General features: G+C 55.3%; 55 protein-coding genes and 1 pseudogene (1 of these 56 cut by a window edge). 49 read left to right on the forward strand and 7 right to left on the reverse strand.

Annotation, left to right across the window (positions count from 1 at the left end):
- The first annotated feature begins 244 nt into the window (after positions 1 to 244).
- The 32 genes and pseudogenes from rpmH to ACVWYU_RS00720 all read left to right on the forward strand — a co-directional run bounded on the left by rpmH (position 245) and on the right by ACVWYU_RS00720 (position 32488).
- Positions 245 to 379 (forward strand): 50S ribosomal protein L34, encoded by a 135-nt coding sequence (rpmH, locus tag ACVWYU_RS00565; RefSeq protein ID WP_003213577.1) that lies wholly within the window; start codon positions 245 to 247, stop codon positions 377 to 379.
- Positions 380 to 395: 16 nt separating this feature from the next.
- Complete coding sequence (gene rnpA / locus ACVWYU_RS00570; RefSeq protein WP_027926203.1) at positions 396 to 797, forward strand: ribonuclease P protein component; 402 nt, start codon at positions 396 to 398, stop codon at positions 795 to 797.
- Positions 790 to 1035: a membrane protein insertion efficiency factor YidD gene (yidD, locus tag ACVWYU_RS00575; protein ID WP_003213574.1), complete on the forward strand. Its 246-nt coding sequence runs from the start codon at positions 790 to 792 to the stop codon at positions 1033 to 1035. Before rnpA ends, yidD begins: the two co-directional genes overlap by 8 nt.
- 2 nt (positions 1036 to 1037) lie before the next feature.
- Complete coding sequence (gene yidC, locus ACVWYU_RS00580; RefSeq protein ID WP_247255213.1) at positions 1038 to 2717, forward strand: membrane protein insertase YidC; 1680 nt, start codon at positions 1038 to 1040, stop codon at positions 2715 to 2717.
- A 79-nt stretch (positions 2718 to 2796) separates the two neighbouring features.
- Positions 2797 to 4167: a tRNA uridine-5-carboxymethylaminomethyl(34) synthesis GTPase MnmE gene (mnmE, locus tag ACVWYU_RS00585; protein WP_247255214.1), complete on the forward strand. Its 1371-nt coding sequence runs from the start codon at positions 2797 to 2799 to the stop codon at positions 4165 to 4167.
- Between the two features lie 552 nt (positions 4168 to 4719).
- Positions 4720 to 6618, forward strand: a complete 1899-nt coding sequence (gene mnmG, locus ACVWYU_RS00590; protein WP_457371660.1) for a tRNA uridine-5-carboxymethylaminomethyl(34) synthesis enzyme MnmG — start codon at positions 4720 to 4722, stop codon at positions 6616 to 6618.
- The gene (gene rsmG / locus ACVWYU_RS00595; RefSeq protein ID WP_090326944.1) at positions 6615 to 7259 is read left to right on the forward strand and encodes a 16S rRNA (guanine(527)-N(7))-methyltransferase RsmG; all 645 of its coding nucleotides are present in this window, start codon (positions 6615 to 6617) and stop codon (positions 7257 to 7259) included. The genes mnmG and rsmG overlap by 4 nt, the downstream gene beginning before the upstream one ends.
- 18 nt (positions 7260 to 7277) lie before the next feature.
- Complete coding sequence (locus ACVWYU_RS00600) at positions 7278 to 8075, forward strand: ParA family protein (protein WP_090326941.1); 798 nt, start codon at positions 7278 to 7280, stop codon at positions 8073 to 8075.
- Positions 8076 to 8084: 9 nt separating this feature from the next.
- Positions 8085 to 8957: a ParB/RepB/Spo0J family partition protein gene (locus tag ACVWYU_RS00605; protein WP_047535612.1), complete on the forward strand. Its 873-nt coding sequence runs from the start codon at positions 8085 to 8087 to the stop codon at positions 8955 to 8957.
- Between the two features lie 148 nt (positions 8958 to 9105).
- A complete protein-coding gene (locus ACVWYU_RS00610) occupies positions 9106 to 9513 on the forward strand; it encodes a F0F1 ATP synthase subunit I (RefSeq protein WP_047535609.1) in 408 nt (135 codons plus the stop codon).
- 16 nt (positions 9514 to 9529) lie between these two features.
- The gene (atpB, locus tag ACVWYU_RS00615) at positions 9530 to 10399 is read left to right on the forward strand and encodes a F0F1 ATP synthase subunit A (RefSeq protein ID WP_007969902.1); all 870 of its coding nucleotides are present in this window, start codon (positions 9530 to 9532) and stop codon (positions 10397 to 10399) included.
- A gap of 133 nt (positions 10400 to 10532) precedes the next feature.
- Positions 10533 to 10790 carry a F0F1 ATP synthase subunit C gene (gene atpE, locus ACVWYU_RS00620; RefSeq protein ID WP_003097235.1) on the forward strand — a complete coding sequence of 86 codons (258 nt, stop codon included), beginning with the start codon at positions 10533 to 10535 and terminating at the stop codon, positions 10788 to 10790.
- A 58-nt stretch (positions 10791 to 10848) separates the two neighbouring features.
- The gene (locus ACVWYU_RS00625) at positions 10849 to 11319 is read left to right on the forward strand and encodes a F0F1 ATP synthase subunit B (RefSeq protein WP_090326939.1); all 471 of its coding nucleotides are present in this window, start codon (positions 10849 to 10851) and stop codon (positions 11317 to 11319) included.
- 12 nt (positions 11320 to 11331) lie between these two features.
- A complete protein-coding gene (locus ACVWYU_RS00630; protein ID WP_090326933.1) occupies positions 11332 to 11868 on the forward strand; it encodes a F0F1 ATP synthase subunit delta in 537 nt (178 codons plus the stop codon).
- A 21-nt stretch (positions 11869 to 11889) separates the two neighbouring features.
- Positions 11890 to 13434 (forward strand): F0F1 ATP synthase subunit alpha, encoded by a 1545-nt coding sequence (gene atpA / locus ACVWYU_RS00635; RefSeq protein WP_090326931.1) that lies wholly within the window; start codon positions 11890 to 11892, stop codon positions 13432 to 13434.
- A gap of 50 nt (positions 13435 to 13484) precedes the next feature.
- Positions 13485 to 14345, forward strand: a complete 861-nt coding sequence (gene atpG / locus ACVWYU_RS00640; protein ID WP_090326929.1) for a F0F1 ATP synthase subunit gamma — start codon at positions 13485 to 13487, stop codon at positions 14343 to 14345.
- Positions 14346 to 14372: 27 nt separating this feature from the next.
- The gene (gene atpD, locus ACVWYU_RS00645) at positions 14373 to 15749 is read left to right on the forward strand and encodes a F0F1 ATP synthase subunit beta (protein WP_090326926.1); all 1377 of its coding nucleotides are present in this window, start codon (positions 14373 to 14375) and stop codon (positions 15747 to 15749) included.
- A gap of 45 nt (positions 15750 to 15794) precedes the next feature.
- Positions 15795 to 16220, forward strand: a complete 426-nt coding sequence (locus ACVWYU_RS00650; RefSeq protein ID WP_090326923.1) for a F0F1 ATP synthase subunit epsilon — start codon at positions 15795 to 15797, stop codon at positions 16218 to 16220.
- A gap of 114 nt (positions 16221 to 16334) precedes the next feature.
- Positions 16335 to 17702 carry a bifunctional UDP-N-acetylglucosamine diphosphorylase/glucosamine-1-phosphate N-acetyltransferase GlmU gene (glmU, locus tag ACVWYU_RS00655; protein WP_457371661.1) on the forward strand — a complete coding sequence of 456 codons (1368 nt, stop codon included), beginning with the start codon at positions 16335 to 16337 and terminating at the stop codon, positions 17700 to 17702.
- A 194-nt stretch (positions 17703 to 17896) separates the two neighbouring features.
- Positions 17897 to 18673 carry a DeoR/GlpR family DNA-binding transcription regulator gene (locus ACVWYU_RS00660; protein WP_390957865.1) on the forward strand — a complete coding sequence of 259 codons (777 nt, stop codon included), beginning with the start codon at positions 17897 to 17899 and terminating at the stop codon, positions 18671 to 18673.
- 1 nt (position 18674) lies between these two features.
- Positions 18675 to 20507, forward strand: coding sequence for a glutamine--fructose-6-phosphate transaminase (isomerizing) (glmS, locus tag ACVWYU_RS00665; protein ID WP_457371662.1), 1833 nt, complete (start codon positions 18675 to 18677; stop codon positions 20505 to 20507).
- A gap of 281 nt (positions 20508 to 20788) precedes the next feature.
- Positions 20789 to 21643, forward strand: a complete 855-nt coding sequence (locus ACVWYU_RS00670) for a TnsA endonuclease N-terminal domain-containing protein (RefSeq protein WP_457371663.1) — start codon at positions 20789 to 20791, stop codon at positions 21641 to 21643.
- The gene (locus ACVWYU_RS00675; RefSeq protein ID WP_457371664.1) at positions 21640 to 23808 is read left to right on the forward strand and encodes a Mu transposase C-terminal domain-containing protein; all 2169 of its coding nucleotides are present in this window, start codon (positions 21640 to 21642) and stop codon (positions 23806 to 23808) included. The genes ACVWYU_RS00670 and ACVWYU_RS00675 overlap by 4 nt, the downstream gene beginning before the upstream one ends.
- Positions 23805 to 25265, forward strand: coding sequence for an ATP-binding protein (locus tag ACVWYU_RS00680; RefSeq protein ID WP_457371665.1), 1461 nt, complete (start codon positions 23805 to 23807; stop codon positions 25263 to 25265). The genes ACVWYU_RS00675 and ACVWYU_RS00680 overlap by 4 nt, the downstream gene beginning before the upstream one ends.
- 15 nt (positions 25266 to 25280) lie before the next feature.
- Positions 25281 to 27014 carry a TnsD family Tn7-like transposition protein gene (locus tag ACVWYU_RS00685; RefSeq protein WP_457371666.1) on the forward strand — a complete coding sequence of 578 codons (1734 nt, stop codon included), beginning with the start codon at positions 25281 to 25283 and terminating at the stop codon, positions 27012 to 27014.
- A 352-nt stretch (positions 27015 to 27366) separates the two neighbouring features.
- Positions 27367 to 27789: pseudogene (locus ACVWYU_RS00690) on the forward strand (TniQ family protein); the annotation flags it as partial.
- Positions 27790 to 28080: 291 nt separating this feature from the next.
- Entirely contained in the window at positions 28081 to 28971 is an 891-nt protein-coding gene (locus ACVWYU_RS00695; protein ID WP_457371908.1) for a transposase, read from the forward strand.
- Positions 28972 to 29417: 446 nt separating this feature from the next.
- Entirely contained in the window at positions 29418 to 29690 is a 273-nt protein-coding gene (locus ACVWYU_RS00700) for a hypothetical protein (RefSeq protein ID WP_457371667.1), read from the forward strand.
- Entirely contained in the window at positions 29687 to 30043 is a 357-nt protein-coding gene (locus ACVWYU_RS00705) for a helix-turn-helix domain-containing protein (RefSeq protein ID WP_457371668.1), read from the forward strand. The genes ACVWYU_RS00700 and ACVWYU_RS00705 overlap by 4 nt, the downstream gene beginning before the upstream one ends.
- A 3-nt stretch (positions 30044 to 30046) precedes the next feature.
- A complete protein-coding gene (locus tag ACVWYU_RS00710) occupies positions 30047 to 31066 on the forward strand; it encodes an ImmA/IrrE family metallo-endopeptidase (protein WP_457371669.1) in 1020 nt (339 codons plus the stop codon).
- Between the two features lie 80 nt (positions 31067 to 31146).
- Positions 31147 to 31713 (forward strand): C1 family peptidase, encoded by a 567-nt coding sequence (locus ACVWYU_RS00715; RefSeq protein ID WP_457371670.1) that lies wholly within the window; start codon positions 31147 to 31149, stop codon positions 31711 to 31713.
- Positions 31691 to 32488, forward strand: a complete 798-nt coding sequence (locus ACVWYU_RS00720; RefSeq protein ID WP_457371671.1) for a hypothetical protein — start codon at positions 31691 to 31693, stop codon at positions 32486 to 32488. The genes ACVWYU_RS00715 and ACVWYU_RS00720 overlap by 23 nt, the downstream gene beginning before the upstream one ends.
- Here ACVWYU_RS00720 and ACVWYU_RS00725 read toward each other — a convergent pair.
- The 3 genes from ACVWYU_RS00725 to ACVWYU_RS00735 are packed head-to-tail and all read right to left on the reverse strand — an operon-like array spanning position 32485 to position 34678.
- Complete coding sequence (locus tag ACVWYU_RS00725) at positions 32485 to 33156, reverse strand: uracil-DNA glycosylase (protein ID WP_457371672.1); 672 nt, start codon at positions 33154 to 33156, stop codon at positions 32485 to 32487. The two genes, ACVWYU_RS00720 and ACVWYU_RS00725, sit on opposite strands and share 4 nt — an antisense overlap.
- A complete protein-coding gene (locus tag ACVWYU_RS00730; protein WP_457371673.1) occupies positions 33153 to 34367 on the reverse strand; it encodes a nucleoside triphosphate pyrophosphohydrolase family protein in 1215 nt (404 codons plus the stop codon). Before ACVWYU_RS00730 ends, ACVWYU_RS00725 begins: the two co-directional genes overlap by 4 nt.
- 20 nt (positions 34368 to 34387) lie before the next feature.
- A complete protein-coding gene (locus tag ACVWYU_RS00735; RefSeq protein WP_457371674.1) occupies positions 34388 to 34678 on the reverse strand; it encodes a DUF4031 domain-containing protein in 291 nt (96 codons plus the stop codon).
- 66 nt (positions 34679 to 34744) lie between these two features.
- Here ACVWYU_RS00735 and ACVWYU_RS00740 point away from each other — a divergent pair, with 66 nt between their 5' ends.
- Positions 34745 to 35071 (forward strand): helix-turn-helix domain-containing protein, encoded by a 327-nt coding sequence (locus tag ACVWYU_RS00740; protein WP_457371675.1) that lies wholly within the window; start codon positions 34745 to 34747, stop codon positions 35069 to 35071.
- Positions 35072 to 35308: 237 nt separating this feature from the next.
- On the opposite strand, the gene ACVWYU_RS00745 is transcribed toward ACVWYU_RS00740, so the two are convergent.
- The 4 genes from ACVWYU_RS00745 to ACVWYU_RS00760 form a co-directional block, all read right to left on the reverse strand.
- Positions 35309 to 35920: an Nmad2 family putative nucleotide modification protein gene (locus tag ACVWYU_RS00745; protein ID WP_457371676.1), complete on the reverse strand. Its 612-nt coding sequence runs from the start codon at positions 35918 to 35920 to the stop codon at positions 35309 to 35311.
- Positions 35917 to 36366 carry a hypothetical protein gene (locus ACVWYU_RS00750; protein WP_457371677.1) on the reverse strand — a complete coding sequence of 150 codons (450 nt, stop codon included), beginning with the start codon at positions 36364 to 36366 and terminating at the stop codon, positions 35917 to 35919. The genes ACVWYU_RS00745 and ACVWYU_RS00750 overlap by 4 nt, the downstream gene beginning before the upstream one ends.
- 97 nt (positions 36367 to 36463) lie before the next feature.
- Positions 36464 to 37720, reverse strand: a complete 1257-nt coding sequence (locus tag ACVWYU_RS00755; RefSeq protein ID WP_457371678.1) for a nucleoside triphosphate pyrophosphohydrolase family protein — start codon at positions 37718 to 37720, stop codon at positions 36464 to 36466.
- A gap of 246 nt (positions 37721 to 37966) precedes the next feature.
- Positions 37967 to 38545, reverse strand: coding sequence for a hypothetical protein (locus tag ACVWYU_RS00760; protein WP_457371679.1), 579 nt, complete (start codon positions 38543 to 38545; stop codon positions 37967 to 37969).
- Between the two features lie 399 nt (positions 38546 to 38944).
- On the opposite strand from ACVWYU_RS00760, the gene ACVWYU_RS00765 reads away from it, so the two are divergent.
- The 16 genes from ACVWYU_RS00765 to ACVWYU_RS00840 form a co-directional block, all read left to right on the forward strand.
- Entirely contained in the window at positions 38945 to 40027 is a 1083-nt protein-coding gene (locus tag ACVWYU_RS00765; RefSeq protein ID WP_457371680.1) for a hypothetical protein, read from the forward strand.
- 763 nt (positions 40028 to 40790) lie between these two features.
- Entirely contained in the window at positions 40791 to 42005 is a 1215-nt protein-coding gene (locus ACVWYU_RS00770; RefSeq protein ID WP_457371681.1) for an ROK family protein, read from the forward strand.
- 74 nt (positions 42006 to 42079) lie between these two features.
- Entirely contained in the window at positions 42080 to 42982 is a 903-nt protein-coding gene (gene iolE / locus ACVWYU_RS00775) for a myo-inosose-2 dehydratase (protein WP_457371682.1), read from the forward strand.
- 40 nt (positions 42983 to 43022) lie between these two features.
- Positions 43023 to 44138, forward strand: a complete 1116-nt coding sequence (locus ACVWYU_RS00780) for a Gfo/Idh/MocA family protein (protein WP_457371683.1) — start codon at positions 43023 to 43025, stop codon at positions 44136 to 44138.
- Between the two features lie 9 nt (positions 44139 to 44147).
- The gene (locus tag ACVWYU_RS00785; RefSeq protein WP_457371684.1) at positions 44148 to 45164 is read left to right on the forward strand and encodes a Gfo/Idh/MocA family oxidoreductase; all 1017 of its coding nucleotides are present in this window, start codon (positions 44148 to 44150) and stop codon (positions 45162 to 45164) included.
- Between the two features lie 55 nt (positions 45165 to 45219).
- Entirely contained in the window at positions 45220 to 46185 is a 966-nt protein-coding gene (locus tag ACVWYU_RS00790) for a rhizopine catabolism ABC transporter substrate-binding protein (RefSeq protein WP_457371685.1), read from the forward strand.
- 71 nt (positions 46186 to 46256) lie between these two features.
- Positions 46257 to 47327, forward strand: coding sequence for a Gfo/Idh/MocA family oxidoreductase (locus ACVWYU_RS00795; RefSeq protein ID WP_457371686.1), 1071 nt, complete (start codon positions 46257 to 46259; stop codon positions 47325 to 47327).
- A 134-nt stretch (positions 47328 to 47461) separates the two neighbouring features.
- The gene (locus ACVWYU_RS00800; protein WP_457371687.1) at positions 47462 to 48610 is read left to right on the forward strand and encodes an ABC transporter permease; all 1149 of its coding nucleotides are present in this window, start codon (positions 47462 to 47464) and stop codon (positions 48608 to 48610) included.
- Between the two features lie 20 nt (positions 48611 to 48630).
- The gene (locus tag ACVWYU_RS00805; RefSeq protein ID WP_457371688.1) at positions 48631 to 49407 is read left to right on the forward strand and encodes an ATP-binding cassette domain-containing protein; all 777 of its coding nucleotides are present in this window, start codon (positions 48631 to 48633) and stop codon (positions 49405 to 49407) included.
- A gap of 25 nt (positions 49408 to 49432) precedes the next feature.
- The gene (locus tag ACVWYU_RS00810; protein WP_457371689.1) at positions 49433 to 51364 is read left to right on the forward strand and encodes a bifunctional 5-dehydro-2-deoxygluconokinase/5-dehydro-2-deoxyphosphogluconate aldolase; all 1932 of its coding nucleotides are present in this window, start codon (positions 49433 to 49435) and stop codon (positions 51362 to 51364) included.
- Positions 51364 to 53229 carry a 3D-(3,5/4)-trihydroxycyclohexane-1,2-dione acylhydrolase (decyclizing) gene (gene iolD, locus ACVWYU_RS00815; protein ID WP_457371690.1) on the forward strand — a complete coding sequence of 622 codons (1866 nt, stop codon included), beginning with the start codon at positions 51364 to 51366 and terminating at the stop codon, positions 53227 to 53229. Before ACVWYU_RS00810 ends, iolD begins: the two co-directional genes overlap by 1 nt.
- A 12-nt stretch (positions 53230 to 53241) precedes the next feature.
- A complete protein-coding gene (gene iolB / locus ACVWYU_RS00820) occupies positions 53242 to 54069 on the forward strand; it encodes a 5-deoxy-glucuronate isomerase (RefSeq protein ID WP_457371691.1) in 828 nt (275 codons plus the stop codon).
- A gap of 39 nt (positions 54070 to 54108) precedes the next feature.
- The gene (locus tag ACVWYU_RS00825) at positions 54109 to 55605 is read left to right on the forward strand and encodes a CoA-acylating methylmalonate-semialdehyde dehydrogenase (protein WP_457371692.1); all 1497 of its coding nucleotides are present in this window, start codon (positions 54109 to 54111) and stop codon (positions 55603 to 55605) included.
- Positions 55606 to 55919: 314 nt separating this feature from the next.
- Positions 55920 to 56822, forward strand: a complete 903-nt coding sequence (locus tag ACVWYU_RS00830; RefSeq protein WP_390957863.1) for a LysR family transcriptional regulator — start codon at positions 55920 to 55922, stop codon at positions 56820 to 56822.
- Between the two features lie 129 nt (positions 56823 to 56951).
- Positions 56952 to 57578 (forward strand): glutathione S-transferase family protein, encoded by a 627-nt coding sequence (locus ACVWYU_RS00835; RefSeq protein ID WP_390957861.1) that lies wholly within the window; start codon positions 56952 to 56954, stop codon positions 57576 to 57578.
- Positions 57579 to 57641: 63 nt separating this feature from the next.
- Positions 57642 to 57671, forward strand: partial view of a pyridoxamine 5'-phosphate oxidase family protein gene (locus ACVWYU_RS00840; protein ID WP_457371693.1) — the beginning only. 2001 nt of this gene lie beyond the right edge of the window; only the first 30 of its 2031 coding nucleotides appear in the window; the start codon lies at positions 57642 to 57644; its stop codon lies off the right edge, out of view.

The raw sequence follows: 57671 nt of genomic DNA on the forward strand, positions 1-57671 counted from the left end.
TGAAGCCAGTTATCCACAGATGACCGCGCCGCTAGCTTTTATAAGCTTTACAAAAAAGCTTTAAATACTTTCCTTCTTTAATTTTATGTTTGGCGAAGGAAGGTCGCACTGCAAAACGTCCGAAGATCTATTTATAAGAAACGTTGGTTGGAAATTGACCTAGAGGCTTGCTTTCTCTAGAATCCCCGGTCTCTTAAAACGGGGGCCATTCCGGCCCGTTGTGGACGAACCAGGTAACACGACAATGAAACGTACTTTCCAACCAAGCACTATCAAACGCGCTCGTACCCACGGTTTCCGTGCTCGCATGGCTACCAAGAACGGTCGTGCCGTCCTGTCGCGTCGTCGCGCCAAAGGTCGTGCGCGTCTGGCAGTTTGATAATCCGGCACTGGAGGTGAGTCAGGACTTCAGTCGGGAAAAGCGTCTGCTTACTCCCCGGCATTTCAAGGCAGTCTTTGACTCCCCTACCGGCAAGGTTCCGGGGAAAAATCTCCTGCTCCTTGCGCGCAACAACGATCTTGATCACCCCCGTCTCGGGCTGGTTATCGGGAAAAAGAGCGTAAAGCTCTCCGTCGAGCGCAATCGCCTCAAACGTCTGATGCGCGAATCGTTTCGCCTGCACCAGGATTCACTGGTCGGTTGGGACATTGTTATCGTCGCGCGCAAAGGTTTAGGTGACGTAGAAAACCCCGAATTGATTCAGCATTTCGGCAAGCTCTGGAAACGACTGGCACGCAGCACGCCGGTACCAGCAGTGAAAACCGAAACTGTAGGGGTAGACAGTCCAGATGCGTAAACTGGCACTCGTTCCGATCCAGTTTTACCGCTATGCCATTAGTCCCCTGATGGCCAATCACTGTCGTTTCTACCCCAGTTGTTCCTGCTACGCGTTAGAAGCCATCGAAAATCATGGCCTCCTGCGCGGTGGCTGGTTGACCTTTCGTCGTTTAGGTCGCTGTCATCCGTGGAATCCCGGTGGTTATGACCCGGTTCCACCTATCCCTACCTCCCGTTCTTCTTCGATGGCCGAGTAATCATGGATATCAAACGCACGATCCTGATCGTCGCCCTGGCAATCGTGTCCTACGTTATGGTTCTTAAATGGAACCAGGACTATGGCCAGGCTGCCCTGCCGACTCAGAATGTTGCTTCCAGTACTTCCGCACCGGGCCTCCCGGATACGGCAACTGGCAATAAAGCGTCCGTCAGTGACGACATTCCGCGCGCCGCAAACGATACCAGCGCACCTGCCGAAACTCCGGTAGCTGCAAGCACCGACCTCATCCAGATCAAAACGGATGTGCTCGATCTGGCTATCGATCCACAAGGTGGTGATGTTGCGCAGCTGAAATTGCCGCTGTATCCACGTCGCCAGGACCATCCGGAAATTCCATTCCAGCTGTTCGATAACGGCAACGAGCGGACTTATCTGGCTCAGAGTGGCTTGATCGGAAGCAACGGCCCGGACGCAAGTCCTGCCGGTCGTCCGGTTTACTCCTCGGAGAAGAAGATCTATCAACTGGCTGATGGTCAGGACCAATTGGTCGTGGACCTGAAGTTCAGCAAGGACGGCGTCAATTACATCAAGCGTTTCACCCTGAAGCGTGGCCTGTATGACGTAACCGTTTCCTACCTGATCGACAACGAAAGCACTCAGCCGTGGTCCGGTGCAATGTTCGCGCAATTGAAGCGTGACGCCAGCGCCGATCCGTCTTCCAGCACCGCCACCGGTACCGCGACTTACCTGGGTGCTGCCCTGTGGACAAGTTCCGAGCCGTACAAGAAAGTGTCCATGAAGGACATGGACAAAGGACAGCTGAAAGAAAACGTTACCGGCGGTTGGGTAGCCTGGCTGCAACACTACTTCGTGACTGCCTGGATTCCGGCCAAGGGCGAAAACAACGTCGTCCAGACCCGTAAAGACAGCAAAGGCAACTACATCATTGGCTACACCGGTCCATCCTTGACCGTTGCGCCAGGTGCCAAGGCTGAAACCAGCGCTGTTTTGTATGCAGGTCCGAAAAGCCAGGCTGTGCTGAAACAATTGTCCCCAGGTCTGGAACTGACCGTTGACTACGGCATTCTGTGGTTCATCGCTCAACCGATCTTCTGGCTGCTGCAACACATCCACGCCATTGTGGGTAACTGGGGCTTCTCGATCATTTTCCTGACCATGCTGATCAAGGGGCTTTTCTTCCCGTTGTCGGCCGCCAGCTACAAATCCATGGCGCGCATGCGTGCAGTGGCCCCAAGACTGGCCGCGCTGAAAGAGCAACATGGCGATGACCGGCAGAAAATGTCGCAGGCCATGATGGAGCTGTACAAGAAAGAGAAGATCAATCCGCTGGGTGGTTGCTTGCCAATCCTCGTGCAGATGCCGGTTTTCCTATCGCTGTACTGGGTTCTGCTGGAAAGCGTCGAAATGCGTCAGGCTCCGTTCATCCTGTGGATTACAGACCTGTCGATCAAGGATCCGTTCTTCATTCTGCCGATCATCATGGGTGCAACCATGTTCATCCAGCAGCAGTTGAACCCGACACCGCCGGATCCGATGCAGGCCAAAGTGATGAAGCTGATGCCAATCATCTTCACCTTCTTCTTCCTGTGGTTCCCGGCTGGTCTGGTGCTGTACTGGGTAGTGAACAACTGCCTGTCCATCGCCCAACAGTGGTACATCACTCGTAAGATCGAAGCAGCTACCAAAGCGGCTGCCTGACTTACACTGTGGATAACCACTCAAGACGCCCCCTAGTGGGGCGTTTTGCTATCTGTCACTTTTGTCTGGATACCGGTTTATGAGCGCTCCTCGTGAAACCATCGCCGCCGTCGCCACCGCCCAAGGTCGCGGAGGCGTTGGCATCGTCCGCATTTCCGGGCCGTTGGCCAGCGCTGCGGCCAAGGCCTTCAGTGGTCGTGAGCTCAAGCCAAGATTTGCTCATTACGGGCCGTTCCTCGGCGCCAACGACGAGGTGCTGGACCAAGGCATCGTGCTGTATTTCCCGGGCCCCAACTCGTTCACCGGCGAAGATGTCCTGGAATTGCAGGGGCACGGTGGCCCTATTGTTCTGGATATGCTGCTCAAGCGCTGCCTGGAATTGGGCTGTCGCCTCGCCCGGCCGGGTGAATTCAGCGAGCGCGCTTTCCTGAACGACAAACTCGACCTGGCCCAGGCCGAAGCGATTGCTGACTTGATCGAAGCCAGTTCGGCCCAGGCGGCCCGAAATGCGCTGCGTTCCCTGCAGGGGGCATTCTCGGCGCGTGTGCATAACCTCACGGAACAACTGATCGGCTTGCGGATTTATGTCGAAGCCGCCATCGACTTCCCTGAAGAAGAAATCGATTTCCTCGCCGATGGCCACGTGTTGAGCATGCTCGACAAGGTACGCGACGAGTTATCCACCGTAATGCGCGAAGCCGGGCAGGGCGCGTTGTTACGTGATGGCATGACCGTTGTCATTGCCGGCCGACCGAATGCCGGCAAATCCAGTCTGCTCAATGCCCTGGCTGGTCGTGAAGCGGCAATCGTGACTGAAATTGCCGGCACTACCCGCGACGTACTGCGCGAACATATCCACATCGATGGCATGCCCCTGCATGTCGTCGACACCGCGGGACTTCGTGACACCGATGATCATGTGGAAAAGATCGGTGTAGAGCGGGCATTGAAAGCCATTGGCGAGGCAGATCGAGTGTTGCTGGTCGTCGATGCCACGGCCCCCGAAGCAGTGGATCCCTTCGCACTGTGGCCGGAATTCCTCGAAACCCGCCCCGATCCGGCAAAGGTCACACTGATCCGGAACAAGGCAGACCTCACGGGTGAAACGATCGCCATGGATGTCAGTGACGATGGCCATGTCACCATCAGCCTGAGCGCCAAGTCCGCAGGCGCAGGGCTGGAGCTGCTGCGCGATCACCTCAAGGCCTGCATGGGTTATGAACAGACCTCGGAAAGCAGCTTCAGCGCGCGCCGGCGTCATCTTGAGGCATTGCGACACGCCAGCGCTTCCCTTGAGCACGGTCGCGCTCAACTGACATTGGCGGGTGCTGGAGAATTGCTCGCCGAAGATTTGCGCCTGGCTCAGCAATTTTTGGGCGAAATCACCGGCGCCTTCAGCTCCGATGACTTGTTGGGCCGGATCTTCTCCAGCTTCTGCATCGGTAAATAACCCCCCTCGTTGTCCACAGACAGGCCATTCGTGCCTGTCTGTTCTCCCTCTTTTCCACACCAGCCTGCTATGCCGAGCGGAGTTTTTTCCGCGCTGGCGGATTTTCTGTGCCCTGGATTTGCTCAATCAGCTGTTTTCTGTGGATTAAGCCCTGTGAATAACCTCCGCTAAGGGCAGTTGATAACAAGGCCCGAAAACTGAAGATAACCGCCTCTGTGGATAACCACTACTTTAATCCACAGGCTTACACCGGTTATCCAAGGACCTCATTGGCACATGACCACAGGGTTTTGAATCGCTGTACACATCGAAAATAAAGGGCTGCGTCGATCTATCCACAGAAAGGCAGGTCAGTAGAAATAAACATAAAAACAAAGATTTAATAAATTTCTCTCTTTTTAATTTCTATAACTCCGACTTCTCCACAGCTGGTTAATTTTTGTGCAAAGGGTTCTTTAGGAAGGGGGAAGTCCCTATACTTGTCGACCAGGTCCAAAAACCTGAGCTCAAACTATTCCTGAATTACCTACTTAAGCAGGCACGAGGTGCGTGGTGGATTTCCCTTCCCGTTTTGAAGTGATCGTCATCGGCGGCGGTCATGCCGGTACCGAGGCAGCACTGGCCTCAGCACGTATGGGGGTGAAAACCCTGTTGCTGACGCATAACGTGGAAACCCTCGGTGCCATGAGCTGCAACCCCGCTATTGGCGGCATTGGCAAAAGCCATCTGGTCAAGGAAATCGACGCCCTGGGCGGTGCGATGGCCCTGGCCACCGATAAAGGTGGTATTCAATTTCGCGTATTGAACAGCCGCAAAGGCCCAGCCGTGCGCGCCACTCGCGCTCAGGCCGATCGGATTCTCTACAAGGCTGCTGTCCGCGAAATTCTGGAAAACCAGCCGAACCTGTGGATATTTCAACAGGCTGCAGATGATCTGATCGTCGAGCAGGAGCAAGTACGCGGCGTAGTGACCCAGATGGGTCTGCGTTTCCTGGCGGATTCAGTGGTTTTGACCACGGGTACGTTCCTGGGTGGACTTATCCACATCGGTCTGCAGAATTTTTCTGGTGGTCGCGCCGGTGATCCACCGTCCATCGCCCTAGCTCACCGTCTACGTGAACTGCCGCTGCGCGTCGGTCGCCTGAAAACCGGTACGCCGCCGCGTATTGACGCCCGCTCTGTGGATTTCTCGGTGATGACCGAGCAAGCCGGCGATACGCCAATCCCGGTGATGTCGTTCATGGGCAACAAGGAACAGCATCCACGCCAAGTCAGTTGCTGGATTACCCACACGAACGCCCGCACCCACGAAATCATTGCCGCGAACCTCGACCGTTCGCCGATGTATTCCGCTGCTGGTGAGATCGAAGGCATCGGCCCTCGTTATTGCCCGTCGATCGAAGACAAGATCCATCGCTTTGCCGACAAGGAAAGCCATCAGGTTTTCATCGAACCGGAAGGTCTGACGACAAACGAGCTGTACCCGAACGGGATATCCACATCCTTGCCGTTCGACGTCCAGCTGCAGATCGTGCAATCGATCCGTGGCATGGAAAATGCGCACATCGTGCGTCCGGGCTACGCCATCGAGTACGACTACTTTGATCCGCGGGACCTGAAATACAGCCTGGAAACCAAGGTGATCGGCGGTCTCTTCTTCGCCGGACAGATCAATGGCACCACCGGTTACGAAGAAGCCGGCGCCCAGGGTTTGTTGGCCGGGACCAACGCAGCACTGCGTGCGCAGGGCAAAGATGCCTGGTGCCCGCGTCGCGATGAAGCCTACATCGGCGTGTTGGTCGACGACCTGATTACCCTCGGTACTCAAGAACCGTATCGGATGTTCACTTCTCGTGCTGAATACCGTTTGATCCTGCGCGAAGACAACGCCGACCTGCGCTTGACCGAAAAAGGTCGCGAGCTGGGTCTGGTGGATGACATCCGCTGGGCGGCTTTCTGCAAAAAGCGCGAAAGCATCGAACTGGAAGAGCAGCGCCTGAAAAGCACCTGGGTACGCCCGGGTACCGAGCAAGGTGCTGCGATTGCCGAAAAATTCGGCACGCCGCTGACCCACGAATACAACTTGCTGAATCTCTTGAGTCGTCCAGAAATCGACTACGCTGGTCTGATCGCAGTGACCGGTGGGGGCGCAGACGATCCACAGGTCGCCGAACAGGTCGAAATCAAGACCAAGTACGCCGGCTACATCGATCGCCAACAGGATGAAATCGCTCGTCTGCGGGCCAGTGAAGACACCAGACTGCCTGTGGATATCGATTACACGAACATTTCCGGTCTCTCTAAAGAGATCCAGAGCAAGCTCGGTGCGACTCGCCCGGAAACCTTGGGTCAGGCCTCGCGTATTCCGGGCGTTACGCCGGCAGCCATTTCGCTGTTGATGATTCATTTGAAAAAACGCGGCGCGGGCCGTCAGTTGGAGCAAAGCGCTTGAGTTCGTTGGTCACCTCGCAACATGCAGAAGAGTTATCCACAGGTGCTCGCCAGCTCGGTGTTGCTCTGACCGAAACCCAGCATGCGCAGTTGCTGGGTTATCTGGCCCTGTTGATCAAATGGAACAAGGCTTACAACCTGACCGCCGTGCGCGATCCAGACGAGATGGTGTCCCGTCACTTGCTCGATAGTCTGAGCGTGATGTCGTTCATCGAAAACGGTCGCTGGCTCGACGTGGGCAGCGGCGGCGGCATGCCGGGGATTCCATTGGCGATCCTGTTTCCAGAGTCCCAGGTGACCTGCCTGGACAGCAACGGCAAGAAAACCCGCTTCCTGACCCAGGTCAAACTCGAACTCAAACTGGATAACCTGCAAGTTATCCACAGTCGTGTCGAAGCCTTCCAGCCTGCTCAGCCATTCAACGGGATCATTTCCCGGGCGTTCAGCAGCATGGAGAACTTCACCAACTGGACTCGCCACCTCGGCGACACCGATACACGTTGGCTGGCAATGAAGGGCGTTCATCCCGCCGATGAGCTGGTAGCATTGCCGGCAGACTTCCACCTCGATAGCGAACACGCCCTGGCCGTACCCGGTTGCCAAGGCCAACGCCATCTGCTGATACTGCGCCGCACGGCATGATTGGGAACACAAGCAAGAATGGCTAAGGTATTCGCGATAGCGAACCAAAAGGGTGGTGTGGGCAAGACCACCACCTGCATCAACCTCGCGGCATCCCTGGTAGCGACCAAGCGCCGGGTGTTGCTGATCGATCTCGATCCACAAGGCAACGCCACCATGGGGAGCGGTGTGGATAAACACGGTCTGGAAAACTCGGTCTACGACCTGTTGATCGGCGAGTGCGACCTGGCTCAGGCCATGCACTTCTCCGAACATGGTGGTTACCAGTTATTGCCGGCCAACCGCGACCTGACCGCCGCTGAAGTGGTTCTGTTGGAAATGCAGATGAAGGAAAGCCGCCTGCGCAGCGCGTTGGCGCCGATTCGCGAGAATTACGACTACATCCTGATCGACTGTCCGCCGTCGCTGTCGATGCTGACGCTGAACGCACTTGTCGCGGCCGATGGGGTCATTATCCCCATGCAGTGCGAGTACTTCGCACTGGAAGGGTTGAGCGACCTTGTGGATAACATCAAGCGTATCGCCGAATTGCTGAACCCTGACCTCAAGGTCGAAGGTCTGCTGCGCACGATGTACGACCCGCGCCTGAGCCTGATGAACGACGTGTCGGCGCAGCTCAAGGAACACTTCGGTGAGCAACTCTACGACACCGTCATTCCACGCAACATCCGTCTGGCCGAAGCTCCTAGCTACGGCATGCCGGCGCTGGCGTACGACAAATCATCCCGTGGCGCTGTTGCCTACCTGGCTCTGGCCGGCGAGATGGTTCGTCGTCAACGCAAAAACTCACGTATCGCCGCTGCCCAGCCAACTTAAGGAATCCCCATGGCCGTCAAGAAACGAGGTCTCGGACGTGGACTGGATGCACTGCTGAGTGGTCCGACCGTCAGCGCGCTGGAAGAACAAGCGATACAAGCCGATCAGCGCGAGCTGCAACATCTGCCGCTGGATTTGCTCCAGCGCGGCAAGTACCAGCCTCGCCGCGATATGGATGCTCAGGCGCTCGAGGAGCTGGCGCAGTCGATCAAGGCCCAGGGCGTCATGCAGCCGATTGTGGTTCGTCCGATCGGTGGTGGCCGCTTCGAAATCATCGCCGGTGAACGCCGTTGGCGCGCGAGCCAACAGGCCGGTCAGGAAACGATCCCGGCAATGGTCCGCGATGTACCGGATGAAACCGCGATTGCCATCGCGCTGATCGAGAACATCCAGCGCGAAGACCTTAACCCGATCGAAGAAGCGGTGGCCCTGCAGCGTTTGCAGCAGGAATTCCAGCTGACCCAGCAACAAGTGGCCGAAGCTGTGGGTAAGTCCCGAGTGACGGTGGCCAATTTATTGCGCCTGATTTCATTGCCGGAAGTTATCAAGACGATGCTTTCTCACGGCGACCTAGAAATGGGTCATGCCCGTGCTTTGCTCGGTTTGCCGGATAATCAACAAGTTGAGGGGGCGCGACATGTTGTCGCACGCGGGCTCACTGTGCGCCAAACTGAGGCACTGGTTCGCCAGTGGTTGAGTGGTAAACCGGAGCCTGTTGAACCGGTAAAACCAGACCCGGATATCGCTCGACTGGAGCAGCGTCTGGCCGAGCGCCTAGGCTCTGCGGTGCAGATCCGCCACGGTAAGAAGGGTAAAGGGCAGTTGGTAATTGGCTACAACTCCCTGGATGAGCTACAAGGTGTACTCGCTCATATTCGCTGAAACATTTCCTCATGTAGCGCGCAGTCGGAAATCACTACCTGATAGTTGAATAGGGGCTGAACCGCCCCTATACTCTGCGCGCATTTTGTCGGCACAAATTATGCCAAGTTGTTGCATTTCGGCAGCCGACCATTGGAGAGCAATAGTGATGGAAACCCGCACGCCAAACCGCTTGCCGTTCCATCGTCTGGCAGTATTTCCGGTGTTAATGGCTCAATTTGTCATTTTGCTGATTGCCGCTTTGGCGCTCTGGCAATGGTATGGAGTCGTTGCCGGGTACTCGGGACTTTGCGGAGGCCTGATAGCCTTGCTGCCCAATGTTTATTTCGCTCACAGGGCATTTCGGTTTTCCGGCGCCCGAGCAGCTCAAGCCATCGTCCGGTCTTTTTATGCCGGCGAGGCGGGCAAACTGATTTTGACGGCAGTGCTCTTTGCATTGACGTTTGCAGGTGTGAAGCCATTGGCGCCGCTAGCTGTATTCGGCGTCTTCGTGTTGACCCAACTGGTCAGCTGGTTCGCGCCCCTGCTGATGAGAACAAGACTTTCGAGACCTTAGGGCGTTTGAGGCAACCATGGCAGAAACAACCGCTTCGGGCTATATCCAGCACCACTTGCAGAACCTGACTTTCGGTCAGCACCCTACCGGCGGCTGGGGCTTTGCCCACACCGCAGCAGAAGCCAAGGAAATGGGCTTCTGGGCTTTCCACGTCGATACTCTCGGCTGGTCGGTCGCACTGGGTCTGATTTTCGTTCTTCTTTTCCGCATGGCGGCAAAGAAAGCGACTTCCGGTCAACCAGGGGCTTTGCAGAACTTCGTTGAAGTATTGGTCGAATTCGTCGATGGCAGCGTGAAAGACAGCTTCCATGGCCGTAGCCCGGTGATTGCGCCGCTGGCACTGACCATCTTCGTCTGGGTGTTCCTGATGAACGCCGTCGACCTGGTACCGGTCGACTGGATTCCTCAGCTGGCCATCCTGATTTCCGGCGACCACCACATCCCGTTCCGCGCCGTGTCGACCACCGACCCGAACGCGACCCTGGGTATGGCGTTCTCGGTTTTCGCACTGATCATTTTCTATAGCATCAAGGTCAAGGGCCTCGGCGGCTTCATCGGCGAGCTGACCCTGCACCCGTTCGGCAGCAAGAACATCTTCGTTCAAGCCCTGCTGATCCCGGTGAACTTCCTGCTGGAATTCGTGACCCTGATCGCAAAACCGATCTCCCTGGCTCTGCGTCTGTTCGGCAACATGTACGCCGGCGAGCTGGTGTTCATTTTGATCGCCGTGATGTTCGGCAGCGGTCTGCTCTGGCTTAGTGGCCTGGGCGTAGTTCTGCAGTGGGCGTGGGCTGTGTTCCACATCCTGATCATCACCCTGCAGGCGTTCATCTTCATGATGCTGACCATCGTTTACCTGTCGATGGCGCACGAAGAAAACCATTAAGACCAGTCTCGACTAGTCTGATGTCCCTCCCGGTCAAACGGGAGGGTGCTCCTCACGGGGCATCTGAAACGATTTGTTTTACCGCTTTAATCTAAAAAACCTAAACCATACGACGTAAAAGTCGGGAGGAAAGATGGAAACTGTAGTTGGTCTAACCGCTATCGCTGTTGCACTGTTGATCGGCCTGGGCGCACTGGGTACCGCAATTGGTTTCGGCCTGCTGGGCGGCAAGTTCCTGGAAGGCGCAGCGCGTCAGCCAGAAATGGTTCCAATGCTGCAAGTTAAAATGTTCATCGTTGCCGGTCTGCTCGACGCCGTAACCATGATCGGTGTTGGTATCGCTCTGTTCTTCACCTTTGCGAACCCGTTCGTTGGTCAGATCGCTGGCTAATTACTCGGATCTTCCGAGTAATTTGATGTGATGGACAACGTAACTGCGAGGTGTTGGCGTGAACATTAATGCGACCCTGATTGGCCAGTCCGTTGCGTTCCTGATTTTTGTACTGTTCTGCATGAAGTTCGTATGGCCTCCGGTCATCACGGCGCTGCACGAACGTCAAAAGAAGATCGCGGATGGACTGGACGCTGCCAGCCGAGCAGCTCGCGACCTGGAGTTGGCCCAAGAGAAAGCGGGTCAACAACTGCGCGAAGCGAAAGCTCAGGCAGCTGAAATCATCGAGCAAGCCAAGAAGCGCGGTTCTCAGATCGTCGACGAAGCCCGTGAACAGGCTCGCGTCGAAGCTGACCGTGTGAAGGCTCAGGCTCAGGCCGAGATCGAACAGGAACTGAATAGCGTCAAAGACGCGCTGCGCGCCCAAGTGGGTAGCCTGGCCGTTGGCGGTGCCGCGAAGATCCTGGGTGCCACAATCGATCAAAACGCGCACGCAGAGCTGGTTAACCAACTGGCTGCTGAAATCTAAGCGAGGGCGATCATGGCAGAACTGACCACGTTGGCCCGACCTTACGCTAAGGCGGCCTTCGAGCACGCTCAGGCCCACCAGCAACTGGCCAATTGGTCAGCCATGCTCGGCCTGGCAGCAGCGGTGTCGCAAGACGACACCATGCTGCGCGTGCTCAAGGCCCCGCGACTGACGAGCGCAGAAAAGGCCGCCACGTTCATTGACGTGTGCGGCGACAAGTTCGATGCCAAGGCACAGAATTTCATCCACGTCGTTGCCGAAAACGACCGTCTCCCGCTGTTGCCGGAGATTGCCGCCCTGTTTGACCTGTACAAGGCCGAGCAGGAGAAGTCGGTAGATGTGGAAGTGACCAGTGCATTTGCATTGAACCAAGAACAGCAAGACAAACTCGCCAAGGTTCTCAGTGCACGACTCAACCGGGAAGTGCGCCTGCAAGTCGAGGAAGACAGTTCCCTTATTGGGGGTGTTGTCATCCGCGCCGGCGACCTGGTTATCGATGGCTCGATTCGCGGCAAAATCGCGAAACTTGCCGAAGCATTGAAATCTTGAGTTTGAAGGGGCAGCAGAGCAATGCAGCAACTCAATCCTTCCGAAATAAGTGAAATTATCAAGGGCCGCATCGACAAACTCGATGTGACCTCCCAAGCCCGTAACGAAGGCACTGTCGTCAGCGTATCTGACGGTATCGTGCGGATTCACGGTCTGGCCGACGTTATGTCCGGCGAGATGATCGAGTTTCCGGGCGGCGTCTACGGTATGGCCCTCAACCTGGAGCAAGACTCTGTAGGTGCCGTTATTTTGGGCGCATACCAGTCTCTGGCTGAAGGCATGAGCGCCAAGTGCACAGGCCGCATCCTGGAAGTTCCGGTTGGTAAGGAACTGCTGGGTCGCGTAGTCGATGCACTGGGTAACCCGGTTGACGGCAAAGGTCCGCTGAACAACACCCAGACCGATGCGGTCGAGAAAGTTGCTCCAGGCGTGATCTGGCGTAAGTCGGTAGACCAGCCTGTACAGACTGGCTACAAGGCTGTCGATGCCATGATCCCTGTCGGCCGTGGCCAGCGTGAGCTGATCATCGGTGACCGTCAGATCGGTAAAACCGCTCTGGCGATCGACGCGATCATCAACCAGAAAGACAGCGGCATTTTCTGCGTCTACGTAGCCATCGGTCAGAAGCAATCGACCATCGCCAACGTGGTTCGCAAGCTGGAAGAAAACGGCGCACTGAAAAACACGATCATCGTGGCTGCAAGTGCTTCGGAATCTCCTGCGCTGCAATACCTGGCACCGTACGCCGGTTGCACCATGGGTGAATTCTTCCGCGACCGCGGTGAAGACGCGCTGATCGTTTATGACGATCTGTCCAAGCAGGCAGTGGCTTACCGCCAGATCTCCCTGCTGCTGCGCCGTCCACCAGGCCGTGAAGCTTACCCAGGCGACGTGTTCTATCTCCACTCCCGTCTGCTGGAGCGCGCATCCCGCGTTTCGGAAGAGTATGTAGAGAAGTTCACCAACGGCGCAGTGACCGGCAAAACCGGTTCCCTGACCGCACTGCCGATCATCGAAACCCAGGCTGGCGACGTTTCCGCGTTCGTTCCGACCAACGTGATTTCCATCACCGACGGTCAGATCTTCCTGGAATCGGCCATGTTCAACTCGGGCATCCGCCCTGCAGTGAACGCCGGTGTTTCGGTATCCCGTGTGGGTGGTGCCGCTCAGACCAAGATCATCAAGAAGCTGTCCGGTGGTATCCGTACCGCTCTGGCTCAGTACCGTGAACTGGCGGCATTCGCCCAGTTTGCTTCTGACCTGGACGAAGCGACCCGTAAGCAACTTGAGCATGGTCAGCGCGTTACCGAGCTGATGAAGCAGAAGCAATACGCGCCAATGTCGATCGCCGACATGTCGCTGTCGCTGTATGCCGCTGAGCGTGGGTTCCTGACTGACGTAGAAATCACCAAAGTCGGCAGCTTCGAGCAAGCGCTGATTGCTTACTTCAACCGCGATCACGCCGACCTCATGGCGAAGATCAACGTGAAGGGTGACTTCAATGACGAAATCGATAGCGGCCTGAAAGCCGGTATCGAGAAGTTCAAGGCCACCCAAACCTGGTAAGCCGCAGCGGGAGCCGCAAGGCTCCCGCTTGCTAACCTGATAGGTGTTACATGGCAGGCGCAAAAGAGATTCGCAGTAAGATTGCGAGCATCAAAAGCACGCAAAAAATTACCAGCGCCATGGAAAAAGTGGCGGTCAGCAAAATGCGCAGGGCACAAATGCGCATGGCTGCTACCCGTCCTTATGCGGAGCGCATCCGCCAGGTTATTGGTCATCTGGCCAACGCTAACCCGGAGTATCGCCACCCGTTCATGATCGACCGTGAAGTAAAGCGCGTCGGTTATGTCGTGGTGAGCAGTGACCGTGGTCTGTGTGGTGGCTTGAACACCAACCTGTTCAAGGCTTTGGTCAAGGACATGGCGGTAAACCGCGAAAACGGTGTCGAGATCGATCTGTGCGTGATTGGTAGCAAGGGTGCGGCTTTCTTCCGCAACTTCGGCGGTAACGTCGTTGCAGCTATCAGCCACTTGGGTGAAGAGCCGTCGATCAATGATCTGATCGGCAGCGTCAAGGTGATGCTGGATGCCTATCTGGACGGCCGTATTGACCGTTTGTCCGTGGTATCCAACAAGTTCATCAACACCATGACACAACACCCTACCGTGGAGCAGTTGGTTCCGCTGGTGGCAACCCCGGATCAAGCACTCAAGCACCACTGGGACTATCTCTACGAACCTGATGCCAAAGAGCTGCTTGACGGCTTGATGGTGCGTTACGTGGAGGCGCAGGTGTACCAGGCGGTGGTCGAGAACAACGCAGCTGAGCAAGCTGCGCGGATGATCGCGATGAAGAACGCTACCGACAACGCCGGTGATTTGATCAGCGAATTGCAGCTGGTCTACAACAAGGCGCGTCAGGCTGCGATCACCCAAGAGATCTCGGAAATCGTCGGCGGCGCTGCCGCGGTTTAACGGTTCAAATTTTCAGAGGATCCAGCTATGAGTAGCGGACGTATCGTTCAAATCATCGGCGCCGTTATCGACGTGGAATTTCCACGCGACAGCGTACCGAGCATCTACAACGCGCTGAAAGTACAAGGCGCGGAAACTACCCTGGAAGTCCAGCAGCAGCTGGGTGACGGCGTAGTTCGTACCATTGCGATGGGTACCACCGAAGGCTTGAAGCGCGGTCTAAACGTTGTCGATTCCGGCGCTGCCATCTCCGTACCGGTCGGTAAAGCGACCCTGGGCCGGATCATGGACGTTCTGGGTAACCCGATCGACGAAGCTGGCCCGATCGACACCGAAGAGCGCTGGGGTATTCACCGCGCTGCTCCATCCTTCGCGGAACAAGCAGGCGGCAACGACCTGCTGGAAACCGGTATCAAGGTTATCGACCTGGTTTGCCCGTTCGCCAAGGGCGGTAAAGTCGGTCTGTTCGGTGGTGCCGGTGTAGGCAAAACCGTAAACATGATGGAACTGATCCGTAACATCGCCATCGAGCACAGCGGTTATTCCGTGTTCGCCGGTGTGGGTGAGCGTACTCGTGAGGGTAACGACTTCTACCACGAGATGAAGGATTCCAACGTTCTGGACAAAGTGGCACTGGTTTACGGTCAGATGAACGAGCCGCCGGGAAACCGTCTGCGCGTAGCACTGACCGGCCTGACCATGGCCGAGAAGTTCCGTGACGAAGGTAACGACGTTCTGCTGTTCGTCGACAACATCTATCGTTACACCCTGGCCGGTACTGAAGTATCCGCACTGCTGGGCCGTATGCCTTCCGCAGTAGGTTACCAGCCGACCCTGGCTGAAGAGATGGGCGTGCTGCAAGAGCGCATCACTTCGACCAAGCAAGGTTCGATTACGTCGATCCAGGCCGTATACGTACCAGCGGACGACTTGACTGACCCGTCGCCAGCGACCACCTTCGCCCACTTGGACGCCACCGTCGTTCTGTCCCGTGACATCGCTTCCCTGGGTATCTACCCAGCGGTAGACCCACTGGATTCGACTTCGCGCCAGCTGGACCCGAACGTGATCGGCAACGATCACTACGAAACCGCTCGCGGTGTACAGTATGTTCTTCAGCGCTACAAAGAACTGAAGGACATCATCGCGATCCTGGGTATGGACGAGCTGTCGGAAGCCGACAAGCAGTTGGTAAACCGTGCTCGTAAGATCCAGCGTTTCTTGTCGCAGCCGTTCTTCGTGGCTGAAGTCTTCACCGGTGCTTCGGGTAAATACGTTTCCCTGAAAGACACCATTGCTGGCTTCAAAGGCATCCTCAACGGTGACTACGACCACCTGCCAGAACAAGCGTTCTACATGGTTGGCGGCATCGAAGAAGCGATCGAGAAAGCCAAGAAACTGTAATCCCGGCGCCCGGCAACGGGCGCTAATTTAGGTTGAGGCAATCAGATGGCTATGACAGTCCATTGCGATATCGTCAGCGCGGAAGGGGAAATTTTTTCCGGTCTGGTCGAGATGGTGATTGCGCACGGTGCACTGGGTGATCTTGGTATCGCTCTGGGTCACGCGCCGCTGATCACTAACCTGAAACCAGGCCCGATCCGCCTGGTCAAGCAGGGCGGGGAAGAGGAGGTGTATTACATCTCCGGTGGTTTCCTCGAGGTTCAGCCGAACATGGTCAAGGTCCTTGCCGATACTGTGCAACGTGCTGCCGACCTGGACGAAGCCTCCGCTAAGGAAGCCGTTAAGGCTGCCGAGAAGGCATTGCATGAGCGTGGCGCGGAATTCGATTACGGTTCTGCTTCCGTACGTCTGGCCGAGGCTACAGCTCAGCTGCGCACCGTCCAGCAGATCCGCAAGAAGTTCGGCCGCTAAGGCAGCGCTTGTTGTGTGATTGATTAAAAAGGGTAGCCTCGGCTACCCTTTTTTCTTTTCTGATGTCCACCACTATGGTCGCAGCCGCTGACCACCCAGGATTAGTAGCCAGTCATGTCTCTTGAAATCGTTATTCTCGCTGCCGGTCAAGGCACGCGCATGCGTTCGGCCTTGCCGAAAGTCCTGCACCCGATTGCTGGCAATTCGATGCTCGGTCATGTTATCCACAGCGCCCGTCAACTTGATCCACAACGCATTCACGTGGTCATTGGTCATGGTGCCGATGCTGTTCGTGAGCGTCTGGCGGCCGATGATCTGAATTTTGTCCTTCAGGACAAACAACTGGGCACCGGACATGCCGTGGCCCAGGCCGTACCCTTCATCAAATCCGACACGGTGCTGATTCTTTATGGGGACGTGCCACTGATTGAAGTGGAAACCCTGCAACGCCTGCTCAAGAAAGTTGCGCCACAGCAGTTGGGTTTGCTGACCGTTAATCTTGACGATCCGACCGGTTATGGCCGCATCGTGCGTGACGCCGCGGGCAATGTCACCGCTATCGTCGAGCAAAAAGACGCCAACGAAGCCGAGCGCGCAATCACCGAAGGCAATACCGGTATTCTGGCCCTGCCATTCCAGAGCCTTGGCGGCTGGATGAGCCGGCTCTCCAACAATAATGCCCAAGGCGAGTATTACCTGACTGACGTGATTGCCATGGCGGTGAGCGACGGCTTGGTGGTGGCCACCGAACAACCCCATGACGCGATGGAAGTGCAGGGCGCCAACGACCGCAAGCAGCTATCGGAACTTGAGCGTCACTATCAATTGCGTGCCGGTCGCCGTTTGATGGCGCAGGGCGTGACGCTGCGCGACCCGGCTCGTTTCGATGTCCGTGGTGAAGTTACTGTTGGTCGAGACGTGTTGATCGATATCAACGTCATCCTCGAAGGCAAGGTCGTCATTGAAGATGACGTTGTCATCGGTCCTAACTGCGTGATCAAGGACAGTACCTTGCGCAAAGGCGTGGTGGTCAAGGCCAACAGCCACATCGAAGGCGCCATTCTGGGTGAAGGCAGCGATGCCGGGCCGTTCGCACGTTTGCGTCCAGGTACGGTGCTGGAGGCTCGCGCGCATGTGGGTAACTTTGTTGAGCTGAAAAATGCCCACTTGGGCGAAGGTGCCAAGGCTGGTCATCTGACTTACCTGGGAGACGCCGAAGTGGGCGCTCGTACCAACATTGGCGCCGGCACTATCACCTGCAATTACGATGGTGTGAATAAATGGAAAACGGTATTGGGTGAAGATGTGTTCATTGGCTCCAACAATTCGTTGGTGGCACCTGTGGATATCTCTTCCGGAGCAACCACTGCGGCTGGTTCGACCATTACCCTGAATGTGGATAAGGCGCAGTTGGCTGTGGGTCGTGCCCGCCAAAAGAATATCGATGGCTGGAAACGGCCTGAGAAAATCAAGAAGAGCTGAGTTATCCACATTGATGATCGTCTGAAGTTATTCACATGCAATCAGTCGCGTTGTGGGCAAGTCTCGCTCCCGCCGGAGCGGGATTTGCCGCGCTGTTTTTATCCACAGCACCTCTTTATCACACCAGGGTTGACGAAGTTTCGTTAATAGGTTTTATTGGTTTCGTTATCTTTCGAAACGAAACTTAATCAGTCATGTCGAAACGCAACACACCTCAACGCCGCCACAACATTCTTGCCTTGCTCAATGAGCAGGGTGAAGTCAGTGTGGATGAGTTGGCCAAGCGCTTCGAAACCTCTGAAGTTACGATTCGCAAGGATTTGGCAGCCCTTGAAAGCAACGGCCTGCTGCTTCGTCGTTATGGTGGCGCCATCACCATGCCCCAGGAACTGGTGGCCGATCACGGTCAGTCGGTCTCCAAGTACAAGCAGGCCATTGCCCGCGCTGCAGTGGTGCGGATTCGCGAACATGCGCGAATCATCGTCGACAGCGGTAGCACCACTGCGGCAATGATCCCGGAGCTCGGTCAACAACCGGGCCTTGTGGTGATGACCAACTCCCTGCATGTCGCCAACGCCTTGAGCGAACTAGAACATGAGCCGGTGCTGTTGATGACGGGCGGCACCTGGGATCCGCACTCCGAATCCTTTCAGGGTCAGGTGGCCGAGCAGGTACTACGCTCTTACGACTTTGATCAGCTGTTTATTGGTGCCGATGGCATCGATCTGGTCCGCGGTACAACCACCTTCAATGAATTGCTTGGGCTGAGCCGGGTCATGGCAGAAGTGGCCCGCGAAGTGGTCGTTATGGTGGAGGCCGATAAAATTGGCCGCAAAATCCCCAACCTGGAACTGCCCTGGAGCAGCGTCCATACCCTCATTACCGATGATCGCCTGCCACTTGAGGCACGAAATCAGATACAGGCGCGTGGAATCACATTGATCTGCGCGACTGTCAGTCAGGAGAAATAGCATGTGTGGAATTGTCGGCGCCGTCGCAGAACGTAACATCACCGCCATCCTGGTCGAAGGCCTGAAGCGTCTGGAATACCGTGGGTATGACAGCGCCGGTGTGGCGGTCTACACCAATGACGCAAAACTGGAACGCCTGCGTCGCCCGGGCAAAGTCAGTGAGCTGGATCTGGCCCTGGCTGAAGCGCCGCTGGTTGGTCGTTTGGGTATCGCCCACACACGTTGGGCGACTCATGGCGCCCCGTGTGAGCGTAATGCGCACCCGCATTTTTCCGGCGACCTGGCGGTGGTGCACAACGGCATCATCGAAAACCACGAAGCCCTGCGTGAACAGCTCAAAGCCTTGGGTTACACCTTCACTTCGGACACCGACACCGAGGTCATCGCCCACCTGCTGGACCACAAACTCAAGGACCTGGAAGACCTGACCGCAGCCCTCAAGGCAACGGTCAAAGAGTTGCACGGTGCGTACGGCCTGGCAGTGATCAGTGCTCGGCAGCCAGATCGCCTGGTCGCTGCCCGTAGTGGCAGCCCATTGGTGATCGGTCTGGGGCTGGGTGAAAACTTCCTCGCGTCCGACCAGTTGGCGTTACGCCAGGTCACCGACCGCTTCATGTACCTGGAAGAAGGCGATATCGCCGAAATTCGTCGCGACAGCGTGCATATCTGGGACGTTGACGGCAAGGCGGTCGAGCGCGAAGCCGTGCAGTACCGTGATGGCGCAGAAGCGGCCGATAAGGGTGAGTTCCGTCATTTCATGCTCAAGGAAATCCATGAGCAACCGTCTGTAGTACAGCGAACCCTGGAAGGGCGCCTGAGCCAGACTCAAGTCCTGGTGCAGGCCTTCGGTCCACAAGCGGCCGAGCTGTTCGCCAAAGTACGCAATGTACAGATCGTCGCCTGCGGCACCAGTTATCACGCAGGCATGGTCGCTCGTTACTGGCTGGAAGAGCTGGCTGGCATTCCGTGCCAGGTCGAAGTTGCCAGTGAATTCCGCTACCGCAAGGTAGTGGTACAGCCCGACACACTGTTCGTGACCATCTCCCAATCCGGCGAAACCGCCGACACTCTGGCCGCGCTGCGCAACGCCAAGGAATTGGGATTCCTCGCCAGCCTGGCAATCTGTAACGTCGGCATCAGCTCGCTGGTGCGAGAATCCGATCTGACCTTGCTGACCCAGGCCGGTCGCGAAATCGGCGTGGCCTCGACCAAAGCTTTCACCACGCAATTGGTTGGATTGCTGTTGCTGACCCTGTCTCTGGGCCAGGTGCGCGGCACGCTGAGCAAAGGCGTTGAAGCAACGCTGGTCGAAGAGTTGCGTCGCTTGCCAACCCGCCTCGGTGAAGCGCTGGCCATGGACAGCACCGTGGAGAAAATCGCTGAGTTGTTCGCCGAAAAAAATCACACCCTGTTCCTCGGACGTGGTGCGCAATTCCCGGTAGCGATGGAAGGGGCGCTCAAGCTCAAGGAGATTTCCTACATTCACGCCGAGGCTTATCCGGCTGGCGAGCTGAAGCACGGTCCGTTGGCGCTTGTGGATAACGACATGCCAGTCGTCACCGTTGCGCCGAACAATGAGCTGCTGGAAAAACTGAAGTCCAACCTTCAGGAAGTCCGCGCCCGTGGTGGCGAGCTGATCGTCTTCGCCGACGAGCAGGCTGGCATGACCAACGGTGAAGGCACGCACGTTGTGCACATGCCGCACATCCACGACATCCTGTCGCCGATCCTCTACACCATCCCGCTGCAACTGCTGTCGTACTATGTGGCTGTGCTGAAAGGCACCGACGTTGACCAGCCACGCAACCTGGCGAAATCGGTGACTGTGGAATAAGTTATCCACATCTGATCCAACCCTTGGTTTTGAACAATAAAGATTGACACCAGACAATAAAGTTTGACACGTCGTAACATAGATTGACACAAACCCGAAACCCCCGTAATTACGGGGGTTTTCCTTTTCCAGGCTTTATCCATTGGTCTGGATTCATCGCTTCAGTTTGTGACGGGTGTAGGCTAGGAGTCCCTCTAGGTGATCGCCACGGCGGTCACTTTCTCCTACTGTCTTTTTCCGGCGTGAGGTGAAGCTGTACGCATGGACTGAGGAGGCGTGGGTTGCGAGGTCGTAGGTTTGCATCACAGCAGGACATTGAACGGCACGTTGCAAATGGATTTGGCGCAGGCGCCGGTGTCAGCTACGTGCCATGGCTTCGGGTTCAGGACGTGCCTTCGAGAGGACGCTCTCACAAGATCCAAGGGGTAAAGGTAGATCGGACCCACCATCTCTTTTCCGATCTTGAACGGTTCTACTTTCTTGTTTGCGAATTCTCTGAAGATGTGGTGGATATTCGGGAGCAGTACCCACTGTTTCCCGTTGAGCGTGCACAAGCGATAGCGACCGCGATAGGTGTAAGGTATCCGAGATACCCTAAAACCACATTGCCGTATGTGATGACCACCGATTTCCTTTTAACAGTCAGAGAGCCAGACGGGAACTTTAAATCTGTTGCCAGAACGGTAAAATATCGTTCGGACTTGGTTGGTAAAGGCAGCAAGCGCACGCTTGAAAAGCTTGATGTTGAAAAGCGCTTTTGGAATAGCCAAGGTGTTGACTGGCGCATTATTACCGATGAATTTTTCACTCCTGATTTGATAAAAAATCTCGGACTGCTCCGGAAATACTCAAAGCTGCATCGAGATTTGATGAAGGTTCCGCTGCATATCAAATTTATTGAATGTTTAGAGAGCAGTAGGGAGTATCCGTGGACCTTGGCTACCTGCTTGCGCAAGATCGCGAATCACTTATCCATTTCGTATATTGATGCACAAGGTATCTTTTTTCATCTAATTTGGACCAAAGCGCTCAAGGTTGATTTGGTTAGCGCTCCTTTATTCCTCACCGCACCGGTGCCTACGTTTGAAGTCTTCAAAATACCGGTTCAGGCATCCATGAAGGAGAATCTGTCATGACTGTTTTCGTCAATGGTGTTTTTGAGCCTGTCACTGAGTTGTCGGCAATCAATACGATAGTCAGGGCTATTCACATTGATGAGAAGAATGATGCGGTAGTTTTGATTGATTTAGCTGACGCCCCCCGGCAGCCGTATGCTGTAGGCTTGGAGGAGCTTCGTCGTTCTCTGGAATCTGGTGATACAAAGTCGGTGGCCATCACCACGCCCGAGTTTATGCTGGTACTAGAGGAGGATCTGGATGAGAAGGCCAAGCAAGCTAGGGACGAGAAGTGGGCCATCATCGCTCCATTACTAGATCCTGATTATCCGGGGCAAATTTTTGTTCGAGGTGAATTGGGTCGGTTGGTCAGCAGCAGAGCTTCGGAGCTTGGCGTTCAGCGGAAAAGTATTTATCGGATTCTTTACCGTTATTGGGTTTACGGCCAAGTGCGCAATGCATTGCTGAAAAACTATACGGCGGTAGGTGTTGCCAACAGGGTTTACGACCCGAGCAGGCCTCCAGGGCGAAAGCCCAGGTTCCAAGGAGTCCTCATTCCGCCTACCAAGATGCTTAACGCAGTGGATAAGCGATGCATTCGAGTTGGGTACGCTCTTTATGTGAATGACAAGAAATCCTCCATTTCGAGCGCTTATGATGAAATGCTACGGAAATTTTATTCTGTCCGCGACATTTCTAAAAAGGGTGGAGAGGAGCTTAGGCTTCTGCCAACTTCAGAAATGCCCAATTTCAGGCAGTTTAAATATTGGGGGCAAATATTCTTTGATGAAGTCGAGACAGAGCGTGGGCGTCAAGGCTTGAAGAAATGGCTCAAAGACAGTCGTCCCCTATCTGGTACTGTAAGGGATTGGCTTCGCGGCCCCTGTCATCAGTTTGAAATCGATGCGACCATTGCCGATATTTACTTGGTTAACAGTTACTCCCGGCGGATGCTCATAGGTCGGCCAGTTGTTTATATTGTTGTCGATAGTTTCTCCGGGATGATTGTCGGACTTTATGTAGGGCTGGAAGGTCCTAGTTGGAATGGGGCTCGGCAGGCGTTGTTCAATGCGTTTACCTCCAAGGTCGATTTCTGTGCGCGAAACGGCATTGAAATCAAATCGGCGGACTGGGACTGTCATCATTTGCCTCACCAGATATACGCAGACAGAGGTGAAATGCTGTCGCTGGCGGCAGAGGGGCTTTCGAGAGGCCTGGGTATAGAGATGGGCACCGCGCCGCCTTACCGTCCTGACTGGAAACCGATGGTCGAAAGTCGATTTGGTATTTTGAATGATCTCACCGGAATCAGATGGCTTCCTGGTGGAGTGGCTGCACGCGACAAGGAGCGGGGTGAGCGAGATTACCGGCTCGATGCAACGCTAAATCTGAGGGAGTTCACGCAGATCATCATCAAGTGCATTCTCCATTACAACCGGCATCATCGCCAGCCTGATCGGCTTACACAGGCAATGATCAATGACGGGGTAGAGCCCACGCCCCTCGGGATATGGACCTGGGCCTCCGAGAACCAAATGATCGTACCCAACAACCGACCAGATGAACTCGTCTATCTACACCTGTTGCCCCGTGAGCGCGCAACCGTTCAGAAGGGTGGGCTGGTATTCCGCGGCATGCACTATGTCTGCGAGATGGCTGTCGAGAAGAACTGGTTTGCCAAGGCCCGCAGTCGTGGCGTTTGGTCGATCGAGTGTCGGTACGATCCGAATTCCGCAGTGCATATCTGGATACAAGATGATTCCAAGCAGTTCATCCGCTGTGACCTGCGTCGGTCAGATGCCAAATACGCGGACTACCGCTCGGACGAGATCTATGACCTGCTCGAAGCGTATCGCCAAACACCGCCTCAGCACCGGCACGCTGAGCTGGAAAGCCGTGTGCAGCTCAGCGACGAAGTAGATCAAATCGTTAGTAATGCACTTGCAGAGCGGAAGCTTGAGCCTGCTCCTGCCACCAAAGCGGAGGCTACGGGGAACATTCGCGAAAATCGCACCGAAGAAAGGTCACGGGAGCGAGAAACCTCGTTTGTCCCGGATGGAGTTCGGGCGGAGTCTGTTGCTCCTGCGTCTGAATCTACCCCGAAATCACATGATTCGTATGCCGGCCCGCGCACTGCGCAGGTTATCGATTTGCTCAAAAAAATCCGCCCAGGACAGAAGCAATGAAAGGCGCACAGACGTTTGCAAATTATTCCAAGCAGGATATTCGGGAATATACTGGGAACCCGCTAATCGAAGCCCTTCCTCCGATACTGTCGGAGGTGACGGCCATGGATCTGATATCGAATTTTCCCCAGCCGGTGGACCCGAATGAGCTGAACCTTGAAAGCGCGACCCGACTTCATTGTATTGACCGGTTGAAAACGGTGGTCCAACCGTTTCTATTGCATCTGGAGCTGGAGGCCCAGTTCTCACTGCTTATCCGCCGAGGCTATGTAGGCCGCAACCCTACCTCAGCCTCGACAGTTCGGCATCTGCACTCCCTATCGGGGGCTCAGCGCTATCACGACGCCTTTAAGTCTACTGCTGAGACTTTTACCGTAGTCGGCTTGAGTGGTATCGGGAAGTCGACAGCTCTGCATGCCATCTTGAGTCTCTATCCGCAGACGATTCGGCATGAACGCTATGAGGGCAAGCAGTTCGTCCAGACCCAAATCACATGGCTCAAACTCGACTGTCCACGGGATGGATCGTTGGCTGGGTTCTGCCAGCAATTCTTTTATGCGGTAGGTGAGGCCTTGGGTGACAAGGACTACCACAAGCGCTATAGGCACCGGAATATTAATGATGCATTGCAGCAGATGGAGCAGGTGGCCAGTACGTTTTACATCGGCGCGCTGTTGATTGACGAGCTTCAAAACCTCCACCTGGCGAAAACGGGTGGCAAAGAAAGCATGCTGAATTTCTTTCTGCATCTGGTAAACAACATTGGTATTCCTGTCGTTTTCAGCGGCACGAATTCGATGATCAGTCTGTTTTCAGAGGTCATGCGTACCGCCCGCCGAGTCTGCGGTTCAGGGACGCTCGAATTTAAGCGCTTCGAGAAGGACGATGATGAATGGCAGATACTGGTAGAAAACCTCTGGAGCTATCAGTGGTGCAAGCAGACGACGGCGCTCACCGATGAGATTTTCGACACGCTGTACGAGCACACGCAGGGCGTCACAGATTTTCTCGTGAAGCTGCTGGTGCTGAGCCAGCGATATGCAATTCAGAGTGGCTCGGAGTGTGTATCTGCCGACATCATCGAAAAGGTGAGCAACTCGAAGATGCAGATACTCAGGCCAGCCCTGTCAGCTCTACGAAGTCGAGATCCGAAACGGATGCGACAGTTCGAAGATCTCTTGCCGTTAGAAGAACAGTTGAACGACATGATGGCGTTGGACGGATTGTGTCGAGCGGACCGCCTTACTCTGCTTCGAAGCGTCGTACCCCGCGTCAGCCCGGCGGCCCCGCCTCCAGTAGCTACTGAGAAAACCCCGCAGGCACCCGCCGCAGTTGCAGTAGACGTGTCAGCAGCAAAAGCGCTGAGTGAAAACGATAATCCAATAGGTGCGCTACAGGCAGCAGGTTGGTTGAACAACGACCTCTTTGAGTTCTCGCCGATGTATCGCAAAGAGTGAGATGGAGGTGGTGAAGTGGATGGTCATCTCCATTTCTTCCCCACAGGATTTCCTGACGAGACGCTTCATAGCTTGATTTCTCGCTATGCGCGTCTTTGCGGATTTCGCTGCTCTCAGGCAGCCTTCGCCGGCATGAAATCTGCTCCGACCTTTTCGCAGAATGTGGCTCTTCCAAGTCGGCTGGCTGATCTGGCAGATGTGCTACCCAACGGCACCGAGCTATCGATAGCCGAGCTTATCGAGCACCATACGCTGCTACCTTACTATGCGCCTTTCCTAAGCCGCAGCCAGCTAGATCAGGCTCGGACGTCCATGGCAGGTGATGGCAGAGCGTTGATGCTCACCGTGGGGGTTAACGCGAGCCGTATTGGCTTCGCCTCCAGGGTTAGGTGCTGCGCGGAGTGTATTGCCCAGGATCAGTCTGAATGGGGCGTTGCTTACTGGCACAGGGTTCACCTGCTTCCAGGCGTGCTGGTGTGTCCGTATCACGGCACATTGCTCAGGATCCTGGATCATCGCTGGTCCAGTCGCAACTCTCGATACCTCAATCTACCCAGCGACGACAGTGTACAAGCGCACACTGTCTCGCTTGATATCCCGTCGCGGTACCTACTCGCGCTAAAGGACATAGCGCTGCGCTCACAGCAGGTGCTCGAATCTGGTGTTAGTGCGCTACCGGCATGCGCGGTGCGCTACGCGCTTGTTCAAGGCGCAGCGAAGCTCGGCCTTGCATCTGAAACCGATCGTTTGCACCTGCAGTTGCTCGCAAAACACATTGGCGAGAGTTTCGCTGCGTTCCCATCTGAATGGGAGTTTCGGGTACTCGGCGAGTCTCGAGAGGATATGCCAGCCGAATGGGTCATCAAGCTGCTCCGTAAGCCCAGAGCTTCTCACCATCCGCTCAAATTCATACTGCTGGCCAGCGCACTGAGGGTCGAGATGGCCAGGCTGCTGCATGTCGGCTGTGTTGAGCCGGATTCGGCGTCTATTTCGAAACCTCACATTCGGCTACCCGAGAGCGTCCCATCCTTAGCTGCCAGTAATGGCCAGGAGGGCTCGGTTGCCGCTGTGTGGAAGCACGCTATGATGGGAACCGATGTGCGAACGATTGCAGCCATCGCTGGCGTTTCATTGGCATACGTTTATCGGTCCATCCGCAATGTTGCAGGCGGGCCGGCGGTCTGGAGGGAGGCTAGGTTTCAGGCAGAGCTCCGCGAAAAGCGTGCTGTCTTTGAAGCAGACTACTGCAACTACAAGGCACACGCTTGTCGAGGATATGCGTGGTTGTACCGTTGTGATAGGCATTGGCTTTCGCAATGTACTTCGAGCTCAAGTGCCCGTCGAGCACCTCGCACGAACAGCGCTCAGATGTTTGCCGCTCTCGATTCGAGGCTAGCTCGTGACATACTGCTCTGCGCCAATGCACTTAGCGCTTTACCTGGAAAGCCTGTCCGCATCTCACGTACCAGGATTGGCCGAGAGCTCCATGTGCTTTCTCGTTTCGACAAGCAACTATTGAAGCTACCCCTCTGTAGGACAGCGCTCGAAAAGGCCTGTGAGTCAGCCGAAGCCTTCCGCGATCGGCGCTTGCAGTGGGCGAGGTGCAAACTGCTTTCGGAAGGAAGGCCCTTTTCGAAGTCTTCACTTTACCGGGTAGCGAGCATCAGGCCCTCGACGCAAACAGCCGATAGTTGCGAACGTTTAATCCCATCCGCATCTTCATATGTTGATACCGGTTGTTCTAATTAATAGAACAACACCGCGTTATGGTACAACCGCAAAAAGCTGTAACCCACGACTCTATTGGGTTAGCGGTATTGACCTTTCCAGCAATCAGATCCTATTTTTCACCGCAACCGCAGAGCAGCTCAAATTAACCCTATCAATACGTGTCGAGTATCTATGTGATGCTCGACGTCGCAATGCTCAGGTAAATGCCTCAGTGCTACTGGGTACACGGTCTTCGCATCGTGGTTTTTACAAAAAAAACTAACCTTGGTACAAACTTGGGTGTGATACAAATATATCTAGTACCATTTGCATGTCATTTTTAACCATAGATTGTAATTCGGAAAAGATGTCTGATCTTCTATTCTTCCCAATGTCAATGCCGGACGAGATGCTGCATTCTCGTATCACCCGATATCACTTCCTATCAGGCAATAGGACCGCGGCAGAGACGTACCGCGATCTATTTGATACGACACCTTTTTGCATGAGCACCATCGTACCAAAGCAGATCGAGACCCTGGCCGGTAGGCTGCCGGGTCAATCGGAGTCCAATTTCTCAGAGCTGATCAGCGCTAACACCACTTTTCCGGCGTACAGACCATTTCTGGGCGTCAGACTAGGGCCTCAGCACGCAGGACCGCCCACTATTGATGGGGTGGTGCGCGTACCCCGTAGAGAGGAGTCCACCCATGGTATGGCTAAGCTTTGCCCCTCCTGCGTCCAGGAAGACCTGATCGAGCAGGGTTATGCCTACTGGCATCGATCACACCATATACCAGGGGTCGCCGTCTGCTGGCGGCATGGAGACTCACTTGTCCATGCGTGCCCCAAATGCTCGCATCCCTTCTATCGAAAACTAAAGTTACTCCCAAACCTGACTGAACCGTGCGCTTGCGGTTGGAGTCCCCTCCAGTCGTCAACAACGCTAAAAGGTTCTCATCTGGAAAAAAGAGTTGCACTATTCGCATACGAAATTCTCAACCGAAATATGCCGCCGATAGGTAGTGCAGTATTAAGTTCTTGCTATGTGCGACAGTGTAAAAAGCGTGGCTATGTATTCGGACATAACGCAGGGATCGCGAAGTTGTTTGCGAGCATTCAAGACTCCTTCGGTGACGAACTTTTGTCAAAGATTGACCCGGCCTATCACAAAGGTAAACATGAACAATGGATTAGGTTGAAATCCGACAAAGGTCAACTCAACATGCCTCTCGCTAGACATTTAATTATTGCCCTTCATTTGTTCAAAAACGCAGATATGTTCGAGACTGCACTGAGGAACGAATCAATTTTACTAAGCGCTTCAAGCCCTATTCGTCAAGGAGAGGCTGAAGATAGCCAGGGCAGCAAAAGAGCTACCTATCGCAAAAAAATTGAAATGCTTTTGGCCCTTCGTTCCGACGCTGATATGGATTATCTATGGAAAGAAGCCTATAGGCCCACTAAATGGATTAAAGAGAACGATAATGCATGGCTGATGGCAAAGTTTCGGGCACCCAAAAAAGTTGTGGCTGCTGTCGAAATGGCTGTTGACCCACGAGATGCCGATTATGCAGCGCTCATCCAAGCCGGCGTGGATGATTTATACCGGTGTACGACGAATCTGAAGCGGGTCAACATGCGTAATTTGCAAACGCTGCTTCCAAGATCGTTGCCCCATGAGATAAGCCTGCGCACACAGAAATTCCCCCAGACTTATCAGCTGATCAAACTTCATCAGGAGTCTGTCTGGCATTTCCGATTGAGAATCTTGGTGTGGACTGTCGCTGAGTTGATCAAGATGAAGCTCCCAGTGAGATACGAGACGGTGAGGTTGACGTCGGTAGTGGCAGCCAAGGTGTTCAAGGCGTTTACCAGCTTTTTTGAGTGGGACTTGGAAAGCTTCTCCAAAACAGGTGTAGAGGCAGAGGCCTTGCTGAAGTCTACTGGCGTTTCAAGAAATTGGGAGGGGCCACCGATGCCGATCAGTTTTTAGGGCTATCGTATCAGCGGACACCTCCCTGAAGTTATCCACCTCAGGGAGGTTTTTCTAAGCTGCTGGGCGTCAATTGTCTCGGGGCATGATGGTTTCCCCTCGAAATGGGCTCGCTGAAAAGTGTCCGCCATATTCCCGCACACCCGTCGCCATGTGTTCGGTCCATACAGGGTCGCGTAAAAGTCCTGAACACTACTTCTTTCAGATAGCTGAAACTCACCATTGGCCACAGGTGCCTCATCCTGAACAGGAGACTGTGGGTAGATCCTTACCCTGTCTGTTTTGGGAGTTGTATGGATTTAGCAGGCGATAGTGGCGAATTGATCTTTGCTTGGGATCCAATGTTACTATCGGCACCCGGACGATACCGCATCTTCTGACGGTGTTTCGCTTTGACGTATTGATTTCATACGGCTATGGTTTGATTTTCTTACGAGCAGCGCGCAATGGATATCAAGACGCAAATCGAGACCTTGCTAAATGCTTTTTGGGACAGGCGAGCGCAGGACATCATCGACGACCCCTTGTCGACAGATCAACTGGGGGCTCCTCTGGACTCCATCTCTGCTGTCGACGCGTTTGTTGGTATCGACAAGCTGGTCCAGCGCAAGCTGCCCGTTGAGCTGATCATCCGCCATGGCGGTTATAGCTCGAAGGAGCAGTTCGTCACTGACGTTACCGATAAGGTGCTCCGGCATCTCAAAGAGGTGCCGAAATGAGCGATGTCATGTCTTCGGACCGCAATGATATGGGTGATCGCCTGCGGCAGGCTCGCGAGTATGTAGGGCTCTCGCAAGAAGAAGTCGCAACGGCCTTGGGGTTGTCTCGTCCATCGATCACTAACATCGAGCTGGGTGCCAGAAAGGTCGAGGCGACCGAGCTCGGGAAGCTGGCGAAGCTATATCGCCGAACATTGGAATACCTTTTGACGGGCATTGAGCCTGCTCCCAGCGGGCCGGAGCAACTGGCGTTCCTGGCAAGGGCGGTGAAGGGCTTATCCGACAAAGATCTGGAAGAAGTCGCACGCTTTGCTGAATTTCTGAAGCAATCTGTGCGTAACCGCGGGGAGTAAATCATGGCCGCACGCGACATCGCGATGGCGACAGCCAAGGTGGCTGCCGAGGTCTTCACGTCCTCTCGCGCCATGGAGCGCATCGAGCAAGACGGCTACACACGTATTGATCCCTTTCGCATTGCAGCAGACGAGGGCATTTCGGTTTTGTTGCGCCCTATGGAAAAGCTTCTCGGCGCTTTCATGCGTGAGGATTGCCCTGGGATTCTGGTGAACTCGGCTCGCCCCGCCGGCCTGATCCACATGACCTGCGCTCATGAATTAGGGCATTACTTCATGGGACATCAGAGCGCGCTGGATGAAACCATCGACTATGGTGGCCAGGCCGCCGTAATGGAACAGGAGGCTGAAACCTTCGGCTACCACCTGTTGGTGCCGCGGCCTCTGCTGTCCATCATCTGCAAGCGCAAGGGCTGGAACAAGGCGTCGCTGAGTAACCCTCACGTGCTCTACCAGATGTCCCTTCGACTGGGCGTGAGCTATTCCGCAGCGGCCTGGTCTCTGGTCCGGCACAAGATCCTTTCATACGACGCGGTTCAGGAGCTGTTGAAAGTACAGCCTGCCTCGATCAAGCAGTCACTGCTTCAGGGACAACTGCCGGATGCCACGAAGGACGTGTGGCTATTCGACGAATCCGATCAATCCTCGGTTCTGGAGCCTCGTCCGGAAGATCACTTGGTGGTGCGCCTCAAGAGCCACGCATCCGCTGGCTACCTGTGGCGGGCGGACTCGGTGGAGCAGGTGACCGAACAAGGTTTTACACTGGCTCCGTTGACGACCGCGCGCCCTATGGATCCGCAGGCCGTTGTGTTCGGTGCTGAACCCACGCTGGACTATGTGCTCTCGGCGCAGCGGATGGATGTTGAACAACCCCACCCGGTAACGCTTTCCGAAGTTCGGCCATGGATGGGCAAGCAGGCCGGCGATGCCTCTTTTCATTCCAAGACTCATTTCGAGCCGATCGCTGAAGGGCTTTCTCGCGAATCGAAGCGCGCGCTGATTCGAGAGGTCACTGGCTCGTGATAACAGTCGAGTGTCTGGTCGACAGCTCCCCGGTCAAAGCAAGAAACCAGGGGAATCGTCCGACGTGCGTGGCCTTCGCCGTGACCGATTTGAATCGTCAATTTGCTGATGATGATCTTGGGCCCGAGTATTTCTACCGCGCGACGATCCAGAGGATTCCCGGATGGCAACCCGGTGACGGGGTGCAGGCCGCTGCAGCGGCTGAAGCTTCGAAGGTTGGTCATGCCAGGGAAGCCGATTTTCCTTATCGGGCAGATGAGCCCGCTGTTCCCCTTGAGGCCCTGCCTGACGCGCTTGAGTTGTTTGGTCACCCCATCCGCTTTTTCAATGCCGCCGTCGATGAACTGATCGATAGTATTCGCATGGGCGTGCCTGTTGGATTGGCCTTGCGGCTTACCTACGAGTTCTATGCGCCTGTCGATGGAATCATCCCGTTCAGTCATTCGGTCGTTCCCGGGGCGATGCAGCACGCAGTGGTGACTGTGGGACTGGGCGTTGACGCTCTCGGCGAGGCTTGGTTTTTAATCCGCAACAGCTGGGGGGAAGAGTGGGGCCAGCAGGGTCACGCCTGGATCCCGGCTGAATATATCGCTGTGCATGCGACGTGCGCATTTGGAGTGGAACATGGCAGTCCTGATTCAGCATGACCGAGTAGTGTCCGCCTGGCTGGCCGCGGCCCGCCATCTGGCGACGTGCCCAGATTACGTTGCCAGAAACCTGGTGTTGGAGATCGCTTCGCCCGGCGCTCTGGAAGCGCAGGACAGAGATGTCATTGGTGCGGTCGATACTGCGATCCGGCGGCGCTGGCCGAAGCTTAGTGTGCAGACGGTAGCGGGCACCATCTTCCCGAACGAGATGTATCGCAGGGATGGGCGTCCCGCATTCTATGAGTCTTACCTGAACGCGATGGCTCGCGGGATGAAGGGTGGGACGTGGGGAACCTATGCTCACAGGATGATGCGCAGGGTCAGCCGGGACGGCAAGACGGCCTTTAATCCATTGGAGGTGATCGTCCGCAAACTTCAGGCCTCCAAAGCTGGCCGCTGCTATCAGGCGGTATACGAGCTGGGTGTGGTGGATGTCGAATATGACATTGAAGACGACGGATTCGGCTTCGAATTGCCGTTGTACGACCCTGCGACTGACGGGAATAAGCCGATGAATATGCCGTGCCTAAGCCATCTCAGTTTCAAGGTCACCGGCGACAAGCTGGACCTGACGGCGGTGTACCGATCTCATTGGTACGGCCAGAGGGCGCTGGGAAACCTGATCGGGCTGAGCAATCTGCATAAGTTTGTCAGCGATGAGTCCGAATTCGAGCGGGGCGTTCTGACCTGCATTGCCACCCACGCGTTCCTGGATGTGGAATCGCTGGGCGGCGCGGCAGAAGCCAAGCAAATGCTCGCGGCGTTTCCTGATTAGAACAGCGAACCCTGGCGTTTCGAACTGAATGTCTCAACCGGGATGTTGTACAGGGCACTCATTCCGTTGCGGAAGTCCTTGATGCCTCCGTAGCTTGGATGTCGGATGGCAACAACTTCGACATCGAACCGGCTCGCGTAGCTGTAGGCATCCCCGCCAATGGCGACGACCCGGCGCACGCCCAGCCACTTGATCAATGTCTCGTTGAGCAGGTCAACCTTCTGCAGCTCTCGTGCGGTGAATTTGCGATTGGTAAACGGGTTGCCTGGCTCGTGTGGGTGAAACGGGAACACGTTCCACAGTAGCGGCGGTAGCGCGAGCGCCCTGAGCACCGACCAGATTTCGGATGCCGTGCGCTCGACCACTGCCGGGCCGACCGTTGCTTGTTTGAAGTTGGAGCCAGGGTAACGTTGCATCATTTCTGGCAGGTGGTATTCGTCGGTCAGCGCAAGCCCGGTCCGCCGCCCGCCGCGATACCCCAGATCTCGTCCCATCCAGATGGTGTCGACACCGATATCGGTCGCGGCCTTGAGGTAGCCACGCAGATTTCGCCGGCGTGCGGCGACGGCATCGCTGCGGTCATGGACGGGGCATTTGTCAGCGTAGGGATTGAACACGTTGTCCAGCTTCAGCTCAGACAGGGCATTCACAAAGGCGGTAGGGTTCATGGCTGCTCTTTCTTTTCTAAAGGTTCAAAGTGCATGGTGTGCTCGAGCACGTTGATATGTACGGTGCCACCCCGGTGCTTCTGCAATTCGCGAAAGATCTGAAACCCGGTGAGGATCGCTTTTTCCCATTGCCACAGCTTGCACGCCTCGACCTCGTAGCCTTCGACCATGCTTTTGATTTGTTTTAGCACGCTGTAATCCAGCGCGCCTGGCTCGGCGTCGATAAAAAACTTGCGGCTCTTGGCATGGTTGAAGATCCAGGTCGCGATGCCTTCCTCGATGATCATCGCGCGGGCACCGTCTTCGTTCTCGTCCTTCTTCGAATCGGACTTACGCTTGCGTTTGAGCAGTGCGCGCAGTACCGGCGACCAGCCCAAGAAGGCAGCGTACGCCAGATGGAAAACGTCGTGGAAGCGGTAGTCGTCCGGCTCGTTGCTGTTGTCCGTGAGTCGATCGCCGATGAACACCCCTCTCAGGCTCTGCACAACGTAGCCGTTCTCCGGAGTGCCCCGCTCATTGAATTCCATGGCTAATTCGGCGGGGAATTGTTCATGATCTGGGCACTTGAGATCAAACGGTGGGGGATAAACGGCTTCGTTGTCTGGCCACCGGCTGAGGATCTTGTCGATATTGCTTCGTGCCACATCCTCGAATCTCAACTCGAAACTAGCACAGGCGATGGCCAGTTCAGCAAGATGAATCCCCAAGTTCTGGCTGCGCGACGGGGGGGGCATGGCTCGCATGGATGCAAACGAAACCTCGGCCAGAACACCTGCGCGGTTCGCCAGTCTGGCGAGCTGGGAGGAGCGGTCGACATTATCGGGACTCCTGCGCATCTCCATGAGGCTGTCGATGTGCCGAAAGGTCACCGGCAGGATTGGAGCCAGCTCGCTCTCCCCATACTGGGAGCGCAGATAGGAAATGCAGCTGGCACCTATTTCATCCGGGCCGACATCCACGGCTGTAGCAATGTTGATCAGATACCACAGCGCGTCACCCAGCTCCTCGGCAGCCAGTTCGCTGATTGATGCTGCCAGGCGGTCGCGGCCGACCTTTTTGACTGCGGAGAGCAGACCGCCGACTTCGCCGAAGTATCCAAACTTCAGCTTCAGATAGCCCCCCTCGTCAATATGAAAGCGATTGGTACCGCCGGCCTTCAGTCGATATTGAGGGATCGATAGCGAGGGTAGCTGCGGAATCGGTGCTGGCATGGAAGGTCCCTTACCATTAGTTAGATGCCGCAGAGAGCATCTCGATGAGCCTGAATCATCTCGGATCGCATCTGCCTTGCGCAACGGACAATTTTTTCCCTGTCAGCCCCATGCGCACCCATCGCCAGTGCACGCGTCCTGACGGACTTGGTGACATCGTAATGCGGATAGAGCGTCTTGGACTGGAACCAGCTGCGTCTCAGCCCGAGTCTGTCAGCGAAGGCGTGCAGCTCATCCAGCGAATCGGCAACCAGATGGCTCCATTCACCGCCGCGCCACTTGATTCCTTCTGCATCAACATAGACAGCCATGGTGCTCGCCTTGAAGGGAAAAATGTGCAAATATTTTGCACATAGTTAGCAAAAAACTCAATCGAAATGAACGCATCCGACCTTGGAAAAAGTATAAAAGCCGTGCGCAGACATAAGGGATATACCCTGAAATACCTGCATCAGAGCACTGGTGTTCACTACACTCAGATCTCCAAGATGGAGCGTGGTGGCTGTAAGCTGCTGAGCAAAAATCTGCTAAAAATTTGTGATTTTTTGCACATTTCGTATTCGCCCGATACCAAGCCCGCTCGATCCGAAAGCGTGACTAAGAAGGTCCAGGCGTTAATTCGCTCATGGCCGCAAAGCGAAGGGGTGATTCGCCACTTCCTGGAAGGGGTTGAAATGGCGCTTGAGGGTGGGCATTTAACCTAGGTCTCTGGCTTGAGCAGTGCTTGCAAGGCGCACGCCGATATCGTCGGCACGAAGTACTTTGAGGAGTCGATGGACCTCGAGAGGAAGTATCAGCCTCTACGCCATCATTCGCAGTCTGTGCTGACCCAAAGGATGCTTTTTGTGCCTTCCTGATGGGAGTGACCAGCGTCTCTCCCAGATGCCACTGGAACGCACGCTGACATGATTCCTTTGGAATGCTGCCTAGCTGCTGCTGGGCTAACGCCAGGAAGCTGGCCGGCCTCGAAAGCCTCGATCAGGGATAGCCTTGAACCAGGCATCCACTTCAGCCCTGAAGGCTTCAGAGAACGTGTTTCGGTAGTTTCGTGAATGAGGGTAGAGATCGTCGCCTGCGAAGTGCCGTAGATGTTCAGGAATCTCCACTGCGCTCGCCCCCCAATAAACAAACTCTTTTCCGATCAAAACGTTGTCCGAATAGGTATCCCGGACAAGGTTCGCCTGGTTCAACTGTCCTCCCACGAAGCTGTGATGCGAGTCTTCCTGAATCCAGTTCTCGCCATCCCGATGGTACATGTTGTCACCATAGGCCAGACTTTTGCTCGCACGCAGGTTTGGTCGTTTGATCCGGAAGGCCTCGTGATCCCAATATTCCTGGAAGGAAAGCTTGTGGGAAACTCGCATCGCGAAGATGACCCTTCCCTCCAGGTTCAGAGCGACGCTGCCACAGCCGACGATAATATCCCCTACCTGGGCTGATCTCCTGATCTGTGGTTTGCAGGTGCCCAGCGTGCAGATGCCGTGAAACGGATTCGGCGCAAAGCCATAATCCCTCACGAGCTTATACGAAAAAACTTTTGGTACATTACTCATTGGCACTTAACCCGATCAATCTCACGTTCTGTGCTCGGGCTGCCGTCCGCGCGCTCCCAGACCTGTTCGCCCTGAATGACGTCGCTCAGGCGTGGGCTGTCGAACGTGAGTACAGAAGTGGCATGGTCGTCGAATACCTGAGGCAGTGATTCGACATTTTCGGCAATGGCCACCATGGTTTTGCCACTCGCCGCGGCATGTTCGGCAGCCCCTTGCAGGCACCCGTAACCTTCTTCCGGAATCAAAAAAATGCTGATGACGGCATTGTCGATGCAGCTTTGGATCTCTTCGGATACGGGCTGTGCTGCTTGGGCGGCTTCGACTTCCTCCTGCTCTGCCTCGGCCATGCAGACACCGAAGCCTTGCTCATTCAATTGTTGAGAGACGGCCTGGGCTTTCGATTCGAGCCCTATCGTGAAGACGATGCACGCTTTATCGCTACTCATGTTTGGAACTCCTCAACTGCATGTGTGGGTGATTGGATGGACTCAAGGGAAGAGAGCGCCGTGCTCAACGCTCTAAAGTGCATTGCACAGACGATGGCTATTCATCGTCGTCATTGCCTTCGCGAAAGCTGATCGTGTGATTCTCGAAGTCCGCCATCACATAACCTTTTCGTTTATCAACAAGCTGCCGGAAGATGCTGAATCCGTCCATGATCGCCTTTTCCCATTGCCACAATGCGCACCAGGCAACTTCGTAGCCTCTGACGAAATCCTGAATGGACTTCAGCAGGTCATAGTCGACGTGATCGACTTTCTCGAACAGTTCGCACTCAAGCCCGCGACCAAAGATGAACGTGGCCACACCTTCTTCGATGAGAATGGCCCGGGCGCCGTCCTGGTTTTCGTCAAGCTCAGGGTCGCATTTACGTTTCAGATGAAGGAGCGCCCGGAGTACGGGTGACCACCCCAGATGGACTGCGAACGCCAGGTGGAAGACATCGTGGAAGCGATAGTCATCACGCTCCTTCTTGTTGTCAGTCAGACGATCGCCAATGATGATCTTGTTGCACTTCTGAATGACGTACTGCTTCTCGCCTGCCGTCTCTTCAGCAATGTAGAACTCCAGCCGCGGAGGGAGTCGTTCATTTTTAGGCATGGCGGCATCGAAGCGCGGCGGGTAGGTCGTCTCCGCAGGCCATCGACTGAAGGTCTTCTTGAGGTTTTCAAGCGCAGCGGCGCCCATGTCCACATCTGCTGAGTCCGCAGCGGCGACCAGCGCCCGAAATATCTCCACCATATGGGCGGAGAGCTTATCGCGGTTGTGATCGAAGATTCCGGTCTTGAAGTCGTTGAGAAGGTCACCCACACAGCCGGCTAGAGCAAGCACCTGAGCACTGAATGACTCTTCCGGGACGGGCTGACCGTGGCGGTTCTGCACGTCTGCGAACCCCAGGGTGGGGTCCGCCGGCTTCACGCTGCTCCAATCAGCCAGCTTACGAAAAGCCAGTTGAGCGATGGTAGAGAGATCAATTTGGGCGCGCGTTGCGAGTGTTGAAAAATACCAGAGCGTGTCTCCAAGCTCCTCCAGGATGGTTGCGTTGTAGCGTTTGAAAGCCGCCCGATCGCGCTGTCGTTTCTTGAAAGCACTCAAGAGACTGCCGACCTCGCCGAATAGACCAAGAACCGTCAGCTCCAGCCCTTCATCAGGCAGCTTGTCGGTCGTTTTCGCGATTTGCTGGTACATGCTGATACTCATCCGACCGTCACGAATCTCGGTTGGCAGGATGACGAAATGTTCGGGTGTTTTGGATGGATCGAAGCGGTCGTTCGATGGGGGTGAAGTGTGCGCGTCCATGCAGGCTCCAGCTGATCTGATATCTCAGGTTCGACGGTCAACGGTGTGAAGTCGATTTGCCATCATCATGATAGATCCAATGTGAGCTGTTCAAGCCCTGGTCCTGGGATTCAGATGGAGCGTCGTGGTGCTGACGTGGGCAGAGATGAAGACATTGGTCATCACCCTGCGTCGAGAGCGGGCGGCATTTGCGGCCACCCACTGATATCGGAGGGGCGGCGCCTCCGAGCGCTGAGGTGCGGGTGGTTACGACTGACGGCGCATCTTGATCTGAAAGGGTTTGCCGAACGGATCTGTTGCCTGAAGCAGCACAATCTCAGGGGAAACGGACTCGAGGCTATATTCGTCCGACATGCCGCTAGGGTAGGAGTCGCTCAGTTGTGGAGCAGGCTTTCCCGACAGCTTTTCTACCAGATCTGGGCTGAAATCCATTCCTGCGACCTCGATGGACTTGGTCGACGAGTGCATAGCTTGCATTGTGATAGTCATCCGCTTGCCGTCAGCTGACCAGTTGCCTGCACCCACTACGTTGTAGCTGAATTTATAGCCTTGCTCCTTGAGCTTGCCCTCTATCGTGACAACTCCGGAAACGTTGTATTTTCCCTCATGGAATACGTTGGTGCGGCCTTTAAAACTTAGGATTCCGCCGGTTATCGGGTAGGAGTAATCGCTATCCCACCGCCCGACGACATCCGAATTGAAGTTGGTGATCGGGTTGAAGATAAAATAGACGGCAACAATGCCTGCCAGGCTACTAAAGAAAGACATAGTGGAGGCCACGACTTTCATGGTGGGGGGCAGCCTTTTGAAACGAGCAATAAGCATGGGTAGTGTTCTTCTGAACATCAGGAATGATCTACGGGTATGTAAGAGCCCAGTTGCTGAGCTTTATATGCAAGTTGTCGGCAAGGCTACAGTTTTCTGTAGGCCAAAATGTTTGATTGTTTAGCTTGCGAGTGATGGCGGAAGCCTGCGTCAGGCCAGGGGACTAGAGACTTGTGCTTACAGCCTCGATATACGCGAGCCGAGTCCATATAGGACCGTCGTATATTCTTTCAATCCCCGAGTTGAAATATAGGTTTGAGACTCTGGCATTCGGTGCATAGCTGAATTTTTCAGCCTACGACGATGGTGCTCATATTCATATCTTCAATCGCCCGGGTAAAGTATATGCTCCATCATTGCGTTCACCCGGCTCATTTTTAAAATCAAAGGCCCGCTGTGATGAATCTTAATGAATTCAGAAATACGACACGTAGCCAGCATTACGTTTCTCAAGCGGAGCAGCGAATGAACTCCTGCTCAGCAGATCCTCAATCGAAGAAGGCGAACACCTATCGATTTTCCATTGTTGATAGGAAGGATCCTGCAGTTCGCTCGGATGGAAAAAGCCAGATCGGAAGAGCTCTCGAGTTTCCGGATCTGTTTACCCTGGTACGGGTTGGCGACAAGGAGAGATTGAATTTTGAACACTTATTCGGTCGGTACGAAAGCCGCCACCCTGAACTGGTAGCTAGCTTGCTGAAGATGATCAACGACGTCAGATCACACGCGGTTACTCGTGAAACCATCGACTTGACCAAGGTCGGGGGGTTCGATTTCGCGAAATTTCTCGGCTACGTCAAATTCATCTATACCTATAAGACGATGAATTGGCTGAGAAATCCCCATAAAATCAAGGAGGTACTGAAGAACTTCAGTCCCTTCCTCGACCACTCACTTGATAAGCCTGGTGCATTGGCGTTGTATCTAGCACTAACTGACAAGAACTCTTCTGAAGAAGCGTATATTTGCAATACCTATGACATTTCTTCGGGCGAGTACAAGCAATGGATTCGGCTGTTGCTGCTATTCCTCTATACCGAAGACGGCGAAACCCCCAGTCTGGATGGGTTTGTGGAGGAGTTCTTCATTGCGAAAGAATTCTCTACAACTGTCTTCGTTAGCGTATTTGATGAGCTATGCGCGCTGCTGACGGACACAGGAGTGGTCAAGGAGTCTACTGCTCATGGTCCAGCCACCTATATGAACGTGTCCAAGAACTGCGTAATCGCAATTCAGCATACGTTCGTTGAGGGCGAGTTTTTGGACAAACTGATGGGGGAGCGTGCCGGAGATCTGCGTTTACGTGAGCAGCTCAAGGCTAAAATAGCCACCACGGTGAATGGCGTTCTCAGTGTCAACGACTATCGGATCCTCCAAGGTTATAACCAAATTTGCGTCAAGGCTGCTGCGGTAGAGGTCTTTTGCGCGACTCCGGATATTCACGGCGTGAAGGTTCTGAAAAGCGAAAAGGCTGAGAAGTAGGGTCCTACTCATGTCGACAGGTCGTGAGTTCTATCGCACATGTTTTGCCGCAGTTTAGGCAAGGATATGGCCTGAACCACTCTAGGTCGAAGGGCAGCTTTTTGAATCTCAGGTGGAGCAGCGAGGAGTCGTGGAGGTTGTCGGCGCTGATGCGATTTTGACCCAGACTGCTGATTTTGACTGACCCACATGCTGCCTCGGAAATCACACGCAAGGTCATCATTTTTTGAGTACTCGGGTGGGGCAGCGAATTCCGGTAGCCTGGTTCAAAATTGCATCAGCGCCAACAGCGGGGGCGTTGTGACAATTTTTATTGTTTCGTCACAACGGTCTGCATTGAGTAAAGGTTTTTACGGTTGCTTCCTTGACTTGGGGGAAGCAACCCGTTGTGACGCTATTACCCTGCGCTGTGATTCGCAGCATGGGATCCCTTCTGCCAGCCACGCTACTTTTGCGGCGTCGCGACATCGTTTTGGTAGGCCGTTTAACCGGTGAGCCAGGTTAATTCGTCACCCCCCGATTTCTTTCGTTCGGTTGGACGTCTGTCGATTGATCACGATCTGATCATCCACATGCTGGCCGTCGGCTACACAGACCGTGACCTTGGGTAGCCAGATGGCGCTTAGCTGGATGCAGAGCTGCTTTCGAATGTCCGAAGAAAAAATCCTTTACATAATTTTTCAGGCGTGTATTAATTCGTTCGCAGCCCGAACTAAATAGGGCGATGAGACAAAAGAGATTTTTCAGGAAGGGAGTATTCAAGATGAATGGGGTATTGGCCGAGTCGGCACTTGGACGTCGGGTGAATTACCAGACTGTGATGGAGTGCATCGTTCGCCAAGGTCCGACGTCCCGCGCCCAAGTCGCCAAGTTGACGGGGCTGTCCAAACAGACCGTATCGGAATTGGTCTCCATGTTGGAGGAGTCAGGCTGGGTACGTGAAGTGGGGAGTGTCCAGGGCAAATTGGGGCGCACGGCAATTACCTACGAATTGAATCCCAAAGCAGGCTATGTCGCCGTCTGTGATCTGGGTGGAACCCATCTGAAGCTGGGGATCGCAGATGTTTCAGGCCTATTGATCGAGGAATCCCGTTCTCCGCTGAAGGACGGTGGTGCCCAGGTGGTAGGGCAGCTGTCGCAGGGTATTAACGACTTATTGAAAAAGCACGGTATTGAACGCAGCAAATTACTGCAGGTTGTCGTCGGGGTGCCAGGGGTCGTTGATCGCAAAACTCGGCGAGTACATCACTCTCCGAATTTGCCGGCATTGCCTGGGGCAGACCTTGAAGAAGCACTGTATCGAGCATTAGGTGTGCCGGTGTTGCTGGAAAACGAAGTTAATCTGGCAGCAGTCGGGGAGTTGTGGCGGGGCCGCGGGCAAGCCAGCGACAGTTTCATATTTGTCGCGATGGGAACCGGCATCGGGATGGGGGTCATTCTGGACGGAAAATTGTGGCGCGGTGCCCGAGGGGGTGCGGGTGAAATTGGCTACATGCCAGTGCTGAACGAAGATGCTGATCCGGAGGTGAAACGGCACGGTCCATTAGAAATGGTGTCGAGTGGTCAAGCAATTTTGCGTTTTTACCGAGAGCTTAGTGGTACTCATGTTGACGAAGTACCTGAAGTATTTAACCGTGCTGCCGCAGGCGATGACGTTGCCCAACAGGTTATCGACCAAGTAGCGCGAGGCTGCGCCAAGGCGATAGGGGCAACCGCCACCGTACTGGATCCACAACTTTGTCTGCTAGGCGGCAGCGTTGGCGGACGCCCCGAAATGCTGGAGCGGGTCCGCTATTGGCTGACGGACATGATGGATGAACCACTGCCGCTAGAAGCCTGTGACTTAGGCAAAAAAGCCGGGCTACTTGGAGCCGTGGCAATTGCACTGCAGGAAGTTAACGGTCGGTACTTTTCCCCGCAACTACCAAATTACGTGCATGACAATGAGTTGTATCTTAGTAGAACAGCTATCCCGTAGAAAACTTTAATAAAAAGTGCATTAACCGGCTTGTCTGCGAGCCGACTATTCCTCCCGCAACCATGAGAGATAACATGACAACGGTACGAATTGGTATTAACCCGATTACTTGGACAAATGACGATGTTCCAGAGTTAGGGGGCGATACGCCGCTGGAAGTCTGTCTAAGTGAAACAAAATTGGCAGGCTATGCGGGCTCGGAATTAGGCGGAAAGTTTCCGCGTAAAGCGGAAGTGCTTCGTCCTATTGTTAAAGCACACGGGCTGGAAATTGTTTCGGGCTGGTATGACGGAAGAATTGCAGAAAACGATGTGGATGAAGAGTTCGACGCCATTTTGCCGCACCTGACGTTGCTCAAGGAAATGGGTAGCAAAGTGGTTGTTTATGCAGACACCAGTTACGGCCGCCACGGTGCTATCCATGACCCCGCCTCCATTCGTCCTGAATTGCCAGGGGGCGACTGGGTCAGCTACGGCAAGAAAGTGACTCAGCTGGCAGAAAAGATGGCTGATTTTGGCGTGCAGATGGGATACCACCACCACATGGGGACCGTCGTTCAAACCGATTATGAGATAGATCAGCTGATGCAACACACCGGTGAGGCGGTAGGCTTGCTCTTCGATACGGGGCATTGTTTGTATGCCGGGGGTGATCCTTATGCACTGGTTCGCCGTCATGCCAAACGTATCAACCATGTTCATTTGAAGGATGTTCGAAAAGCCGAGCTAGAAAAAGCCTTGAAAGAAGACTTGAGCTTCATGGGCGCGGTGATGAATGGAATTTTCACGGTGACGGGCGACGGTGTGATTGATTACGCGGATATCTTGAAAGTCCTGGCGGAGAACAATTACAGCGGCTGGCTGGTCGTTGAAGCCGAGCAGGATCCGAATAAAGCAAATCCGCTGGTGTATGCAACGATGGGTTACAAGAATACCAAGCAGTTGGCAGAACGTGCAGGCTTCACTGTCAAATCCTGAATTTCCAAATCGGTTTCACCATTAGGAAAGAGATACGTCTATGCAAAAGAAATTGCGTGTTGGTGTCTTAGGGGCTGGGTTAATTGCTCAACTCGAACATATTCCGAATATCCTGAAGTTGAGCGGGCTGTTTGAACTGGTCGGTATTGCGGATGCTTCGGCGACCGTACGCCAGTTCTTCCACGACAAGCATTTGCCCGTGTATGAATCGCATCAACAATTGTTGAGCCAGGGCGAGCCGGAAGCGATCTTTGTGTGTTCGCCGGATTGCTACCACGCCGACATGGTGATCGATGCGCTTAATGCCGGCTGCCATGTATTCACTGAAAAGCCCATCTGCTACAGCCTGGAGGACGTCGCCCGGATCAAACAGGCACGTGATGCCAATCGTCGGGTTCTGCAGGTTGGCTACATGAAGCGCTTTGATCCTTCTTACCTACTGCTGCGCGACATGTTGCCCGAAGACGGCGCCAAGCTGCGCATGGTCAGTGTGGAAGTGTGCGATCCGGACTCCTGGCCGTTCCGTGAACATCAGGGCGAACTGGTATTCGCCAACGATATTCCTCAAGCGCTCAAAGACGAGTTCAAGACCCGGCAGCGTGAGCAAGTGGTCCAGGCACTGGGCGGGCAGCCCGATGAAAACAGCTTCCGTGGTTTTACGGGAGCGTACTGCTCAAGTCTGGTGCATGACATCAACGTTGTTCACGGGCTGCTGCAAAAAATGAATGTTTCCACGGTCGGCGTTGAAGCGGCCACCTTCTTTGCCAACGGCGACGGCGGGCAGGCCACGGTGCGGCTGAATACGCAAACCAGCCTATGGCAAATGATGCACCTGACCGTGCCACAGGTGGCGGAGTATCACGAGCGCATCTCGCTGTATTTTGATGACGCCGTCTATCACCTGGAATTCCCATCACCTTACCTGAACCACTTCCCCACTCGCTTGACCGTGTGGAAGGCCGATGGTCAGCACTCACAGAAAACCGAGCACCGGGCCAACTACAAGGAAGCCTTTGTCGAGGAGATCAAATATTTCTGGGAAACCATTGTCAACGAGAGCACTCCGCTCAACACCCTCGAAGATGCCGAGCGCGACACACGTCTACTGTCCGCAATGGGACGCACCGCACTAAACAACTCAACACGTTCGATGTGAGAGGTGAGTATGCGCAAGCTGAAAATTGCAGTGATCGGTGCCGGTGTCATTGGGAAAATGCACATCCAGAATCTGGTAAAAGGCGTGGACGGCGCAGAACTGGTGGCGGTGGCCTCTCCATCGATCGGCAAGCACAAGGAATGGCTGACTAACGCAGGCGTCAGAAATCAATTCGCGGATTACAAGGAAATGCTGGCGAGTGTGGAGGTTGATGCGGTGTGCATCTGCTCCGCCACCACCGCTCACCTGGAAATCGTCAAATACGTCGCCGGGCTTGGCAAGGCGATGTTCTGCGAAAAACCGCTGGATGTTGACTATCGCCAGAGCAAGGAAATTGCGGCCATCGTCAAAGAAGCCGGCGTACCGTTCCAGGTGGGCTTCAATCGACGTTTTGACGCGCAGTTTCGTCAATTGCACCAGGTGGTCAGTGGTGGCGAAATCGGCAACCCTCAGGTGGTCAAAATCACCTCTCGCGAAGCCGAGCTTCCGCCGCGTGGCGCACTCAAGTCGGCAGGCAATGTCTTTATCGACATTCACGTGCATGACTTTGATATGGCGCAGTACCTGATGGGCGACACCATCGAACGGGTCTATGCGGAGGGTGGGGCCATTGTTGACCCGTCGCGCGCGGATGAAGAAGGTTTTGTCGACACGACTGTCATTACGATGAAATTCGCCAACGGCGGCGTGGGTGTGATTGATTGCTCGCTCGGTGCAGTTTATGGTCACGATCAATTGGCAGAGGTGCTGGGCTCCAAGGGGCTCGCGAAAATCCACAACCTCACGCCGACAACTGTAGAAATCTTCAAGGAAGAGGGCGTCAAGACAGAGAATCCTTATTTCTCTTGTCTTGATCGTTACCCGCTATCTTATGCCAGCGAACTCGCTGCCTTTGCCCATAGCGTGCTGAATAATAAACCTGTGCTAGTGGGCGCTAAAGAATCCCTGCAAGCCGAAAGAGTAGCATTGGCAGCAGATATTTCTTTAAAAGAACAACGTCCGGTATTTGTTAGGGAAGTCAACTGAAAGTTCGGAAGTCAACAATAAACATAAGAAGACAGTCCACTTTAGGAGATTCACCATGATGTCGCGGATCAAACATAAGTTGTTCCAAGGTGTTGTAACTGCTGTTTTAACTTCGGCAGTCATGATTCCATCCATTTCCAATGCTGCAGACGAACCCGTGCGCATTGCCTTTGTTACACACGGGCAAGCCGGTGACTCTTATTGGAATGCCTTGAAGAAAGGCATGGAGGATGCGGCCAAGGAAACCGGCGCAAAAGTATCTTACCAGGCCCCTGAAGCCTTTGACCCGATCGCCATGTCTCGCATGATCGATGCAGCCGTCGCCGCCAAGGTCAATGGACTGGTCGTATCGGTGCCTGATGCGAATGCCCTGCAAAAGTCGATCAAGGCTGCCGATGCTTCCGGTATTCCAGTGATTGTCGTCGACTCAGGTGAAGACGACGTAAAAAAGGTGGGTGCAAAGTTTTATGTAGGTAGCGCTGCCGAGTACTCCGCCGGGAAGATGGCCGGTGAGCGTTACAAGGCGGCAGGGGTGAAAAACCCGATCTGTCTGAATCACGAAGTCGGTAACGTGGCTATCGATGACCGTTGCCGTGGATTTAAGGACGGTATGGGAGGTAATGCTCCGGTAGTGGCCATGACGCTGGACCCGACCGACATCACCTCGCGAGTTGGCGCCTATCTGGCCAGCCACCCGGAGGTCGATGGCATCCTGGCGACCAGTTCCAGCGTAGCGAACGTATTGATTGTCGACTTGCGCAAGAAAGGAACGCTAACCAAGTACAAGTTCGGCAGCTTTGATGTGTCCCCTGAGTTGCTCGACGGTGTGGCCAAAGGCGACGTGTTCTTTGCGCTGGATGCACAACAATACATGATGGGTTACTTACCCGTTGTCATGCTCACCAAGCAAGCCAAGTATGGTCTGCTGCCATTAAACAATGTGTACACCGGTCCACTGTTCGTGAGTAACAAGACAGACGCAGAAAAAGTATTGACGCTCAGTAAACTAGGCTACCGCTAGTCTCACTATCAACCCGGCCACATAATGGGTGATGCAGTGGAATAAACGCAAAAACAGCGACTTCCGAAGTTATGAATTCGCTCTTTGTGTGGCCGAAATATACGGGGCATGAAATGAAAACAACAATAAAAATCGGCATCGTAGGCTTGGGTCGTATTGGTAAGAACCATGCGCGCAATCTGGCACAACGGGTACGTGGGACTGAGCTGATCGCGGGTTCCAGTCCGGTTGCCGCTGAACGTGAGTGGGCCGGGAAAGAGCTGGGTATCACGCGACTTTATGAAAACATGGAGTCGCTACTGGCGGACAAGGACGTTGATGCTGTGTGGCTTGCCACCCCGACATCATTGCATGCCGAGCAAATTGTCTCGGCACTCGAAGCCGGTAAACACGTATTTTGTGAAAAACCATTGGCACTCACCGAAGCAGAGTGCGAGCGGGTCCTGGCGGCGGCCGACAAGTACTCTTCGCAAACGGTCATGATCGGGTTCATGCGTCGCTACGATCCGGCGTATGTAGAAGCCAAGCGTCTGTTGAACAAAGGCGATCTGGGCCGACTGTTCCGCCTGCATTGCGCTTCGCTGGATGCGATTGATACCAATGGCTTCTTTGTAGATTTTGCGCCGACTTCGGGCGGTCTGTTCCTGGACTGCAGTATTCACGACATCGACGTCGCCCTTTGGATGACTGACGGTGCAAAACCCGTGTCGGTTTCCGCTACCGGTATCCGCGCCATGTACCCTGGCCTGGCCGCCTGCAATGACGTCGATACCGCCACTGCCACCGTTCTATTCGAGAACGACATTCTCGCGACTTTTCATGCCTCGCGCACTTCCCATCACGGCGATGAAACCTCGTTGCAGTTGGTGGGGACCGATGCTTCCCTGGCACTTGGCGTCGGGGGAACCCCGGTTTCAGAAGTCAGTGTGCAGAAGGGCAATGCCAACCACTCCGACAGGGTCGTGGATTTCTTTGGCCGCTTTGAGCAAGCCTTTGTCCTGGAAGCACAAGCCTTTATCGATGCCGTCAGCAGTGGCGACACCCTGAGGGACCGCTTGTTAGAGGCACAAGCCGCCACCCGTATTGGCGTTGCCATGCGGGAAGCGTTGGAACAACAAAAAATCGTTAACTTCGATAACTGATCAGTATCCGGGATTTCATTGGTCGCACTGTCGAGCGCATCAAGCCCACTGGCCCGCGCTCGATAGGCATCCTTGTATCAATGACTTCCTAGTTTATTTGGAAATAGTAATTTCTAGACCAAATGGAGAAGAAAATGAATGCCACAAGTGTTGAAGTGCCCAAAAGCATCCAGATAACAAAGAAGGGTGTTGGCAGCGATTCAAAACGGTTAACTAAACAATCAATTTTTGCGCGTGTTATGCATCGCCCGGAATCGGGTGCGGTATCGGGTCTGGTGTTTGTTTATGTGTTCTTTCTCTTGTTTGCGAATGGCAGTGGAATGTTTGGCGCCGAAGGGATGCTGAATATTTTCAAAGTGGCCGCCGAGCTTGGGATTTTGGCGGTTTCGGTTTCCTTGCTGATGATTGCAGGTGAGTTTGATCTGTCGATCGGGTCCATGATTGCACTTTCGGGGCTTATGATCGGCGTTGGCGTTACCAAGTTGGGGTTGTCATTACCGGTCGCGGTGATGATGGCGTTTGTATTCAGTTTGATGATCGGCGCGTTTAACGGTTATTTGGTGGTTCGCACCAAATTGCCATCGTTCATTGTGACCTTGGCGACAATGTTCATCTTGCGCGGTGTCGCCGTAGCGGTAACGCGTCTATTGACCGGTAAAACGCAAATTTCTTATGTCGTGAATGAGCTCAATGAAAACTCCTGGGTAGTGTCTATTTTTTCTGGACACCTCTTTGGCGGGCTGTTCCAGTACCTCGCGGAACACGGTGTGATCACGATGCGGCCGGATGGACTGGCGTCAGTGCCCGGTATTCCGGTGTCGATCCTGTGGTGGGTAGTTGTTACGGCGCTGGCAACCTGGGTATTGCTGCGCACTCGTCTGGGCAACTGGATCTTCGCTACGGGCGGGGATGCCAATGCTGCACGCAACATGGGCGTTCCGGTTGATAGAGTAAAAATATACCTGTTCATGTTCTCGGCATTGATGGCGACTTTGTTTGCCACCATACAAGTTTTGGAGTCGGGGTCTGCCGACACCATGCGCGGTATTCAGAAAGAGTTTGAGGCCATTATTGCCGCGGTTATTGGTGGTTCTTTATTGACCGGGGGATATGGTTCTGCGGTGGGCTCCATGGTTGGCGCCTTGATTTTCGGTACTGTTCAAGTTGGCATGTTCTACACCGGCATCGATACGGATTGGTTCAAGGTTTTCCTGGGGCTGATGGTTTTGATTGCTGTGTTGTTTAACGATTACATCCGCAAGATGGCAACCAGCAGCCGATAAGTTACTACAGGAGATTTAAAATGCTTCCAGTAATTGAACTTGCCAATGTCAGAAAAACCTTCGGTTCCGTGGTTGCCCTTCAAGGTGTGTCATTTGATGTTTGCCCAGGCGAAGTGCATTGCTTGCTTGGGGATAACGGTGCGGGTAAGTCCACCCTGATCAAGGTGTTGTCTGGTGTGCATCAGCCCAGTGCTGGCGGCATTCGTATCAACGGCAAGGATGTCTTGTTCAAGAGCCCGCGCGATGCCTATCAAGCCGGTGTCGCAACCGTGTTCCAGGACTTGGCGATGCTGCCGTTGATGAGTATCAGCCGTAACTTCTTCCTGGGGCGTGAACCGACCAAGGGCCAAGGTTTGATGCGGCGTTTTGATGCGAAGTACGCCGATCAAGTAACCCGTGAAGAAATGGTGCGGATCGGCATCGATATTCGGGATCCGGCGCAGGCGGTTGGAACCCTGTCGGGCGGCGAGCGGCAGGGGTTGGCCATCGCTCGAGCGACCTATTTCGGCGCCAAAGTCTTGATCCTAGATGAGCCGACATCTGCGTTGGGTGTCCACCAGGCCAGCATGGTCTTGAAATATATAGCCAAGGCCAGAAACGACGGCATTGGCGTGGTGTTTATTACGCACAACATCAACCACGCCTACCCGATTGGCGATCGATTCACCCTGCTCAATCGAGGCACAAACCACGGTACTTACAAGAAAACCGATATTTCTCGCGACGAAATCTTGCGCGTGATGGCCGGTGGTGAGGACTTGGACACGCTCGTGGAGACGCCGGGCGTTGTGATTTGAATGATCAAGATTACGAGGGCTGAACATGGGAAGTTTGACGAAGTTTGCAAATGATCGCCCTATAGACCTCATTTGCCTCGGGCGTTTGCTGGTCGACCTTTATGCCACCAACATTGGTGCACGTCTGGAAGATGTCAGCCACTTCGCCAAATACCTGGGAGGGTCTTCGGGTAACGTGGCGTTTGGCACAGCGAGGCTGGGCTTGAAGTCGGCGATGTTGAGCCGGGTGGGTGCCGAGCAGATGGGACAGTTCCTGGTCGATACCCTGGCGGCCGAAGGTTGCGATGTGTCGCAACTTAAGCGCGACCCAGAACATCTGACAGGCCTGGTGTTACTCGGTATCAAGGACCGTGAGAGCTTCCCGCTATTGTTCTATCGCGACCATTGCGCCGATATGGCGCTATCGGTAGATGATATTGACGAATCCTTTATCGCCTCCAGCAAGGCGCTGGCCATTACAGGCACGCACTTCTCGCAACCAGGGGTGCACGCCGCTGCCAGCCTTGCCCTCGACTTTGCTCGTCGCAACAACGTGCGCACGGTATTGGATATCGACTACCGTCCGGTTCTTTGGGGGCTTACCGCAAAGGGGGATGGTGAAACCCGGTTTATCGCCGACTGCAGCGTCACCCAACATCTGCAAGCCATTCTGCCGAAGTTCGACCTGATCGTCGGCACCGAGGAGGAGTTTCGTATTGCGGGAGGCATGGATGATCTGATCGCCTGTCTACGGGTGGTGCGACAGGTATCTGACGCCACACTGGTGGTGAAGCTCGGTGCACTGGGGTGCGTGGTGATCGAGGGTACAATCCCTGACCGAATAGAGGATGCCGGTATTCAGCGGGGCGTCCAGGTGGAGGTGCTCAACGTACTAGGTGCCGGGGATGCCTTTCTGTCCGGCTTCCTGTCAGGTTGGTTGCGCGGCAGGGACTACGTGGACTGCTGCCGCTATGCCAATGCCTGCGGTGCACTGGTAGTGAGCCGCCATGGTTGTGCGCCGGCGATGCCGACGCAGGCGGAGCTGAGTTATTTCCTCAAAACCCAACCGATGCGGCCGGCCGCGGACAAGACCCTCAACCATCTGCACCGGGTGACAGTAGCGCGTCCACAGTGGGAGGAACTGTTGGTATTGGCTTTCGATCACCGCATCCAGTTGCTCGAATTGGCTCGGCAGGCCGGTTTGCCCGAGTCGAGCATCGGCAAACTCAAGCAACTGCTTGTCGAGACCGTGGCCGAAGTGGAACAGCAATACGGCCTGGCCGGCAAGGTCGGGATTCTGGCGGACGACCTCTATGGCCAGGATGCCCTGAACGATGCGACAGGGCGTGGCTGGTGGCTCGGTCGTCCGGTCGAGTTGCCGTTGTCCAATCCGCTTCAGTTCGAGTGGGGACGTTCAATTGGCTCGCATCTGCTCAGCTGGCCCAAGGAACATGTGATCAAGTGCCTGGTGCCCTACCACCCGGATGACGCGATAGAAAACCGCCAAGAGCAGGAGGCCCAACTACTGGCGCTCTACCAGGCTGCCCAGGTGTCCGGTCACGAGTTGTTGCTGGAAGTGATTCCGCCACGGGATCTGCCGCAGTCGCCGGATACCGTTTACCGCGCATTGCAGCGTCTTTATGACCTGGGTATCGCTCCCGAATGGTGGAAGCTGGAGCAACTCTCTGCGCCGATGTGGCAGCAGATTGATGCGTTGATTCATCAACGCGATCCGTACTGCCGTGGCGTGGTGCTTCTGGGGCTCAATGCCCCGGCCGACAGATTGCGAGAGGGCTTCCGCGCCGCGCGGGCCTCCAAGACCTGTCGCGGTTTCACGGTTGGCCGCACCATTTTCTACGAACCCAGCCGCAAATGGTTCCAGGGGGAACTCGACGATGAGGGGGTCAAGCGTGAAGTCGCGGCCAACTTCGTGGAGTTGATTCAAGCCTGGCGTGAAGAGTCCGGGAGGGCTGCCTGATGTCCACTATTCGATTGACCATGGCCCAGGCATTGGTGCGTTATCTTGCCGCTCAACGGGTCGAGATTGACGGCGAGCAACTGCCGCTGTTCGCAGGCTGTTTTGCCATCTTCGGCCACGGCAACGTGGCGGGTGTCGGCGAAGCGCTCTACCAGCAGCGCGAAGATTTTCCTACCTATCGTGCACACAATGAGCAGGGTATGGCGCATGCCGCGATTGCCTACGCTAAGGCGCACTTTCGCAAGCGCATGATGGCGGTGACCACCAGTATTGGCCCGGGTGCCACCAATCTGGTCACGGCTGCCGCGCTGGCTCACGTGAATCGGCTACCGGTGCTGCTGTTGCCTGGCGACGTGTTTGTTTCGCGGGCACCGGACCCGGTGCTGCAGCAAATTGAAGACAGCGCCGATGGAAGCGTGTCGGCCAACGACAGTTTGCGACCGGTGTCGCGCTACTTCGACCGCATCATTCGCCCCGAGCAACTGCTGACTGCCTTGCCGCGTGCGATCTCGATTTTGACTGACCCGGCCCAGTGCGGCCCAGTGACACTGGCCTTGCCGCAGGACGTGCAAACCGAGGCCTATGATTACCCGGTTGAATTTTTCAACGAGCGGCTAGTGCGCATCCGCTGCCTGACGGCTGCTGAGGCTGAGCTGGCCGAGGCTATCCAGGCGATTCGTCAGGCCCGCAAGCCAGTGATCGTATCCGGTGGGGGGGTGCTGTACGCCGGCGCCGGTGCCGCATTACGTACTTTTGCCGAAGTCTTCGGCGTGCCGGTCTGTGAAACCCAGGCGGGTAAGAGCGCCTTGCCATGGGACCATCCGTTGCAACTGGGGGCGGTCGGTGTGACCGGTTCACCAGCGGCCAACGAGCTGGCGAGCGAGGCTGACCTGGTGTTGGCCGTCGGTACCCGTTTACAGGACTTCACGACGGGCTCACACAGCCTGTTCAGCCAGGCCCGGTTACTGTCGATCAACGTCAACACCTTTGACGCGCTGAAATGGCGTGGTCAAGGTCTGGTGGCGGACGCTCGCTGGGCATTGGACCAACTGACTCGAGAACTGGGCAACGACTGGCAGGCCGAGGCGCAATGGACCGAGCGTGCGCGTCGGTTGGCGCACGGTTGGCGCGAAACAGTTCAAGGCGTCACCAGCCGGTGTGAAGCGCCGGGCGCCGGTTACCTTCCCTATGATGCCGAAGTGATTGGTGCGGTCCAGCGCTCGCACCCGGACTCTGCTCGGCACGACATCGTGGTGTGTGCCGCTGGCACGCTGCCTGCCGAACTGCACAAGTTGTGGCGTGCAGGTGCAGCAGGCGCCTACCACATGGAGTACGGCTACTCCTGCATGGGCTATGAAGTGGCGGGGGGGCTGGGGGTGAAGATGGCCCGCCCGGAACGGGAAATCATCGTGATGGTGGGCGATGGGTCCTACCTGATGATGAACTCGGAATTGGCGACGTCCGTGATGCTGGGTCAAAAGCTGATCGTGGTGTTGCTGGACAACCGAGGTTACGGCTGCATCAACCGTTTGCAGCAGGCCTGTGGTGGCGAGCCCTTCAATAACATGCTGGAAAACTGCCTGACCGGTCCCCAGGGGGTGCCTGAAATCGACTTCGCGAAACACGCTCAAGCGCTGGGCGCCAAGGCCGAACATGTGACCGGTATCGCCGGGCTGGAAACGGCCATGGTTCGAGCCAGGCAAAGCGATCGCAGTTATGTGATTGTTATCGATACCGATGCACGGCGTACTACCCAGGAAGGTGGCTGCTGGTGGGAAGTCGCGGTACCGCAAGTATCGCAGCGCTCGCAAGTGCAAGAGGCGCGTGCCGCCTATGAGTCGGCCAGAAAGGTGCAGCGCATCTAAGGGGGGAACAACATGAGCCTATTAGTCAAAGCGGCCAAGAGTGGGCGCGAGCGGGTCAAAGTGACTCCGGAGTCGGCAGGTTGGGGGCATGTCGGCTTTGAAGTCCGGCAATTGGCTGCCGGTGAGTCGATCAGCCTGCATGAAACGGAACGCGAGACCTGTGCGGTTTTGCTGTGTGGCGTGGTGTCGCTGAGCGCGGGCGATCTGCACTGCAAGGAGATAGGCGGGCGTACGGGGCCGTTTGACGAGCAGGCACCCTATGCGCTGTATTTGCCGCCCAGGCTGACAGCACAGGTCATCGCCCACAGCAACGCGGAGATCGCGCTGTGCACCGCGCCGGCCAAAGGCAAGCTGCCAGCACGGTTGATTGAGCCCGCCAGCATCCGGCGTTCGGTTCGGGGTGTTGGCGCCAATACCCGGTACATCACCGATATCCTGCCGGCCGACCAGCCAGCGGAGTCGTTGCTGGTGGTGGAAGTACGCACGCCGCAAAGCCACAGTTCGAGCTACCCACCGCACAAGCACGATACCGATGCGATACCCCATGAAAGCGTGCTCGAGGAGACCTATTACCACCGAATCAGCCCGGCGCAGGGTTTCGTCTTTCAGCGCGTGTACACCGACGACCGCAGCCTGGATCAGGCCATGGCGGTCGAAGACGGCGACGTGGTTATGGTTCCACGCGGTTACCACCCCGTCGTGGTGCCCTACGGCTATGAAAGCTATTACTTGAATGTTATGGCGGGTCCGACCCGCCAGTGGTGTTTCAAGAACGATCCGATGCACGAATGGCTGACTACTCAAGGCCCAGGGCAACCGGGCACGGCCCCGGAGCGCTAATTCGTCCGTCCCTTCACTTCGAACCAAAGGTCTTCAACCATGAGTAGCATCCATCATCTGATTAACGGCGAGCACGTTGCCATCGCCGGTCGTACTGCGCCCGTGTACAACCCGTCGACCGGTGAGGTGATCCACCAGGTTTCGCTTGCCGATCGCGCAACGGTTCAACAGGCGATAGCCGTTGCGACGGCGGCCTTTCCCGCATGGCGTCAAACCCCTGCCGCCAAGCGCGCCCAGATCATGTTTCGTTTCAAGCAACTGCTTGAGCAAAACGAGGCCACGATCGCCCGGATGATCAGCGAAGAGCACGGCAAGACACTGGAAGACGCAGCGGGCGAACTCAAGCGCGGTATTGAGAACGTGGAATTCGCCTGCTCCGCCCCGGAAATCCTCAAGGGTGAATACAGCCGCAATGTAGGTCCGAATATCGATGCCTGGAGTGATTTCCAGCCAATCGGTGTGGTGGCCGGAATCACTCCGTTCAACTTCCCGGCCATGGTCCCACTGTGGATGTATCCGCTGGCCATCGTTTGCGGCAACTGCTTCATCCTCAAGCCTTCGGAACGTGATCCCAGCTCTACCTTGTATATCGCCGAGCTGTTGCTCGAAGCGGGCCTGCCCAAAGGTGTGATGAGCGTCGTCCACGGCGACAAGGAAGCAGTCGATGCCCTGATTGAAGCACCTGAAGTCAAAGCACTGAGTTTCGTCGGTTCGACACCGATCGCCGAATACATCTACGCAGAAGGCACCCGGCGTGGTAAGCGAGTGCAAGCGCTGGGCGGCGCGAAAAACCATGCCGTGTTGATGCCTGATGCTGACCTGAATAATGCCGTGAGCGCCTTGATGGGGGCTGCTTATGGTTCTTGCGGCGAGCGTTGCATGGCAATCTCGGTCGCGGTTTGTGTGGGTGACCAGATCGCTGATGCGCTGATCCAGCGGTTGGTGCCGCAGATCCAGGCGCTGAAAATTGGTGCGGGAACTTCCTGCGGTCTGGACATGGGCCCCCTGATCACCAGCGCCCATCGTGACAAAGTGAAGGGCTACGTCGACGAGGGTGTTCAAAGCGGGGCTGAACTGGTTGTCGATGGCCGCGGACTTCAGGTGGCCAACCAGGAAAATGGCTTCTTTCTTGGCGGTTGCCTGTTCGACCGTGTCACCCCGCAGATGCGGATCTACAAAGAAGAGATCTTCGGCCCGGTATTGTGCATAGTGCGAGTCGACAGCCTTGAACAAGCCATGCAACTGATCAACGAGCATGAATACGGGAATGGCACCTGCATCTTTACCCGTGATGGCGAGGCGGCCCGACTGTTCTGTGATGAAATCGAAGTCGGCATGGTTGGGGTGAACGTTCCATTACCGGTTCCCGTGGCTTATCACAGTTTCGGTGGATGGAAACGTTCGCTGTTTGGCGACCTTCACGCATACGGCCCCGATGGGGTTCGTTTCTATACACGCCGCAAGGCCATTACACAGCGCTGGCCGCAACGTGCCAGTCACGAGGCTGCGCAATTTGCATTCCCGAGTAACAATTGAGGCTGGTCAATAGAGGTGGAGCCGAGGGAGCTTTGGATTCGAAGTTCATGCATTGAGCTGGATAACCCTTGCAGCGGATTCGACTATTTCCAATGGCAGGTGACGTTGTGACAATCTTTATTGTTTGCAGCGGAGCCATTCTTTTTGAAATTTGGAGTTTTGTGACAAACTTTATTTTCAAAGAGCTAGTTCTGAAGTTCCCTGCAGGCCTCGGAATACGCGAGGCACTGTGACAATCTTTATTGTTTCGTCACAACCCTCTAAAAATCGCAGCCAATGGTTGCGATTTTTTTATCCGAATCGAGGACATGCCCATGGACCGCTTCCAGGAAATGCAGGTCTTCGCCGCCGTGGCTCAGGACCAGGGGTTTTCGGCGGCGGCGCGGCGTCTGGGCATGTCGGCAGCCAGTGTCACCCGCGCGGTGGCGGCGCTGGAGAAGCGTATTGGTACGCAGCTGCTGACGCGCACCACGCGCAGCGTGCACCTGAGCGAGGCAGGCCAGCGTTATCTTGAAGATTGTCGGAGAATTCTCGCTGAGGTCCAGGAAGCCGAGGATTCGGCGGCGGGCAGTCATGCCCAACCCCGTGGGCAATTGACGCTGACGGCGCCGGTGTTGTTTGGCGAGCTGTTCATCACACCGCTGATGGTGAATTTTCTGACGCAATTTCCCGACGTCACGATCAACGCATTGCTGGTTGATCGGATAGTGAGTGTGGTGGAGGAGGGCATCGATGTGGCCGTGCGCATCGGTGAGCTACCCGACAGCAATCAGCACGCCATTCGAGTAGGTGAGGTGCGACGAGTGATTTGCGCGTCACCGCAGTTTCTTGCCATTCACGGAAGGCCAAGACATCCGCAAGACCTGGCGAAAGCGCCAATCATCGCCACATCGTCGATAGGCCAACAAAGAAGCTGGCCATTCCTGGTCGATGGCGAGGCGCTGAATGTCCGTCCTGAACCACGGCTGGTGGTGACGGCGAATCAGGCGGCCATTACCGCTGCTAGCCTTGGCCTGGGCTTCACTCGGGTTTTGTCTTATCAGGTGGCGGGCAAGGTCGCGGCTGGAGAGCTGGAGATCATCCTGGCCGACTTCGAAATGCCGGCTTTGCCCATTCATGTGATGTATCAGGGAGGGCGCAATGCCCCGGCACGCGTCCGCAGCTTTGTGGACTTTACCGTGAAGGCGCTCAGGGAAAACCCCGCACTGAGCGGCTGATGGTTTATTGCGTTGGTTGAAATAATGGATTGCATTTGCTGGTTATTCTGTTGTTTTGGTGACTGGTAGAAGATGACTGCCTCCTGCGCTGATCCACCGAACAGCGCTTTTCACCCTGCGGAGTCGACCATGCAAGCCATCAAACTCTACAACTTTCCCCGTTCCGGCCACGCGCACCGTGTGGAGCTGATGCTTTCGCTACTGCAATTACCAACCGAGTTGATCTTCGTCGACCTGGCCAAGGGCGAACACAAGCAACCGCAATACCTGGCACTCAATGCTTTTGGTCAGGTGCCGGTGCTGGATGACCAAGGCGTGGTATTGGCCGATTCCAACGCGATCCTGGTTTATCTGGCACAGAAATACGGCAAGGGTCGTTGGTTGCCAACCGATCCGGTGGGTGCCGCCAAGGTGCAGCGTTGGTTGTCGGTGGCTGCCGGGCCGATTGCTTTTGGTCCGGCCAGGGCCAGGTTGATCACTGTATTTGGCGCACCTTACAACGCTGAAGAAACGATCGCGTACGCCCATACCGTGCTGAAGGTGATCGATCATGAATTGGCCAATACGCCTTGGCTGGCTGGCAGCGAGCCGACCATCGCTGACGTGGCAGCCTACAGCTACCTCGCCCATGCACCTGAAGGCAATGTATCGCTGGACGACTACGCCAACATCCGCGCCTGGCTGGCACGGGTAGAAGCCTTGCCAGGATTTGTCGGCATGCCGCGCACCGTTGCGGGCCTGCAAAAAACTGCCTGATGCTAGCGGCCCGACACTGTTGGGCCCTTCACGCTGCGCCGAGAGTGCAGGGGAGTAGCCGTAATGGACCGTTCACCGTGGCATGCTGGCGAA

This window comes from Pseudomonas sp. TE12234, assembly GCF_054061835.1.

Excerpts from the sequence above, each read along its gene's own strand:
- ACVWYU_RS00830 (WP_390957863.1), top strand. The coding sequence starts at position 55,920 with ATGGACCGCTTCCAGGAAATGCAGGTCTTCGCCGCCGTGGCTCAGGAC.
- ACVWYU_RS00605 (WP_047535612.1), top strand. The coding sequence starts at position 8,085 with ATGGCCGTCAAGAAACGAGGTCTCGGACGTGGACTGGATGCACTGCTG.
- ACVWYU_RS00805 (WP_457371688.1), top strand. The coding sequence starts at position 48,631 with ATGCTTCCAGTAATTGAACTTGCCAATGTCAGAAAAACCTTCGGTTCC.
- glmS (WP_457371662.1), top strand. The coding sequence starts at position 18,675 with ATGTGTGGAATTGTCGGCGCCGTCGCAGAACGTAACATCACCGCCATC.
- ACVWYU_RS00750 (WP_457371677.1), bottom strand. The coding sequence starts at position 36,366 with ATGAGTAGCGATAAAGCGTGCATCGTCTTCACGATAGGGCTCGAATCG.
- ACVWYU_RS00810 (WP_457371689.1), top strand. The coding sequence starts at position 49,433 with ATGGGAAGTTTGACGAAGTTTGCAAATGATCGCCCTATAGACCTCATT.
- ACVWYU_RS00675 (WP_457371664.1), top strand. The coding sequence starts at position 21,640 with ATGACTGTTTTCGTCAATGGTGTTTTTGAGCCTGTCACTGAGTTGTCG.
- ACVWYU_RS00740 (WP_457371675.1), top strand. The coding sequence starts at position 34,745 with ATGAACGCATCCGACCTTGGAAAAAGTATAAAAGCCGTGCGCAGACAT.
- ACVWYU_RS00650 (WP_090326923.1), top strand. The coding sequence starts at position 15,795 with ATGGCTATGACAGTCCATTGCGATATCGTCAGCGCGGAAGGGGAAATT.
- ACVWYU_RS00800 (WP_457371687.1), top strand. The coding sequence starts at position 47,462 with ATGAATGCCACAAGTGTTGAAGTGCCCAAAAGCATCCAGATAACAAAG.
- mnmE (WP_247255214.1), top strand. The coding sequence starts at position 2,797 with ATGAGCGCTCCTCGTGAAACCATCGCCGCCGTCGCCACCGCCCAAGGT.
- iolD (WP_457371690.1), top strand. The coding sequence starts at position 51,364 with ATGTCCACTATTCGATTGACCATGGCCCAGGCATTGGTGCGTTATCTT.
- atpD (WP_090326926.1), top strand. The coding sequence starts at position 14,373 with ATGAGTAGCGGACGTATCGTTCAAATCATCGGCGCCGTTATCGACGTG.
- ACVWYU_RS00720 (WP_457371671.1), top strand. The coding sequence starts at position 31,691 with ATGGCAGTCCTGATTCAGCATGACCGAGTAGTGTCCGCCTGGCTGGCC.
- yidC (WP_247255213.1), top strand. The coding sequence starts at position 1,038 with ATGGATATCAAACGCACGATCCTGATCGTCGCCCTGGCAATCGTGTCC.
- ACVWYU_RS00765 (WP_457371680.1), top strand. The coding sequence starts at position 38,945 with ATGAATCTTAATGAATTCAGAAATACGACACGTAGCCAGCATTACGTT.
- rpmH (WP_003213577.1), top strand. The coding sequence starts at position 245 with ATGAAACGTACTTTCCAACCAAGCACTATCAAACGCGCTCGTACCCAC.
- ACVWYU_RS00825 (WP_457371692.1), top strand. The coding sequence starts at position 54,109 with ATGAGTAGCATCCATCATCTGATTAACGGCGAGCACGTTGCCATCGCC.
- iolE (WP_457371682.1), top strand. The coding sequence starts at position 42,080 with ATGACAACGGTACGAATTGGTATTAACCCGATTACTTGGACAAATGAC.
- glmU (WP_457371661.1), top strand. The coding sequence starts at position 16,335 with ATGTCTCTTGAAATCGTTATTCTCGCTGCCGGTCAAGGCACGCGCATG.
- atpG (WP_090326929.1), top strand. The coding sequence starts at position 13,485 with ATGGCAGGCGCAAAAGAGATTCGCAGTAAGATTGCGAGCATCAAAAGC.
- ACVWYU_RS00700 (WP_457371667.1), top strand. The coding sequence starts at position 29,418 with ATGGATATCAAGACGCAAATCGAGACCTTGCTAAATGCTTTTTGGGAC.
- ACVWYU_RS00730 (WP_457371673.1), bottom strand. The coding sequence starts at position 34,367 with ATGCCAGCACCGATTCCGCAGCTACCCTCGCTATCGATCCCTCAATAT.
- ACVWYU_RS00610 (WP_047535609.1), top strand. The coding sequence starts at position 9,106 with ATGGAAACCCGCACGCCAAACCGCTTGCCGTTCCATCGTCTGGCAGTA.
- ACVWYU_RS00705 (WP_457371668.1), top strand. The coding sequence starts at position 29,687 with ATGAGCGATGTCATGTCTTCGGACCGCAATGATATGGGTGATCGCCTG.
- yidD (WP_003213574.1), top strand. The coding sequence starts at position 790 with ATGCGTAAACTGGCACTCGTTCCGATCCAGTTTTACCGCTATGCCATT.
- ACVWYU_RS00630 (WP_090326933.1), top strand. The coding sequence starts at position 11,332 with ATGGCAGAACTGACCACGTTGGCCCGACCTTACGCTAAGGCGGCCTTC.
- ACVWYU_RS00745 (WP_457371676.1), bottom strand. The coding sequence starts at position 35,920 with ATGAGTAATGTACCAAAAGTTTTTTCGTATAAGCTCGTGAGGGATTAT.
- ACVWYU_RS00790 (WP_457371685.1), top strand. The coding sequence starts at position 45,220 with ATGATGTCGCGGATCAAACATAAGTTGTTCCAAGGTGTTGTAACTGCT.
- ACVWYU_RS00760 (WP_457371679.1), bottom strand. The coding sequence starts at position 38,545 with ATGCTTATTGCTCGTTTCAAAAGGCTGCCCCCCACCATGAAAGTCGTG.
- ACVWYU_RS00735 (WP_457371674.1), bottom strand. The coding sequence starts at position 34,678 with ATGGCTGTCTATGTTGATGCAGAAGGAATCAAGTGGCGCGGCGGTGAA.
- ACVWYU_RS00600 (WP_090326941.1), top strand. The coding sequence starts at position 7,278 with ATGGCTAAGGTATTCGCGATAGCGAACCAAAAGGGTGGTGTGGGCAAG.
- ACVWYU_RS00755 (WP_457371678.1), bottom strand. The coding sequence starts at position 37,720 with ATGGACGCGCACACTTCACCCCCATCGAACGACCGCTTCGATCCATCC.
- ACVWYU_RS00785 (WP_457371684.1), top strand. The coding sequence starts at position 44,148 with ATGCGCAAGCTGAAAATTGCAGTGATCGGTGCCGGTGTCATTGGGAAA.
- ACVWYU_RS00795 (WP_457371686.1), top strand. The coding sequence starts at position 46,257 with ATGAATTCGCTCTTTGTGTGGCCGAAATATACGGGGCATGAAATGAAA.
- atpA (WP_090326931.1), top strand. The coding sequence starts at position 11,890 with ATGCAGCAACTCAATCCTTCCGAAATAAGTGAAATTATCAAGGGCCGC.
- atpE (WP_003097235.1), top strand. The coding sequence starts at position 10,533 with ATGGAAACTGTAGTTGGTCTAACCGCTATCGCTGTTGCACTGTTGATC.
- iolB (WP_457371691.1), top strand. The coding sequence starts at position 53,242 with ATGAGCCTATTAGTCAAAGCGGCCAAGAGTGGGCGCGAGCGGGTCAAA.
- ACVWYU_RS00660 (WP_390957865.1), top strand. The coding sequence starts at position 17,897 with ATGTCGAAACGCAACACACCTCAACGCCGCCACAACATTCTTGCCTTG.
- ACVWYU_RS00725 (WP_457371672.1), bottom strand. The coding sequence starts at position 33,156 with ATGAACCCTACCGCCTTTGTGAATGCCCTGTCTGAGCTGAAGCTGGAC.
- ACVWYU_RS00780 (WP_457371683.1), top strand. The coding sequence starts at position 43,023 with ATGCAAAAGAAATTGCGTGTTGGTGTCTTAGGGGCTGGGTTAATTGCT.
- ACVWYU_RS00710 (WP_457371669.1), top strand. The coding sequence starts at position 30,047 with ATGGCCGCACGCGACATCGCGATGGCGACAGCCAAGGTGGCTGCCGAG.
- ACVWYU_RS00835 (WP_390957861.1), top strand. The coding sequence starts at position 56,952 with ATGCAAGCCATCAAACTCTACAACTTTCCCCGTTCCGGCCACGCGCAC.
- ACVWYU_RS00770 (WP_457371681.1), top strand. The coding sequence starts at position 40,791 with ATGAATGGGGTATTGGCCGAGTCGGCACTTGGACGTCGGGTGAATTAC.
- ACVWYU_RS00680 (WP_457371665.1), top strand. The coding sequence starts at position 23,805 with ATGAAAGGCGCACAGACGTTTGCAAATTATTCCAAGCAGGATATTCGG.
- atpB (WP_007969902.1), top strand. The coding sequence starts at position 9,530 with ATGGCAGAAACAACCGCTTCGGGCTATATCCAGCACCACTTGCAGAAC.